Origin of the sequence: Rhodococcus sp. Leaf233 (assembly GCF_001426165.1) — a bacterium.
GTDB classification, from domain to species: domain Bacteria; phylum Actinomycetota; class Actinomycetes; order Mycobacteriales; family Mycobacteriaceae; genus Rhodococcoides; species Rhodococcoides fascians.
The window spans coordinates 57,672-113,921 of sequence record NZ_LMRO01000004.1 but is presented as its reverse complement, the minus strand read 5'-3'; the positions used below and the strand labels follow the sequence as shown (position 1 = coordinate 113,921).

Below are 56,250 nucleotides of genomic sequence, written 5' to 3'. Positions count from 1 at the left end.
GCCCACTCCGCGGCCTCGTCCTCGAACCGCTCGAGCACACTGATGTTGTCGATCGGAGGCATGCCGCCGGTGCCGATGAACGCGGGACGATCGGCATTCACCGCCTTGCTCAGCCACACGCGGTGGACCATGAAAGGCGGGGTGTTCTGCAGCGCGCCGATCTGCTTGCGCCACGCCGGCGTCCCGAGCTCGGGGGATTTCTCGAGCACCCGCTGCAATCCGGCGATGTCGGTAGCGAGGACCACCGCGTCGGCGTCGATGATTCCGCCGGCGTCGACGCGGAACTTGCGCAGGCCACCGCGGGTGATCTCGCCACACGGAGTGGACGTTCTGATGTCGACACCGAGACCGCTGAGGTACTCCCCCAACGGGTTCCACAGTGCCTGTGGGTAGGGATCGCGGGGGACGTCGAAGATCAGACCCTCGGAGGAGCCGAGGAAGTAGATGTGGAACATCATCGCCAGTTCGGCAGCCGACATCTCCTCCGGGTCGGCGAAGAAGCTGCGTGAGAACACCCCGAACGCCAGATGGCGTGCCGCTTCGGGAAAGTTGATGTTGCGCAGGAACTCCGCCGCGGGAGTGGTGTCGAGTTCGTCGAAGGTCTTCGGCACGCTCACCGTCATCAGTGGCAGGGCGGCGATTCCGTTGAGGTCGGTGAGGTCCTTCCACCGGAACGTCGGACTGCGCTTGACGAACGCGAATGCATTGAGCGGTGGCGTCTCGGGCAGACCCTTGAATCCGTCGATACGTCCGTCGCCGTCGATCAGCGGGTAGTCGTCGACCGGGCGTAGACGCGCCAGGTCGGGGTCGGTGCGGCGCAGTAGGTTTCGCAGGTTGTAGTACTGGCGGAAGAACGCGTGGAAGCCGCGGCTCATCGTCGCGGGCGAGCCGTCCTCCAGCGTCGTGTCCCATCCGCCGACGCGGCCGCCGAGGTAGCTTTCGCGTTCGACCAGATGAACCTTGACGCCGCGTTCGGCCAGCGCGGTCGCGGCGCTCAGTCCCGCGATACCGCCGCCCACCACCACCACATGCGGGACGTCGGCCAGCTGGCCTGCGTCCGAATATCCTTGCACCGCAGCATGGGTGACCTTCTTGGAATCGGTCAACGCTCTTCCTTCGCGGGTCGAGAGCCCAGGAACGTGTGCACCACACCGTTCTGCCATCCGGTCATCGTTTCTCGGGCGACACCGCTGTAGCCCGCACGCTGCATCCGTCGCACGAACGCCGATGCGCCGTCGAACGTCACAACGCTCCGCCACAGGTGCCGGTACAACGTGGCGTCTCGCGTCGCGAGCCAGCCGAGCGGGATGATGATGCCCCAGCTCACGACGTTCCAGGAGATGCGAGCACGCAGTGAATCGTGCACCGAATACTCGTGGAACGCGATCGTCGAACCCGGACGCAGCAGCGCCAGTAGCGATTTGAGTTCGGTGTCGGGGTCGTCGACGTTCCTGATCAGATAAGCGGCCAGGATGGCGTCGAACGGTCCGTCGACTCCGTTCACGGCCAGATCCTCCACCCGCGAGTGCACGAACGTGACGTTCGACGGCCAGTCCTTGCTCCGGGCGACCTCGAGCATCTCGGCGGACGCGTCGGCGGCGACGATCTCGGCGTGCGGTGCCGCTTCGAGCAGCGCTGCGGTGGACGCACCCGTACCGCAACCGATATCGAGCAGGCGCAATCCGCTTCCGAGATCGGGAATGCGGAGCCGCTGCGCGGACTTGACGAGGTGCTCGTGGTAACCGGGGTTCGCTCCGACGAGTCGGTCGTACGCCTTGGCACCGACGTCGAATGCGCCGGGAACTTCGTTTCGCGGCAGACCGCGCTTACCGACCTTCACAGTGCCTCTTCCTTGCTCACGCGGGCAGCTGGCCCACCCTGGACCGACACGACATCTCCGTGCTGCAACTGCCGTCCGCGGCGGATGTCCACGTCCCCGTTGACGCTGACCAGACCGTCGGCGATGATGCCCTTGGCTTCGGCACCGGATTCGATCAGGTTGGCGAGCTTGAGGAATTGGCCCAGCCGGATCGATTCGTCGCGGATGGGGACATCGTGTGCATCGGACATGTCTCCATCCTGTACTAGCGGGCCGCTCGCTGCTACCAACGAGTCACATCGCGGCGCGGAAGCGGCGCAACCGCAGGCTGTTGCTCACCACGAACACCGAGGACAGCGCCATCGCAGCCCCGGCGAGCATCGGGTTGAGCAGGCCCGCGGCCGCGAGCGGAATCGCTGCGACGTTGTAGGCGAACGCCCAGAACAGATTGCCCTTGATGGTGCTCAGTGTGCGACGCGAGAGCCTGATCGCATCGCCGACGGCCCGTAGGTCGCCGCGGACCAACGTCAGGTCGCTCGCCTCGATCGCGACATCGGTTCCGGTTCCCATCGCGAGCCCCAGGTCGGCGGTGGCCAGCGCTGCCGCGTCGTTGATGCCGTCGCCGACCATCGCCACGACCTTGCCTGCGGCCTGCAGTTCACGAACGGCAGCGACCTTGTCCGACGGCAGCACACCGGCAACGACCTGCTCGATGCCTACCTCCGCGGCGATCGTTCGGGCGGCGGCCTCGTTGTCGCCGGTGAGCATGACCGGCGTCAGGCCCAGCTCGCGCAGTTCTGCGACGGCCTGCTTCGACGTCGGCTTGACCGAGTCGGAGACCACCAGAACCCCGCGGGCCTTCCCGTCCCACCCGATCGCGACGGCGGTGCGTCCCTGGCGTTCGGCGTCGTCGAACGCGTCGGCCAGTTCCGGGGGCAGAGGCATCGACCAGTCGGCCAGCAGGCTGCGACGGCCGATGACCGCGGCGCGACCCTCGACGACGCCCTGGACACCGAGACCCTCGAGGCTGGCGAACCCCTCGACAGCCGCGGACTGGGTCGAACCTGCGATGGCCCGAGCGATGGGATGCTCCGAACCCGATTCCAACGCTGCCGCCACGGCACGGACCACGTCCTCGTCCTCACCGTCGGCCACGTGCACCGAGTGCAGTGTCATCTCACCGGTGGTCACGGTGCCGGTCTTGTCCAGCACGACGGTGTCGATGCGGCGGGTCGATTCGAGCATTTCGGGGCCCTTGATCAGAATCCCCAGCTGCGCCGCCCGTCCGGTGCCGACCATCAGTGCTGTGGGGGTGGCCAGCCCGAGTGCGCAGGGGCACGCGATGATCAGGACGGCGACCGCCGCCGTGAAGGCAGCGGCCACCGAATTGCCGGTGCCGAGCCAGAATCCGAGCGTTGCCACCGAGATGGCGATGACGATCGGCACGAAGATTCCCGAGATGCGATCGGCCAGACGCTGGGCCTGAGCCTTGCCGGTCTGCGCATCTTCCACCGCCTTCGCCATCTGCGCAAGCTGGGTGTCTGCACCGATTCTGCTGGCGCGCACAGTGATTCGACCACCGACGTTCACCGTGGCTCCGGTCACCGCGTCGCCGGCCCCGACCTCTACCGGCACCGACTCGCCCGTCAGCATCGACCGATCGACGGCCGAGGATCCACTCTCGACGGTTCCGTCCGTGGCGATCTTCTCACCCGGACGAACGACGAACAGATCGCCGACGGCGAGCTGATCGATCGGAATCTGCTGTTCCTCATCGCCTTTCAGCACGGCGACGGTCTTGGCACCGAGGTCCATCAGTGCGCGCAACGCCGCACCGGCCTGCCTCTTGGACCTGCTCTCGAACCACCGGCCGGCCAGGATGAAGGTGGTGACGCCCGCAGCCGCCTCGAGATAGATATTGCTCGCCCCGTCCATCCGCGCGATCGTGAACTCGAACGGATGCGTCATACCGGGCTCGCCGGCTGTACCGAAGAACAGCGCATACAGCGACCAGCCCAGTGCAGCAAGGGTTCCCATGCTCACGAGGGTGTCCATCGTCGACGTACCGTGCTTCAGGTTGGTCCACGCGGCCCGGTGGAACGGCAGCGCTCCCCAGATGACGACCGGCGCGGCGAGAGTCAACGACAGCCACTGCCAGTTGGTGAACTGAAAGGCCGGAATCATGGCCATCGCGATGACCGGCACGCTGAGCACCGCCGAAACGATCAGACGCTGCTTCAACGGATCGACCGGTGTGTCGGCGTCGACCGGCTCGGCCACCGGAAGGCTCGCGGTGTACCCGGCAGCTTCGACGGCGGCGATCAGATCCTCGGTGGCGACGCCGTCGCTGGTGACTCGCGCCTTCTCGGTGGCGTAGTTGACCGTCGCCGATACCCCGTCGAGCTTGTTGAGCTTGCGTTCGATGCGGTTGGCGCACGACGCACAGGTCATGCCGCCCAGAATCAGTTCGGTTTCCGTACTCATCCCCGATTCCCTTCTGCCTCGATGACGAATGTGGCCGTGCGGACGACACCCTGATGCTGGAAGTCCGGATAGAGCGCAGATGTTCCGTCGTGCGACTCGTGGTCGGAATGCGTCGGTTCGCTGGGCGACGCGTCGGGTCCGATCGCATGGCCGACGAACAGGGCGAGAAAGAAGACAAGGGCTATGCCGACGACGAATCCGACGAGCTTGGTCGGGGTGCCGAGTTCCTGTCGTGTGGAGTTCACATCCCTACCCTACCCCCCCAGGGTATCTAGTGGGTAGTGCCGATCGCCTTCTTGAAGCCGACGTGTGAGGCAGTGAAGCCCAGACGGGTGTAGAACCGGTGGGCATCCACTCGACGCGAGTCGGACGTCAGCTGCACCAGAGCGCACCCTCGCCGCGTGGCCTCCTCGATCGCCCACTCGATCAACGCGCCACCGAGCCCGCGGCTGCGCCAGGTAGCGGCCACCCGTACGGCTTCGATCTGAGCGCGCAACGCCCCACCTCGCGCCAGTCCCGGAATGACCGTCGACTGCAGAGTTCCCACCACCTCGCCACCGTGCACGACGACGACCAGCACGTTCCGTGGATCGGAGGAAATGTCCTCGAAAGCGGTGCGATATCCGTCCATGTTCTCGACGGATTCGCGCGCCCAACTGGTCGTCCGCCAGCAGCGCCACGATCGACTCGAGGTCCGACGCCACCGCCTCACGCACGACGCAGGTCGATCCATCGGTCAGAGCTAATTCCATCGGTGTCATTCGGGCGTGAAAAGTCATGTCCACGACGGTAAACGAAGCGTTTTGTAACGCGAACCATCCGAGCGACGAAATGCCGGGTAACCCACTGGCAATTGCAGTCGGGATCGGTTCGGGCGTGGATGATGGGGATCGAAAACATGAATGGTGGCAAGTCGAAGCGTGTGCGCATCGCGCTCAGCGCGTTTGCGATCGGCGCACTCGGTGCCGGAGTGCTGGTGGCAGCACCCTGGTCTGCGTCGGAAACGAGTGTCGAGGCCTCCGTCGAGCTGGTCTCGACATCGACCTGCTACGACATGGTGAGCATCGCCATCGGCGGACGCGGCGACACCCCACGCGAGGGCGTCAAGTGGCTGACCAAGCCCGACGGCACCCGCCTCCCCGCAGCGATGTCCGGTGACTACTCGAGCGACTGGATCGACCAGGCCGTGCGAGCTCCGAACAACGGCAACGTGGTTCCCGACTCCTACGCCGCGGTCTACGTCGAGTACCCGGCCGACCTGGCGAGCTACGAGAACGCCGTGCAGACGGGCGTCACCAACTCGCAGACCATCATGAAGGAAATCTCCGCGTCCTGCCCCAAGACTCGCTTCGCCATCGTCGGCTACAGCGAAGGCGCAGACGTTGCTCGCCGCACCGCCATGGAAATCGGCAATCAGGCCGTTCCCGAGGACGGCAAGTACGGCATCATCGACCCCTCGCAGGTCGTCGGCGTCGTCATCTTCGCCGACGCGGGACGCGTCGCAGGAGAGGGACCGTTCCCCGGTGCCGAGAACCCGTTCAGTAACCCGGACGGTTTCGACACCAAGTACCAGAACGGCAACAACGCCATCCCCGGACAGGGTGCATTGCCGGGAACGTCGGGCGGCTTCGGCGCACTCGACGGGCGCGTCGCGTCCTTCTGCTCCGACGGTGACCTGACCTGCGCACTGCCCGCCAACACGTCGCTGATTCACCTGGCCGCCAACGTCGGTCGACAGGTCAACGCCGATGCGCTGCAGAACGAGAACCTCACCCCGGCCACCGGAGCCGACCTGGCTCTGGCACTGGGACGCATCGCAGTCAACGCCTTCAACGACATTGCGTCGCAGCCCAATTGGATGCAGAGCGACGAGACCTTCCTCGACGTACTGATCAAGGTGTCCGAGCCCAACTACAAGCCCGGCACCGCAACGACCCCCGTCTCGGCCAAGGTCGACGGTGAAGAGCCGATCGAGACCGGCCAGATGGTCGACATGGTGTACCTGCCGCAGAAGATCTTCAAGGAGATCACCGGGTTCATCTCGTCCAACCAGAACACGATCCCGGTCATCATGAACGATCCCTACGGCCTGACCCTCGGGCCCGGCTCGGGACACCACTTCGACTACTGGCGCGACGCCGACGCCGCCAACGGCAAGCCACTGACCTCGGTCCAGTACGCCGCAGCCTGGCTGACCCAGCTGGCCGAGCAGGCCAACCGGGGCGAGCCGGTGAAGACCAAGGAAGTACAGGAGAAGGCAGGCCGCGCAGCAATCCAGGCCATCGCCGCCACACCCGAGACCACCACCTCGGCAACGGCAACTCCGACGGCAACGACACCGGCACCGGTCACCACCAGCCCCGCTGCCCCGGCCGCCCCCGTTGCGCCTGCCCCCGCCCCCGCAGCCGAGGTGCCGGCACCCGCACCGGCGCCGGCTCCCGCTGCCGAGCCTGCAGAACCCGCCTGCACGACTCCGGTCGAGGGTGAGACACCCGTCGAGGGTGCACCGCCGGTATGCGTCACCGCGCCCGCCACGGAAACGCCGGTCACCCCCGAGGCCGCAGCTCCGACGACGGTGGAAACTCGTAGCCCACTACGAGTTTCCACGCACGACGGGTGAGCGACGCGCCAGCAGAACAGCGGCACCCGTCACCACAGCAAGAACCACGAGCCCGGCCACCGACAGCACCAGGTGGTCGGGCTCGCTTGTGCGTGAGATGACCGATTCATCCATGGAAAACGACGGTGTGTAGCCGGCGGACACCACGGTCACGGGCAGGGCCATGACGAACACCGCCGGCAGTGAGATCACCAGAGATCCGGGCGAGGTCGCCAGTGCGGAGACCAGAACATAGGCCGCAACGAGCGGCAGAGCGAACTGCGAGACGATCGGAATGTCGACGTAGTTCTCCGTCAGGCTCGTAGCAGCGATGACGAACAGGCCGCCCAGCCCGATGTACAGCTGCGGCCACCGGTAACCGATCCCGGCTCCCACTACCAACAGTGCTGCGCTCGCGCACAACCGAACGGCATCTCCCGCGGCGAAGCCGGAGGTGCCCAGGGCCGTCGCCGACACTGCGAACAGCACCAGCAGCAGGCATCCGTCGCGCCCAGGAAGTAGGAACGAGGCCAGCAGCGCGGCAGCCGTCATACCGACGAGAGCCCCGAGCCACTCGACGCTCCGCGTATCGGCATCTGCCGCAATCCAGCTCAGGACGCTTGCCACGACGGGCAGCGACAGGCCGACGAGCAGAATCCGCGGGGTCTCGGGTGGCTGCACCACCTCGTGGCGGCGTGCCAGGAACAACGTGACTGCCGCGGCCACTGCAGCGATCACCATGACGATCGCGCGCTCGGGCGCCACATCGTCCTCGGCACCGACCACATCCCAGACGAAGACGGGACCGTCGTTCGCCTGCATCAGCGCATCGAGCCAATAACCCAGCAGCCCGGCGCCCACAACCGAGACACCCAGGGCGGCCTGTGCACCACGGTGGTGTCCCGACAAGACCGCGGCCGCACCCAGCAGCACACCGGTGCCCACTGCAGCGGCCCAGTGCCCGAGTATGCCGGGCACCATTCCGACGGTCTGGAACACCACGACGAGCAGCGCTGCCATCGCCACGATGGTCGCAGTTGGCGCACTGACCCGGGCCACGGCGACCGCCGTCCCACAGGCAGCGACGGCAACGACTGTGAGCCCGTTGACAATCGACCAGAACGACCCGAATTCCGCAGTGCTGTTCACCAGCGACTCGACGGGGCCGATGTCACTGATGGCATAGCCGAGAACGAAACCGGCCAAGAGCATCGACAGTACTTTCATACTGCCGATCATGCCGTCAGCCGAATTTCACTCCCTGCGCCAGGGGCAGTTCGTTGGAATAGTTGACCGTGTTCGTCGCCCGACGCATGTAGGCCTTCCATGCGTCCGAACCTGATTCGCGTCCGCCACCGGTTTCCTTCTCGCCGCCGAAAGCACCGCCGATCTCGGCACCGGAGGGACCGATGTTGACGTTAGCGATGCCGCAGTCCGATCCAGCAGCCGACAGAAAACGTTCCGCTTCACGCAGGTCGGTAGTGAAGATCGACGACGAAAGTCCCTGCGGCACATCGTTGTGCAGGGCGATGGCCTCGTCGAGGGTGTCGTAGGTGAGCACGTACAGGATGGGCGCGAACGTTTCGTGCTTGACGATGTCGGTCTGGGCGGGCATCGTCACGATCGCGGGCTGCACGTAGTACGAATACTCGTCGACGACATTCACGCGCTCACCGCCGACCACCACCGTTCCGCCGTCGGACTTGGCGGCCTCGAGCGCCTTCTGATAGCCGGCGAACGCGCCCGCGTCGATGAGCGGACCCACCAAAGTGTCGCTCTCCAAGGGAGATCCGATGGACAGCGTCTCGTACGCCGCGGCCAACTTGGCCACCAGTTCGTCCGCAACCGAGGAATGCGCGATGACGCGTCGGAGCGAGGTGCACCGCTGACCGGCCGTACCCGCAGCCGAGAACACCAGCCCGCGCGTCGTGAGATCGAGGTCTGCCGACGGCGTCACGATCGCCGCGTTGTTGCCGCCGAGTTCGAGCAGCACGCGCCCGAATCGCTGCGCAACCCGCGGCGCAACAGCCTTGCCCATCCTGGTCGAACCGGTTGCCGACACCAGAGCAACACGCGAATCATCCACCAGCGCTTCACCGGACGCTCGGTCCCCGATCACCAACTGAGCGATCTTGGGATCGACACCTGCAGCGGCAGCAGCACGCTCGAACAGAGCCTGCACGCCGACGGCAGTCAGCGGGGTCTTCTCCGACGGCTTCCAGATCACGGTGTCGCCCGCCACCAACGCCAACGCCGTGTTCCAACTCCACACCGCGACAGGGAAATTGAACGCCGTGATGACGCCGACGACACCGAGCGGATGCCACTGCTCCATCATGCGATGCCCGGGGCGTTCGGTGGCAATGGTGTTGCCGTACAGCTGACGTGACAGGCCGACGGCGAAGTCGCAGATGTCGATCATCTCCTGCACTTCCCCGAGCCCCTCGGAGACGATCTTTCCGGCCTCGATGGAGACCAGGGCGCCGAGGTCCTCCTTGTGCGTACGCAGCAGTTCCCCGAGTTCTCGGATCACCTGACCCCGCGCCGGTGCCGGCACCTGCGACCACGAGACGAACGCCGCAGCTGCGTCCGCGATGACACCGTCGACGTCTGCGGCAGAGGCCGATGCCAGCGACGCCAAATTTCCGCCGGTGATCGGCGATCTCGCGGTGATCGCGTCGGGACCGGCCGGCACGTCGAGCGCGATCGTCGCACCCAGCCGGTCGAGAATGGCGCGCGTACGCACACTCAGCTCGTCGTGGGTGATGGATGCAGACATGCGCGTACACCTTCCGTGGAGAGAATCGAACCGTCGGACATAAGCCTACCGACGGGGGTTACAACAGTATTATTTCCTGCCCAATGGTCTTGCTTACGGAATATTAACGCGTATGTTCGTCATCATGACGCAAGTATTACAGCGCACCGGAGTGCCCATCGACGCCTCGACCGCCCGCGGCGTGATCGGTGAACACCTACTGGCCGACGGTTTCGAGCTGGTCCTGGACCTCGACGCCTCTACCGGGTCCACCCTGGTCGACGCCCGAGACGGCACTCGCTACCTGGATCTGTTCACCTTCTTCGCGTCCAATGCCCTGGGTATGAACCACCCCGCCCTGACCGACGATCCGGATTTCCGGGCCGACCTGCTACAGGCGGCGATGAACAAACCCAGCAACTCCGACATCTACACCGTGCCGATGGCACGCTTCGTCGACACGTTCGCCCGGGTGCTGGGCGATGCTCGGCTACCGCACCTGTTCTTCGTCGAGGGCGGTGCATTGGCAGTGGAGAACGCATTGAAGGTGGCATTCGACTGGAAGTCCCGGTGGAACGAGCGCAAGGGCATCGATCCGTCCCTGGGCTCGCAGGTGATGCACTTCGAGCACGCGTTCCACGGGCGCACCGGGTACACGATGTCCCTCACCAACACCGATCCGAACAAGGTCGCGCGCTTCCCGAAATTCGACTGGCCCCGAATTCCGTCCCCGTTCATCAGATCCGACGCGAACATGGACGAGCTCGAAGACGCATCGTTGACGGCCGCGCGGCTGGCCTTCGAAGCCAATCCGCACGACATCGCCTGCGCCATCATCGAACCCATCCAGGGCGAGGGCGGGGATCACCACTTCCGCCCCCGCTTCCTGCAGAAGCTGCGCGCACTCTGCCACGAGTTCGACGCACTGTTCGTCATGGACGAGGTGCAGACCGGAGCCGGAATGACCGGCACCGCATGGGCTTTCCAGCAGCTCGACGTCGTCCCGGATGTGGTCGCCTTCGGTAAGAAGGTCCAGGTCTGCGGCGTGATGGCGGGCGGTCGCGTCGACGACATCGACGACCACGTGTTCGCGGTCAGCTCCAGAATCAACTCGACGTGGGGTGGCAGCCTCACCGACATGGTGCGGTCGCGTAAAATATTGGAGGTCGTCGAAGCCGAGAACCTCATCGAACGCGCCGGCCGACTCGGAACAGTGCTGCTGAAGCAGTTGCAGGAGTTGGCAACTCGACATGCGATGGTCACCGAGGTTCGTGGACGCGGACTCATGTGCGCCTTCTCCCTGCCCGACGCTACGACCCGCGACCGAGTGATCGAACTGTTGCGCACCGAGGAGCACGTACTCGCGTTGGGCTGCGGCGACGCGGCAGTGCGATTCCGGCCGGCACTGACGGTCACCGAAGCCGAACTGACACAGGCAATCGAGTCCATCGATCGGGTGTTGAATCGGCTCTGACCCACCGCGTCAGGTAATCCTTGACATCAGCCGCAGCCTTCTGTCAGGATAAACCTGACACAGGAGGTGGATCATGGATCCGATCGAGCTGGCCGCCGAGGCCGACATCACTGCGGCAACACGGGCGGTCGTGACGGCCGCAGCCACCGAGGCCGGTCGCATTGCCGACGAGATCATCGGCACCGGCCCACTGCCGGGCACACCGGAATGGGAGGCAGAGCAGTCGACCGACCTGCCTGCACGACGGAGCCTCGCGTGGCATCTGTTGAGTCTTCGTGTGCAACTGGCGGCGGGGCTCGACGGCATCGAAACCGTTGTGGTGCTGCGCGTTCAGGGTGCGACGTGGGCGATCATCGGCCAGGCGGTCGGCATGTCTCGTCAATCGGCGCACGAGCGGTGGGGTGCCCGCGCGGCGGCGATTCTCGATCCCGTCGGCGATGGGCAGCCCGACATCGTTCCGAACGACAGTCCGGCGTGACTCACCGCAGCACGGTCGCTGCCGCGGCTGCGACGGCGTCGGCCGCTCGCTGCAGTGCAGGCGACGACAGCGACCACTGCTGCCAGTACAGCTGAACGTCTTCGATGCCGTCGGCGTCGAAGCACGTCAGCGAGTCACAGTCCTGGAGGTCCGGGATCATTCCCCAGCCGAAGCCGAGTTCCACCGCCCGGGCGTAGTCCGAGGACGCCGGGACGAGGTGACGGGGCGGAGTATGCGAATCGACGCCTCGGTGCCGTAAGTAGTTGTCCTGCAATCGGTCGTCGGCATCGAACACCACCACCGGTGCGGTGCTCAGTGCCTCGATCGTCGTGCCGGCACCGAACCATCGCTCGATGAACTTTTCGGTTGCCGACGGCCGGTAGCGCATGGCGCCGAGGGATCGGACGGTACACCCACGGACCGGTTCGGACACCGATGTGATTGCAGCAGAGACGATTCCGTCGTGCAGGAGCTGGGCCGTGCGGTCCTGGTCCTGACGATGCAGATCGAAGGTCGTCGTACCGGCGAGTGGCGCGAGCGCAGGCAGCACCCACGTCGCCATCGAATCGGCATTGACGGCAATCGAAATGGGGGCCGAGACGCCGTCGTCGTTGAGCTCGGCCCTCGTCTGATCCGTGAGCGTATCGATCTGACGAGCCAGGCGTAGTACCGCGGCACCCGACTGGGTGGCCACCACCGGTTTCGTCCGCTGCACCAGGGTGCGCCCCAACGACGCTTCGAGCGACTTGATTCTCTGGCTTACTGCCGACGGGGTCACATGCAATGCACGTGCGGCAGCCTCGAAAGTTCCACCGTCGACTACTGCTGTCAGCGCTCTGAGCTGCTCGATCTCCACAATATGAAGTTACACTTACCGATGGTGAAAAACATTCGCTGGCTCTAATGCTGGTCGCCTCCTAGCGTGAACAGCATGACCTCGCTTGCCGCAGCACAATCGACGTTGACCGGATTGGGAGTCGGCCTGTCCCTTATCGTCGCCATCGGTGCGCAGAACGCGTTCGTCCTGCGCAAGGGCCTGCAACGCACCCATGTGTTCCCGGTGGTTGCGGTGTGCGCGCTGTCCGACGCCGTGCTGATCGTCGCCGGGGTGGCGGGCATCGGCGTCCTCGTGGACCGGTTTCCGCTGGCGTTACGCGTCGTCACCGTGCTCGGAGCGCTGTTCCTCTTCGTCTACGGAGTGATGGCGCTGAACCGCGCCCGCACCCCAGCGGCGATGACCACCGACGGCGGCGGTGGGGGCTCGCTGATCGCCGCTGTCGCAACGTGTCTCGCGTTGACGTGGCTCAACCCGCACGTCTACCTCGATACCGTCGTATTTCTCGGGTCCATCGGTAACCGGCAGCCGGGCGAGCTTCGGTGGTGGTTCGCCCTCGGTGCCGTGCTGGGCAGCGTGCTCTGGTTCACCGCTCTCGGATACGGATCGCGCGTGCTCAGCCCCCTGTTCGCGCGGCCGACGGCGTGGCGGGTCCTCGATCTCGGTATCGGAATCATGATGCTCACCCTGGCCGCGCTGCTGTTGTTTGGCTGAGTCTGCCGCGCCGACGGAGCGCGAGCAGTGAGCTGAGTGTCCACAATTCTCGATCGCGGCCCTCATCCCGATTTCGCATCCACAGAATGGACACGCAGCCCACCACCCGATACGAAGGACCCATGGCACAGCTGACGACGTTCCCGGAGCCCGAGTCCTCCTTGTCCGATCCCGCCGACCTGTTCGTCGAGTACCTCCGCTTCTACCGCGGTGAGCTCGCCCGGCGGATCGCCGCGTTGAGTGACGACGCGCTGGCCACGTCGGCTGTGCCGTCGCAGTGGACTCCCCTCGAGATGCTCATCCATCTTGTGTACATGGAACAGCGCTGGTTCGTCTGGGGGTTCCTCGGGCGCGCCGTCGACGATCCGTGGGGGGACAAGAAGGACGGATCCTGGCATGTGCCGACCGACGTGCCGGCGGCGGCATTGCTCGCGCGCCTCGACGACGGCGCTCGACTGACCGAGCAGGTGCTGCGGTCTCATCGCATGGACGACGTGGCCACCCTGGGTGGACGATTCACCGAAGAACAGCCCACCCTGATCTGGATCTGCTTTCATGTACTGCAGGAATACGCCCGCCATCTCGGCCACCTCGACGTCGCCGTCGAACTGACCGGCGGGCCCACAGGCGAGGGGCCGCAATGAGAATCAACATCACCAGTGTGTTCGTCGACGATCAAGACAAGGCACTGGCGTTCTACACCGACGTACTGGGCTTCGTGGTCAAGCACGACATTCCCATGGGCGGAACAGATCGCTGGCTCACGGTCGTATCTCCTCAGGAGCCGGAGGGCACCGAGCTACTGCTCGAGCCCAGCGGCCATCCGGCAACCGGCCCGTTCAAGACGGCACTGTTCACCGACGGCATTCCGTTCACCCAGTTCGCCGTCGAAGACGTTGCAGCCGAACACGATCGGCTTGTCGGACTGGGTGTCAGGTTCACTCAGGAGCCCACCGAGATGGGCCCGGTGATCACCGCCGTGTTCGACGACACCTGCGGCAACCTGATTCAGATCATCGCTCCGGTGAGCTGACCGGTCACACGTTCGCGTACAGATCGACGGTGGTGCCGTCGGGATCGTGCACGACGGCATAACGCTGCCCCCAGAACGCATCCCACGGCTGCAGGTGCCCTGTGTACCCCGCGTCGGTCACTGCGGCCCACGCGGCATCGACTCCGGCGGCCGTGCCGCAGTCGAATGCCAGCGCGACGCGGTGGCCTCCGCTGGGCGCGGTCCACGTCGGATCGAACGAGGTGATCGTCGAGGGTAGGTCGAACAACAACCGAACCCCACCGAGGTCGACCTCCACATGTTGCTCGGCATCGGCCTCGGCCGGAATGTCCAGTCCCAGAACGCGGTAGAACGCCAATGCAACTGCCATATCGGCGACGACGATTTCGATTCCTGCCAGACGTGGTTTCACCCGGACAAGGGTAGCCACGTCAGCCCCAGTTCGCGGCATTTGTCAGGCAGAACGGATGCCCGGCCGGATCCAACAGCACACGCCAGGTCTCACCCGGTTGCTCGTCGGGCACAGTTGCCCCCAACTGCACTGCGGCTTTCGCGGCCGCATCCAGATCGTCGACCGCGAGATCGAAGTGAAACTGTTTGCTGCCCTTCGTGTTCGGCCACTCCGGCCGCTGATAATTCTCCACGCGTCCGAATCCGAGCGCGCTGGAGGGCCCCTGCAGCATCGCGTAATCCTTCTCCGCGTGGACGACGGTCCAGCCGAGCAACGCAGACCAGAACGTCGCGCTGGCCTCGGGATCTCCGCAGTCCAGCGTGACCATCTTCAGGGTTGCCACGGGTGCATCGTTCATGGTGTTTCTCCTCGACAGCGTCGATCGTTTCTCGAAGGTGTCGGACCAGACTCCTACACTGACGCCCGTGCCGGATAGGAAAAATGCGACAGCCACCCACGCCGGTGTCCTGCGGCCGGATCAGCTGGCGCAGTATGTCGACCTGGTCCGGCTGCCGTGTGCGGCGTCGTTGGAACCGTGGGTCGAGAACTACTGGCAACTTCGGTGGGATCTGCCGTCGGGCATCTCGTATCGCAGCTCGACCCTGCCCCACCCGGCATGCACGCTCAGCGTCGAGCACGGCTGGACCCGCGCCGGCGTCACCGAGCCGGTGGTCGTGACCGGAGTGCTGACCCGACGGTTCGACGTCGAACTCGCCGATTCCGGGTGGGTGTTCGGCGTCAAGTTCCGACCCGGCGGCTACGCGAGCTTCACCGGAACCGTGGCCCGAACTCTGCGAGACGTCCCAGTAGCTCCGCCCACCCCGTTCCGGCTGGAGACCGTCGCCGCGTTGACGCGACTGGACTCACAGCACGATGCCGACCACTGCCGAACCGTCGTCGACGCGGTTCTCGAGCCCTACGCCCACGATGTCGAGCCGGAGTACGAGATCGTCTTGGATGTCATCGGCACGATGCTCGGTGATCGGACGCTGATACGCGTCGGCCAGGTGGAGGACAGATGTGGCATCGGGACTCGTCGGCTACAGCGGTTGTTCGAGCGTTATGTCGGTGCGACGCCCAAGTGGGTTCTGGGCCGATATCGGATTCACGACGCCCTCAGTGATCTCGACAACGGATACAGCGGGTCGCTGGCGGAACTGGCCGCGCGGTACGGATGGTTCGACCAGGCGCATTTCACCCGCGAGTTCACCGAACTGGTCGGTGTGTCTCCCGGTACGTATCAACTGTGAGTAACACCTTCGTCACGCAATGCGACTTTTGCCGATTCGTTTGGCACAGTATCCCGCGGTGCTCGGTAGCACCCGGTGGGCAACCGCAGCACAGAGGAAGAGTGGGCTTCAACGCATGATCAACATTCTCGTCGCCGGTGGAATCGCATTGGCGGTCTCGATTCTGTTGACGCCATTTCTCATCGCGCTGTTCACCCGGCAGGGCTTCGGCCAGGAGATTCGCGTCGAAGGCCCGGCGAGCCACCAAGCCAAGCGAGGAACGCCGACGATGGGCGGCGTCGCGATCATCGTGGGTCTGTGGGCCGGTTACCTCGGTTCCCACCTCGTGGCGATGGGAGGCGACGGGCCGTCGGCATCGGCGCTGTTGATCCTCGGTCTCGCGACCGCCCTCGGCATCGTCGGTTTCCTCGACGACTACATCAAGCTCCGGATGAAGCGAAGCCTCGGCCTCAAAGCCACCGGAAAATACGTCGGGCAGATCAGTGCCGCGGTGATCTTCGCGGTTCTGGCTCTGCAGTTTCGCAACGGCAACGGGCTGACGCCGGGCAACGTCGAACTGTCACTGGTGCGTCAGTCGACGTTCTTCACGATGGCTCCGATCGTCTTCGTGCTGTTCTGTGTGTTTCTCGTCGTTGCCTGGTCCAATGCCGTCAACCTCACCGACGGGCTCGACGGGTTGGCGGCGGGCTCGATGACCCTCGTCCTCGGCGCCTACACGGTGATGACGTTCTGGCAGTACCGGCAATCGTGCGCCACCAATTCGGTGGCCGGGTGCTACCAAGTGCGTGATCCCCTCGACCTCGCTGTCGTGTGCGCGGCGGCCGCGGGAGCGTGCATCGGATTCCTGTGGTGGAACGCGGCACCGGCCAAGATCTTCATGGGCGACACCGGCTCCCTGGCACTCGGTGGTCTGCTCGCCGGCCTGTCCGTCGTCAGCAAGACCGAGCTGATCGCGGTTGTCTTCGGAGCCCTTTTCGTCGCCGAGAGCGCGTCGGTGGTCATCCAGGTCGCGTCCTTCAAGTCCACCGGCAAGCGGCCGTTCCGGATGGCACCGATCCACCATCACTTCGAGTTGGGTGGCTGGGCGGAAACAACGGTCATCATCCGACTGTGGCTGTTCGCGGCCATCGCGTCGGCGCTGGGGCTCGGATTGTTCTACAGCGAGTTCCTCGCAGCCGTCGGCTGACCTCTACGATTCCGATATGACCGACGAACTGTCTCCGCTGGCCAAGGTCGATGCTCTCGCCGCCGAACTCGAGACCCTCGATGCTCGACGCGTCGCCATCGGAGTCGAACTCGTCAACCTTCAGTTCGGACTCGACGGAAACGCAAAGATCCGCGCCACCGAGGTCTTTCACAGCGACTACCTGGGCAGGCTGTTCACGTTGGTCGACGAACTGCGCACGGACGAGTAGGGCTCGCTAGAGCGCATCCGGGTCCGATCGCGACACCGCAGTCAACCGAAAATCCCTCAGCGACAACGTCCATGCTGCAACCGCTGCAAGGACAACACCGCCGACGGGAAACACCGTCCACGGACTGCCGATGATCGGGGTGAAGGTCGACGGTGACGCGTCGTCGACAGCAGCATCAGAACTGAAGAGATTTCCGACGTAACCCTCATCGTCCTGAATCCCGATGCCGGATATGTCCGCGGGTGCGGTGCCGAACGACGACTGCGGGACTTCGGTTGCACCACTGTGAATCACGATGTACCGAGCCCACGCCGCTGCGGGATCTGGAGCTCTCTCCAACTGCTGCGGCGGCCAGTGCGTCCACGCGAAGGCGCTGCCCGCTCCCAGCGCGGCACCGACGAGGATCAGCAACGTGAACAGGTGGGCGGAACTGTACTGACGGTCTCTGACGACGCGCATTCCGGAATCGACGAGAAACCACGCCACCACCAGAGCCAGAGCCACCCCGGCGGCAACGAGATACAGCGACACGGGGAACCAGCTCGGTCGCAGATGTGCCGTCCCAGGAGTGTCCGGCGGTTCGGTGATCGCAACGTGCCACACCACCGCGGCCGCAGCCCCTGTGGCCGCGCCGACGCCCCCGAGCACTGCGACGAGCCCTCTGCCGGATGGTCTGTCCACGCGCGAGACTCTACCGGCCAGTCGGTCTCTTGACCTGAAGCATTGTTCAGGTTCTACCGTTCGATGCATGACGACACAGCGCCCCATGCAACCACCCGAGAAGCAACCCATCGGCTTCTGGACCGTCCGCGCCGGGGAGGCCGTCCGCGCTCGAACACGCGGCGCGCTCCGCGACATCGGGATCACCCAGGCCGAATGGTGGCTCCTGCATCAGATTTCACTGCATCCCGCTGGTGCCGATCGAGCGAGGACGATCGACACGATCGGACACAACGACACCCCTGCCGCGATCGTCGAGGCAATCGGCTCCGCTACCGACAAGGGTTTGATCATCGAATCCGATTCACGCCTGAAGTTCACACCAGAAGGTCAGCAACGATTTGCCCGCGGCGTGGACATTCAACGAATGCTGCAGGACGAACGCATGCAGGGAATCAGTCAGGACGACTTCGCGACCACCATCCGCGTCCTGCAACGAACCATCGAGAACGTCGGCGGCGACGCCTGGCATTGGTAGGGAAGTCGCTCGACGCCGAGAGCGTCACGGTCGCCTTCTCGTCAACAGAACGCCGACCACGAGGCCGAGAACAGCGCCGAGGACGGGCAGGCCGAAGATGACGAACGCCGTTGTGTAGGTGATTCCCAACGAGCGGATGTAACTCGAACTGTCCACGACGAACGCGTAGTTGACCCGTCGCGGCCTGATCTCCCACAGCAAGTATCCGAGCGAACCGATCAATCCGAGACACAACCCGACCAGGGTGCTCAACCTACGCATTGCCGTGCGTCCCGCGGGCTGCGTCGGCGAACTCTGCCATGCTCGGGAACTGCACCGCAAAACCGTAGTCGCCGTTCGGCTCCGGTGTTGCGCCCCACCCTGGCCGATCGTGTCTGCGATCGATCCACACCGACGCAAGGCCGTGACGCCGCGCCGGGACGTGATCGTGGAACAGACTCTGTGCCACGTGCAGGAGACGTGATTTGGGCACACCGAAGTCGTCGAGGATCGCGTCGAGCGCATCGAAATGGTTGTCCGCCGGCTTGTATGCGTGCACATCCTCGGCTGTGACGATGGCATCGAATTCAACGCCGAGCCGACGGTTGCTACCGGCAAAACCCGCGCGGTGCACGTTGGACAGAATCACCAGCTTGTAGTGCTCGGCGAGTGATACCAGTGCGTCCGCCGAGTCCGGAAAGGCCGGCCAGTCCGGAACGGAGCCGGCGAGTCTGCCTGACCAGTCCGGGGTGACCGGTATACCCAGCGCGTCGCCTGTTCGTCCGAATGCGTCGGCCAGGATGTCGGGATAGAGCGTCGACGGTGAATCCTGCTGCGCCTGTGCTTCATTGGGGGCATAGGCGGCGAGCAATTCGTCTTCGGACATCGGCGATCCTGCATCCGCAGCCCATGCGCCGAGCACGTCGCCGATCCCCGACTCCCAATCGATCAGCGTTCCGTAGCAATCGAAGCTCAAGACGTCGTAGTCGGCCAGGTTCATCGGGCTCCTTGGGTATTCGGTGGCGGTCGGATCCGGATGCCTCTATCGTCTGCAGGTCATGAGCATCGTACTGCGGTTGGCCGACCCTCGACCGATCGATGGTCGGCGGTTGTGACGTCGACCCGGCTACGGCGGGCAACTGCCACCGATGCCGAATTCCTGTACTCGATGGCCTCGGACGCCTCCGTCATGCGGTGGGTGGGCGACGGAAAACCCTGGACAAGAACCTATTTCGATGGTCGATTCAACCGCGCATTGGCGACGACGGACCTCGATACACCCGACCTGCCGATGTGGTCGATCGGCGTCGAAGACGCGGTACCGGTCGGACTGCTGAGCCTCATCCGTCGAGCCGATCACGTCGAGGTGGGCTACTGGGTGCATCCGGACCACTGGGGACGCGGCTGTGCTGGGCAAATGCTGGGCCAGGTCCGCGAGACCGTGGGCAACCTCGCGTCGGTTGCGTCAGTCGCACGCGGCAATGCGGCGTCGCGCCGAGTGCTGGAGAAGGCAGGTTTCACGGTCGTGCACGACGGTGATCCGTTGACCTATCGTCGATCACCGTCGTCCTGATTCGACTGCTCACCAGGTCCGATCACCAGGACCGCAGTGGGCGTGGGCGCACCGACGTCCGCCCGCTCGTGACCCCGCGGACCATCGGACGCGCCAGGAATTCGTGCGGAAACCCCATGTCGATGGCGCTGACCGACTGCAGTCGAGCAAACTGCGACTCGTCGAAGACGATATCGAGGGCACCGATGTTGTGCTGCAACTGTTCTGCGGTCCGCACACCGATCAACGAACTGACGACGGCGGGATGCAGCAGCGTCCATGCCAACGCCACCTGGGCCGCAGTCGCACCCAGCTCTTCTGCCACCTCGACGACGATGTCGGCTGTGCGCAGCCCACGTTCGGTCAGTGTTCGGTTCGACCTCGCGTGATCGCGCCGACTGCCCGTCGGTGAATTCGAGCTCGCCCCTTCGAGGTCGGCAGCGGTGTACTTACCCGTCAACACACCCCCGCCGAGGGGTGACCACGGAACCACACCGAGACCCAGATCTGCTGCCATCGGTAACAATTCGCGTTCGGTAGTGCGCTCGATCAGGCTGTACTCGACCTGCAGTGCGGACAGCGGTGGCCATCCGCGTAGCTGCGCAAGGGTCTGCATTCGCGCGACCTCCCAGGCCGGCGTATCCGAAATGCCGAGGTAGAGAACTTTTCCCGATTGCACCAAGTCACCGAGGGCGGCCATGATCTCGTCGCTCGGCGTCACACCGTCCCATGCGTGCAGGTACATCAGATCGATGTAGTCGGTGCCCAGGTTCCGCAAACTGGCCTCGACCGAACCACGCAGGCTCTTTCTCCCGCCGCCACCCGCATTCGGGTCCGCCGGATCGCGCGTCGCCCCATATTTGGTCGATACGACAACCGAGTCGCGACAACCTTCGAGAAATTCCCCCAGATACCGCTCCGATTGACCGTCGGTGTAGATGTTCGCGGTATCGATCATGTTGCCTCCGAGGTCCAGATAAGCGTCGAAGATGCGTTTCGACTCCTGCTTGTCGGCTCCCCACCCCCAGGCGTCCCCGAATGTCATGGCCCCCAACGACAACGGTGCCACGCGCAGTCCCGAGCGTCCCAGGAGTCGATAGTCGTCCATCCGTGTCATCGTGTGTCTCCTTCTCGATCGATCCGTCCGGCTCACAGTGCCGGTCCGGTCGAGAAGCGGGAAGGTCATGGTCATCCTGGGACGCGCGATACCAGGCTGACTGGTCCGAATTGACCTACGCTGTGTGGAATGACCACGACGCCACCGGAGATGGCCCGCCGAGAACTGGCGGCCTTCCTGCGGTCTCGACGTGAATCGCTCGTTCCGTCCGACGTCGGTCTGCCGCCGCGGATCGGGGCCTCCCGGACCCCCGGACTCAGGCGCGAGGAGGTCGCCGCGCTCGCCGGTGTCAGCGTCGATTATCTCGTGCGGCTCGAGCAGGCCCGTGATATCCGACCGTCCGCCCAGGTGGTGGGGTCACTGTCGAGGGCCTTGAAGTTGTCCGGCGACCAGACGGGCTACCTGTTCACGTTGGCGGGGCATCGTGCACCCGAACGGCCCACCGACCGAAAGATTCCCGACGGAATCGCCCAGTTGGTACACGACGTCGAGCCGCTGCCTGCCATGGTCCTCGATTACAGACTCGACATCCTGGCCATCAACGAAACCATGGCCGCCCTGCTGCTCGACATAGACGAACGGCCCGCCGAGAGTCGTAATGTCCTCCGAATGTGCTTCTTGGACAAATCATTCGACGGCTTCTACGAGTCACGCGACGACGTCGTCCGCGGTGCCGTCGCCGATTTGCGTGCCGCGTGGGTCGACCACTCGCACGACACTCACCTCGCCCTGCTGATCGACGAACTCCAACACGGCAGTGCCGAATTCTCGCGATACTGGCAATCACGAGAAGTATCGATACGAAGCCGGGGAGACAAGCCGATGCGGCACCCGCTCGTCGGCCCGGTGACCGTGACGTTCGACGTCCTCACTCCACTCGGCGACCCGGATCTTCGATTGATCGTATATCGCCCGGCCGACGCACAATCGCATGCCGCGTTGGCCGAACTCGGTCGCCTCCGTGCGCGGCGACGCGGACGGCATCTGCGCACCATCTGAACCCGACGCAGCCGGGCTCGAAAAGTCGAGCCAGCCGTGCCTGCGCCTCCCTATCGTTGTCACCAGAACGAAGGAAAGGCCACCGGCACATGCTCGAACGATGGAATGCAGCACTGGACTACATCGAGGACAACCTCGACCACGACATCGACCCGGCACAGCTTGCTCGCATCACCCTCACGTCCGACTATCACTTTCGACGCGTGTTCTCCGCACTGGCCGGAATCCCACTGTCGGCGTACATCCGACAACGGCGAATGTCGTTGGCAGCCGCAGACATTCTCGCCGGCAACGGGGTGCTCGACGTCGCGACCAAGTACGGCTACAGCGGTGACGCATTCACTCGCGCATTCCGAGACATGCACGGGGTCACACCATCCCACGCCCGCAAGCCAGGGACCACCCTCCGCTCCAGACCACCCTTGGCATTTCACCTGACCATCGAAGGAAAGAGCACCATGGACTACCGCATCACCGAACTGCCCGCATTCCACATCATCGGCAAATCGACGCGAATCCCCCTCACATTCCACGGCGAGAACACCGCCATGACCCAGTTCCACCAGACCCTGCCCACCGGATTCGGCGAACGACTCCGCCGACACGCCGACCTGCCCGAACTCCCCCACATCCTCTTCGTCAGCGATGGCTTCGAAGCCGACCGAACCGACGGCAGTCTCTTCGACTACTACTTCGCCGTCGCCACCACAGCCCCCGTACCGGCCGACCTGGACTCCCTCAGCGTCCCCGCATCGACATGGGCGGTCTTCGAAACACGCAGCGACACCGCACTCGCCCCAGCACTACAACAACTCTGGGCCGACGCATTCAGCGAGTGGTTCCCCTCCCACCCCTTCCACATCACCCCCGGCCCGGAAATTCTGACCGTCACCGAGAACACCCCCGACTGGTCATCGGGAGCCGGAGAACTCTGGATCCCGGTTGCCCGCAACCAATGACTCCCCGCCCGCCCTGGTCACTCAATGTGACATTCGGTGGCCTTTTTGGGGGTCAATGGCACATCCAGTGGACTATGGGGGCGGGTGTCGGTGCCAACTCATGACTAATCTGGCGTGATGTCCAGTGGTCGCCGGAACGAGTTGCGGCGACGGTATCTGTCGCTCGGCCTGGGTGAGCTGTCCGCCGCAGCGGTGTTTGCTTCGATTGCGCTCACCATGGCAGAACCACGGCTCGACGGTCGAGAGGACTCACTGGCCATGTGGTCTGCTCTCACCCCGTTGCTTGCCGTCCTCGCGCAGGCGGGAATCTACTGGTTGATGGCGCGATCCTGGGTCGAACTCAACCCGATGCCACCGGTCATTCGCGCGTTCTATCGCGTATGTCGAGTCGCAAACGTCCCACTGTTGGCGGGTGGGCTCATCGGTGTCGTCGTATGGTTCCCGTCGAGCGCCGGAATTGGCGTCGCACTGCTCGTCGTGTGGCTGTTCGCCGTTGTCGAATTCGTCAACTACTTCGTGGTTCGACTGTCGTATCCCGCACACCGCTGGTGGTCGACAGTCGGTCAGATGCGCACTCCTCGGCTTGTCCTCGACATCAACACGCGTCGCTGATCGAAACAGGGAGCACTAGTACGACATCCCGGTACTCAATGTGACATTCGGTGGCCTTTTCGGGGGTCAATGGCACATCGAGTGGACTGCGTGGGTGCGGGCGCACCGCCGAGAATCAGGAGCTACGGCGGGAGAGGATGCTGGTGATTTCCGCCAAGGCCGGCAGAGCTGCGGCGATGGCCTCGCGGTTGTGTCGACTCAGTTCGTCCAGTGCGTCCGCGAGTACTCGGGAGCTCGCCGCGTCGTATTCGGCGAGGAGCTTCACAGCTTTCGGCGATGCGGTGAGTGTCGCCCCTCGAAGGTCACCGGCGGTTATCGATCTTTCCACCAGGCCGGCGTCGACCATCGCTCTGATCAGGTTGCTCACGGTGGATCGGGCCAGGTTGAGGCGGGCGGCAAGGCGTCCCGGACTCATGGACGGTTCTGCTGCGAGGGCTCGCATCACCTCGATGTGCGAGTCGGCGATGTCGGGCAGCTGCGCGACATCCCGCGTCGCCCGGAGCAGTGATCGCCGCAGGGGCCCCAGCTGTCGGCCCAATTCCGTTGCGGTGGAGTCCATGCGTCGATGATCGCACAGATAGTTTTGCCGCAAACATAGTTTTGTGACAAAATGAAGACCATGACCACAGTCGAGAACCCCATCCCCAGCCAAGATGTGAGCGGCATCGTCGGGCATCGCTTCATCTACACGTACGCCAACAGCTGGCAGTACGAGATGTATGTGAAGAACGCGACCACGATCGACTACCGAATTCACACCGGCATGGTCGGCGGACGCTGGGTCAAGGACCAGGAAGTCGATCTCGTCCAGCTCGACGACGACGTCTACAAGATCTCGTGGAACGAGCCCACCGGGACCTCGGTCGTCGTCAACGTCATCCCAGGAAAGCGTCGTCTGCACGGAACCATCTTCTTCCCGCAGTGGATCGAATTGGACGGAACCAAAACGGTCCTCTACCAGAACGATCACGTCGACGAAATGCATGCGTACCGCGACGCCGGACCGACCTACCCCATCTATGTCGTCCCCGAGTTCGCCACGATCACGCTCTTCGAGAACGTCGGAGCCGACGACGAGACCATCGTGTCCGTCGCACCTGGCGATCTTCCCGACGGCTTCGCAGACCGAACGAACTGACGTGCGCCCCGATCTGACGTTCGTCGCGCACTTGTCCGTCACGGTCGGGGAGCCCATCGATCTCGGCCAGGTCAGCGACGGGCATCGACGCCTCGTACCGATCCTCGGTGGGACCGTCGACGGGCCGGTGATACGAGGACGCGTCCTGGCTGGCGGCGCCGACCACCAGGTCCTCAGATCGGCCACTGTCACCGAACTCGACGCCCGATATGCACTCGAGACCGACGCAGGCGAACGGATCTCGGTCCATAACGTCGGGGTGCGCACCGGCAGCGAACAGGACATCGACGCATTGACTCGCGGCGAGCAGGTTCCCGCCGACCGAATCTACTTCCGCACCTTTCCCCGACTGTCGACGTCCGCCGACTCCCTCAGCTGGATGAACGGAACACTCTTCGTGGCCACCGGTGAGCGTTTACCGAATTCCGTCGAACTGGACGTCTACCAACTCACATGACGGAGGCAGATATGCACCGACCCCAGTGCACTCAATGGCACATTCAGTGGCCTTTTCGGGGGTCAATGGCACATCGAGTGGACTGCCTAGGCGATCAGGTGAGGCTTTCGCCATAGACGTGGTCGACGGCGATGGTCACCAGAACTCGGCGATCCGCGGCCATCGCGGCGCGGTATTCGTTCCAGTCGGGGTGCTCTCCGGCGGCGGCGCGGTAATAGCCGACCAGCGCATCGATTTCGGGGCTGTTCGGGTTCGCGCCCGGTCCAGTGAGGGTGACGGATCCTTCTGCTGTTGCCCAGGCCTTGCCGTCGGCGCTGGCCACTTCGAGTGCAGCGCGCGGGTCTCGGCGTAAATTCGCCGTCTTCGCTCGTCCTTCGGTGACCGAAATCTTGATTGTTCGCTGGGTGCGATCGTAGAACGGCGTCACCGGGGACAGTTGCGGCAGGCCGCTCGCTTTTATCGTGGCGAGTACGCCGAGTCGGCTGCGCTCGAGGAGGTCGTGTGGATCGAATGCTCCGCTGGTCATGGCTTCACCTCGGGGTCGTCGAGCGAACTGGCACGATCATGGTGGGCAACACGGTCGTCGGTGCCGTTGTTCCTCGGCCTGTCGGTACGGAGGTCGTCCGCATACGTTCCGATTGCGCGACGGTATGTGCCCAGCGCAGGCTTCGCTGCCTGCAGAGCCGCCCTCAGCGCGCCAGCACCATCGCCCAGATCCCACAAGATCAAGGCCATGAATGCATCTCGCGCAGAAGAGAATTCGTCGGAAAACTCGAAGTCTTTCAGCACACGCGACGCGTCCTCGAGTCGCCCGACATTACGCAGCGAACTGGCGAGCTGAATTCTGGCCTTGCTCTCGTGCACGGAATCGAGCCCACTCGACAGCGCCGCCTCGTACAACGGAATCGCAGCCGATTCTTCGCCCAGAAAATCCTCGAGCGACGCACGTTCGAACAGGGCCCTTGCTCGGGAAAGCCTTGTCGCCGAGAGCAACTGATTCATCTCCGACCGCATCAGAGCAGGCTCGCCGTCATCTGCGTGGCACCAGAACGCAGCTATGGAGTCCATCTGGGCCCCCCGGGATTCGGCCGGACAGCGACCGACGAACGATATGCGCTCACGTTCGTCCCCTCACCAGTCCATCCTTGCAGAGCATGCCTACGCTTGGAACCTTCACTCTGTGATGCTCTCTGAACCGAAGCGAAGTACACGATCGGTGTGAGTCGTCATCGACGGTATCGGCCGGGCTGCGAACTCGAAAAGATGGTGAACAGCACCACCACCGACCTGGGTGAAGCCGGGTCTCGAAACGTCCCACTCGATTGACACGTCGGTGAACGGTAAGCAAACGTATAGCCATGCAACTGAGATTTCTGGCCGGCATCTCGACGGCCTTCGCATGCAAGCTTCTGCTGATGCGAGTGCTGACCCTCAAGTTGCAGCGAGACATCGAGGCGCTCAACAACGGAAACTATCGCCCACTGCTCTCGTCGTTCCACCGAGACGCGGTGCTCAAATTCGCCGACGGTGACAGCCGATGGTCGGGCACCCACCGCGGACGACCGGCAATCGAAAAGTTCTTCCAGGACTTCGTCGCCGCCGGCATCCGCGGACAGGTCACGGAAATCTACAGCGGCGGAGCCCCCTGGCGCATGACCCTCCTCGTCCGCTTCGACGACCAAGCACACGCAGCCGACGGCACCGAGTTGTACAGCAACCGAACGGTGCTCCTTGTCCGCACCAGCTGGGGCAAAATCGTCTCGCAAGAGGACTTCTTCGAGGACACCACGCGCATCGACGCATTCGAGCGGAAATTGCGCCAACTCTAGATTCGGTCTCCCCTCCCCCCGGTTTTGCCCCTTCCCCGGGTACTCAATGTGACATCTAGTGGCCTTTTCGGGGGTCAATGTCACATCGAGTGGACTCCGGGGGCGGTCGGTCGGGGGCGGCGATAGGTAACCTGGGGGTAGTCGTCGGTATGCGACACGCTGGCGTGCACGTTGTACACCTCGCGCACCAGGTGTTCGGTGATCACTTCGTGTGGGGTTCCCGATGCCACGATGCTGCCGTTGTTCAGGACGATGATGCGGTTGCAGAACATGGCGGCGAGGTTGAGGTCGTGGAGGGCGATGTAACTGCTCAGGGGTAGTCCTGCGACGAGGGTGAGGATGTCGAGTTGGTGTTGGATGTCGAGGTGGTTGGTCGGCTCGTCGAGCAGTAGTTCGGTGGGTTGTTGAGCGAGGGCCCGTGCGATCTGGGCGCGTTGGCGCTCTCCGCCGGAGAGGGTGTGCCAGCGTCGGGTGGCTTTCGACGCCATAGCGGTGTCGGTGAGTGCCTGTTCGATCGCGGCGTCGTCGGCTGCTGTGTCTCCGCCGAGGATGCCGTGGTGGGGGATGCGGCCCAGGCGTACGACGTCGCGGACGGTGATGTCGACGTCGGTGTCGGAGTGTTGGTCGACCATCGCTACGCGGCGGGCGATGCTGCGACGACGTTGGGTGCGCAGGTTCTTTCCGTCGAGCAGCACGTCGCCGCTGTCGGGTGCCACGATGCCGGCGAGGATTCGTAGTAGCGACGATTTGCCGGAGCCGTTTGGGCCGATGAGCCCGATGGTCTCGCCCGGTTCCGGCGCGAAGCTGACGCCGTCGAGAATCGGGTTCCCGCCACGGGTCCACCGGATGTTGTTGACGTGCAACGTCATCGGGATCTCCTGAGTCGAAACAGAATGAGCGCGAATGCCGGCACGCCGATGAGTGCGGTCACCACTCCGACGGGTATCTCCTGCGGGGCGAACAGCGTTCGGGCGATGGTGTCGACCCACACCATGAAGATCGCGCCGATGACCACCGTCGTCGGCAGCAGCCGTCGATGCCGTGCGCCGACGAGAAAACGTGCGGCGTGCGGCAGAACGAGACCCACGAACCCGATGGCTCCGGCGGCGCTGACGAGCGAGGCCGTGATCAGTGCGGTGATGACCAACAACAGGATTCGCACCCACTTGACCGGAACACCGAGAGACGCGGCCGCGTCGTGCCCGAATGTGAAGGCGTCGAGGGCCGAGGTGTTGAACAGACACACCACCATTCCGAGCAGCGCAACCGATCCGCACAGGACCACGTCCGACCAGTCGGCACCGCTCAGCGATCCGAGAAGCCAGAACAGCACGCCGCGTGTCTGTTCGGCGTCGGCCGAGGAAATGACGATGAACGACGTCAGTGCCGAGAACAGCTGCGTCCCCGCGACCCCGGCCAGCACCACGCGGTCGTTTCCGCCGCCCGCCCCTGCGGCCAGCAGCATCACCAGGACGAACGAGAGCAGCGCACCGGCGAATGCCCCTGTGGACAAGGACAATGCACCACCGCCGACGCCGAGAACCGCGACGAGGACCGCTCCGGTGGATGCACCGGACGAAATGCCCAGGACGAAGGGATCGGCGAGAGGGTTGCGCAGCAGTGATTGCATGATCGCACCGCACAGCGCAAGACCCGCACCGCACACGGCGGCCAGCAAGGTCCGGGGCAGGCGCAGCTCCCAGACGATTCCGTCCTGGATGCGACTGACTCCCGAACTCCCGATACCCATGTGCGTCAATATCACTCGATATACGTCGGGCACCGAGACGTTCGCGGGTCCGATGGTGACGGCGACGCCGATCGAGAGCACCAACAACGCCGATCCTGCGAGCAGCAGTGGGACGAGCACCCCGCGATCGGTGCGGCTCATCGCGACGCCATTCCCCAATCCTGCAGCGCGGCCGCAACTTTCTCGACGCCGTCGATCGTCCGAATGGACGGGTTCAGATCGGCACCGTTGACGACGATGTACCGCTTGTTCTCGACGGCGGGCATCCGGTTCGTGACCGAGTTCGACTCGAGGAAATCGATCTTGCTGTCCAGGGCGTCCCCGGCGATACTGCGTCGGCTCAGATCTGCGAGCACCAGTGCAGTCGGGTCGCGATCGAGCACACTCTCCCAATTGACCTGTGGCCATTCGTCGGTGGTGTCGGCGTAGATGTTCTCGGCACCGACGGAGTCGGTGATGATGCCCGACGATCCACAGCAACCTGCCATGTACGGCGTGTCGGTGTCGGCGAACCAGTAGGCCAACGACACACCTGACGCGTCGACCGAGCCGGAGGCTTTCTCGAACCGATCCTGCAGTTCGGCGACCAGACGCTCACCGCGGTCTCGTACGTCGAAGACCGCCGCGAGATCGCGAATCTCCCGATAGACGGTGTCGATCACCAGCGGCTCCGTGCGGGCACCGTCGGAATTGACGCTCTCGTCCGTCTTGCCTTGACAGTCGGTGGGCGAGAGGTAGTTCGGCACGCCGAGTTGCTCGAATCTGCTCCGATCTGCGACGCCCCCGGGTCCGAGTGTGCCGCCGAAGGACGCGGACACGAAATCGGGCTCGGTATCCAACACGACCTCGAGCGATGGCTTGTTGTCTGCGAGCCTCGGCACCCTGGCGTTCTCGGATTCGAGGTTCGAGCGGACCGGGTCGGTCCAGGTGGCGGTGCCCACCATCCGGTCTGCGAGGCCGAGCGAGAGCAGTATCTCCGTCGAGCTCTGGTTCAACGACACCGCGCGTTGCGGTGGTGCGTCGACGACGACGTCGCGTCCGCAGTTCTCGAGGGTCAGGGGATAGTTCCCGGAGGTGTCGGTGGACGCGTCGGGGGTCGACGCGGTCGAACAACCGGAGACCAGAAGGATGGAGACAGCGCCTAGTGCGGCGAGAGAGGTACGCATCGAAGAGCTTCCTGCTTGGGGCTCGTGTCGCGGAGCCGCGGGTGGGGTTCGATCACGACGTCCGAGCATTCGGACTTCGAGCTCTCACCCGTCACCGTTGCGCGCCAGCTCCGGAATTGCACCGGATTCCCTCGTTCGTCGCGTGCTGACCCTATCGCGCGAGAGCGCCGAGAGGTCAGTGCGCCGGCGTCGAGACCGGTACCGACGGATACGAGCTCGGAAAGGCTCTGCGCGCGACCACTACGACTGTGAGTGCCACAGCCACCAGGATCGTCGCCGCAGCGGTCACCGCCCCGATGCCCCTGGCGTCGACGACGACGCCCCCCACCAGGGCCCCGGTGGCAATGGCCAGTTGGAAGGCGACGACGTAGATCGCCGACGCCTTGTCGGCGTCGGCAGGGGCGGCCCGCACCACGGCGGACTGGATGCAGACCGGCAGTGTGGTGAATGCCAGACCCCACAACGCGATCGCCCCGACAGCGAGGACGGCCAGGCTGCCCGGTGCTGCGCTGAGGGTGCCCCACAGGATCGCCGTCGCGGCCGCGACGGCACCCAGAGCAGCGATGGTGGAGGGCCGCGGCCAACGGTCGTACGTTCTGCCGATCACCCAGATACCGACGACCCCGAACAAACCGTAGAGCATCAGCATCAGCGTCAGAGTGGTTCCGGCCGAACCGATTGCGCGATCGACGATGAGCGAGAAGTACGTGTACGCGGCGAAATGGCCGAGGACGGCCAGGAACGTCACTCCACACAGGATCGCCAGGGTGCCGTCGAGCACCCGCGGTGATTTCTTGTTGCCCGCAGCTGCTCGGGTGACCGGTAGTGCGGGGAGGACGAAGTAGAGCGCCACCGCGATAGCGGCGGCGACGACACCGAGAATCGTTGCAGCAGTACGCCACCCGAACCACTGACCCATGGCCGCGGTGATCGGATTTCCGGCGACCAACGCCAACGAGGTGCCGGCGTACACCGTGGCGATCGCTTTTCCTTGCTTACCGGGAAGTGCGAGTGACGCCGCGACGGGTGCGACCACGGCCCAGAAGACTCCGTGGGTGGCCGCGCACAGCATCCTCGACAGCACCAGCATCGGGTACCCGACGGACACCGCGGACAGCAGTTGCGAAAAGGCCAGTGCTGCAACGGTGATGACGACGACCCGTCGCCGCGGCCAGTCGCGTACGAACCTGATCAACGGCATGGTCATGACGGCGACGCCGTATGCGTAGAAGGTCAGCAGCAGACCGACTGCGGATTCGCCGACGCCGAGATCGCCCGAGATCTCCGGAAGCAGACCCACGGGCAACGTTTCGGCCGTGACATAAATGAAGGCGGCTGCACCGAGGACCAGCAGCTTGGGGAGGGGCGACGACATGGTGTGTATCGTTACACAGATGGTCGACGCACGCTAAGGTGACCCCGTGAACAATCGGGTGACGATGGCCGACGTCGCGGCGTCTGCGGGAGTCTCCACCATGAGCGTCTCGTACACCTACAACCAGCCCGACCGCGTCTCGCCTGCCACCCGAGACCGCGTCCACGCAGCGGCGGCGGCCCTCGGATACGCAGGTCCCAACCGTGCGGCACGCTCGCTCCGCAGCGGAAAGCACAACAGCGTCGGCGTCGTACTCGGTGAAAAACTCACCTATGCCTTCGAGGATCCCCAGGCCCGACGGTTCCTCTCGGGCATCGCCGACGCGTGTCTCGACGCCGACACCGCGCTGGTGATGTTGCCGAACCTGCACCGCGACAGCGATATTGCGAGAATTCGCGACGCGCAGGTCGACGGCTATGTCGTCTGGACCACCGGCGTCGACGACCCCGTCCTCGACGTGCTCGTCGGCACCGGTCGACCCACCTGCGTCCAGGGCGGCCCTCAGCATCCGGGATTGCACTCCATCGGAATCGACGACCGCGCGGCCGCCGACGCGATCGCCACCATTGCTCTGCGCAATCGGCGTCGGCCCGCGATAGTTGCACTGCGACCCGATTCGCGACGCGAATCGACGGTGGTGCGCGGCGCCGACGCGTCGGGCATCTCGATGCCGGTGACCCGCGCACGACTCGAGGGCTACCGCGATGCGTGCGTGCGTCGAGGAATCGAGTGGTCGACGGTACCGACGCTGTTCACCACCCACAATTCGCGCGAAGAGGGCACACGGGCAGCACGACTGTTGTTGCGCGACAACGTCGTCGATGTGATATTCGCGATGAGCGACGAACTCGCCTTCGGCGCACTCGACGCGGCGACGGGTGCCGGAATCGACATTCCCGGCCACGTCGCGCTGACCGGATGGGACGACTCCTCTGCAGCGGCGGCGGCCCACTTGACCACCGTCGCGCAATCGTTGTTCGACCAGGGCCGAGCGGCGGCCCGGTGGGTGCTCGGTCTCAGCGACACGGTCGACGCGGCGGTGTGGAACGTCGAGACGCGAGGGTCGACGGGCACGCTGTGTGAGGGCCAGTAAAAAGGGCGTGCTCCCCGTTTATAGGCGTTAAGCAAACTCTTCGGATAGTATCGCCGGTGGCCGTCCGGCTACGAGGGGGCACTGTGAGTCGAGAACACGACACGCCGCTCCGCCGTGCCGACCCCAACCCGACGCTCGACGCCCTCACCGGGCTTGCGAACCGGGACGAAATCCTGGCCACCATCACCGCCGCGCTGGTCGACCTAGGCCCTGACCAGCACTTCAGCGTCCTCCTCGTCGACATCGACGGCTTCCGTGAATTCAACGACGCGCTCGGACCGGCCCAGGGCGACGAGCTGCTGTGCATGGTCGCCGACCGACTCACCGCATCGACTCGACCCGGCGACACCATCGGCCGACTCACCGGGGACGAATTCGTCATCGTCGCCTACGGCTGCCATTCCCTGGCAGCCCGAGCGATGGCCGCGGGATTCGCCAGCATCTTCGAGCCCCCCTTCGAGCTCGGCGGCCGTCAACTCACCCTCACCGCCAGCGTCGGTGTCGCGTCCACCACCGGGAGCACCGATCGCGCCACCCAGCTGGTGCACAACGCGACCGCCGCGATGCATGCCGCCAAAGCCACCGGCCGCAACCGGCATCACATCTTCACCGACGAGCTGCACCACACCAACCGCACTCGGCTCGAGCTCCTCGAACGACTGCGCGGAGTCGCCATGACCGCGCGCGAGCTCACCATGGTCTACCAACCCATCGTCGAACTCGCGACCGGAGCCGTGGTCGGAGCCGAAGCCCTCGTTCGCTGGAACCACCCCGAACTCGGACTTCTGATGCCCGACGCCTTCATCCCCCTCGCCGAAGACAACGACCTGATAGTCCCCCTGAGCATGTGGATTCTCACCGACGTCGCGGCAACCATCGCCGACTGGCAATCCCGCGCGATCATGCTCCAAGTCGGTGTCAACGTCAGCCCCGCGCACTTCGCCGCAGGAACCCTGGCCACCGACGTCATCGACATCGTCGACACCCACGGCATCGAACGCGGTCGACTCGCACTCGAACTTGCCGAATCGCAGACGCTGCACGACCTCGACGCCGTGCACTACCAACTCCGCGACGTCCAACGCCACGGCGTCCTCATCGCCATCGACGACTTCGGCTCCGGTTTCTCCTCCCTCGAACGACTCGCCACCCTCCCCGTCGACATCCTCAAAATCGACAGATCCCTCACCCAACACCTCGACAGCACCAACCTGCACCGACGCCGCGCCATGACCACCCTCTGCACCGCCCTCGTCGACGTCACCACCACCCTCGGCAAAGACACCGTCATCGAAGGCATCGAGACCACCGAACAACTCCGAATCTGCACCGACATGGGCGTAACCTTCGGCCAAGGACACCTCCTCGGACGACCCATGCCCGTCGCCGAACTGGAGCAATACATCACCCGACACAGCAGCCACAGCGAATCCGCATGAGGAACCGAACGTGAAGATAGACAACGAAATTCAACGCTTCACCGACGCACCCCGGGCCCAACTCTCCACCATCAACCCCAACGGCACCCCACACCTGGTCCCCATCGTCTTCGCTGTCGCGCCCACCGGCGATCGCATCTACACAGCCATCGACTGGAAACCCAAAACCACCCAGAAACTGCAGCGACTCGAGAACATCCACGCCGACCCCGCTGTCAGCCTCATCGTCGACCACTACTCCGACGACTGGTCCCAACTCTGGTGGATCCGCGCCGACGGCAACGCCCGCATCGTCGACGCGGGAAGCGCCGAAGGCACAGTCGGTACCGACACCCTCGTCGCGAAATACATCCAATACACGAACAACCGACCCGAGGGGCCGGTCATCGTCATCGACAAACTGTCCTGGAGATCGTGGTCAGCTTCCTGATCGTTTTCCTCCTCTCCACAGCATCGCCCACCCCCCGGTTGAGCGTCTGACACCACTACCGTCTGACACCACTACTGTCTGACCACTCAATGTGACATCCGGTGGCCCTTTCGACCGTCAATGGCACATTGAGTGGACTGCACATGGGTCGGAGGGCACCGAAAAACCAGTGGAATCGGCATTAGCAGGGAGTCAGACTGTCCCAATGGTCAGCAAACCTCCCGTTCGGATTGTCACCGACCGTCTCGTGGTTCGACGCGAGACGGCAGACGATGCTGTCGTCATTGCCGAAACGATCGAGCGAAATCGGGTCCGCCTGCTGCCGTGGCTCGGTTGGGCCACCGAGGACGCTGCAAACAGGTCGGCGCAGATCGTCCGCATCGCGGAAAGCCGGAAGCTGTGGGACGCCGACCAAATGTACGACTACGGGATTTTCGGTCGATCCACCAGCGCATTCCTGGGGAAGATTGCATTGCACCGACGAGTCGGACCGGGTGGGATCGAAATAGGGTACTGGCTCGACAGTGCAGCCGAGGGTGACGGCATCATCTCCGAAGCCACCGCGACCCTCACGCAAGAGGCATTGAAACTCGCCGACGTCGATCGCGTCGAAATTCATTGTGATGCAGCCAATTCGAGGAGTCGAGCCGTTCCGCGGCGGCTGGGTTTCGTCCTCGACAGGATCGAGCCGCGAGCTTTGGCCGCTGCGGCCGAAACCGGAGACCACATGATTTGGGTGTATCAGCCCGATCGGCGGTAGGACGGGTCGACGGTGACGTGGGGGCGCGGACGCGCGAGCGCCTGTCGGTACCGGGACCGCAGGTCGGAGAGAACACGTTCCGGATCGTCGCGAATATCGCTCGGCAGGTGAGTCACGACAATGATGCCGGCGTTCTGAGCGCGCTCCCGTCGTTCCACGGTGGCGCGGTGCGCCGCGGGTGACAGGTGATATTCGAGCGAGTCGATCTCCCAGTCGAGGGCGACGTCGTCGAGCCAATTGTCGGCCACCAGTAGCAACCTGCCCGACTCGTCGCGTACCGCGACATTGTGAGTCATCGGGGGAAGACCGCTGCGTGCGTACAACTTCTGCGCGTGTGCTTCGGCAACGGAGTGCGCGCCGGCGGCCAGTTCGCGAAGTACTCGACGAGGCATCGCGGTTCCACGCGTGGTGCCGGCGTCCAGTTCCTTCATGATCGCCTCGATCGTTGCGGCACCCCGCTGAACGACACTGGCAACGAGCGCCATGCACTGCTCGGCGTTCTTCATGCGGCGAATTGCGTCGCACAAACACCGAACAACCGGCGCGACGGGAAGACCCGACTTACTTTCCGCCGTTGGCATCCGCCACGTACGTTCCACCGCGGCGAAGCTCACGGACCTGCGGTGCTGCGCCTCGGGAATGAGCACGAACGTCTCCTCGAACGAGCCGGATGTACCGAGACCATGCAACGCCAGCCCGGCCCGACCACTGATGACGCCATCACGACCGCAGTAGATGGACGCGGCAACCGCCCGCTCCAAGGGCGTCAGCGAACGGTTCTTCAAGAACACCAGGCCAGGTAGCGCCCGTGACCAGATACCGTCCGGCAGCGTGCGCCGAACAATCGTCTTCGACGCGACGCCGAGTTCGAGAAGATGAGCAGTCCGCACCAGCCCGCGATCCGATGCGGCCGCAATTACCCTCGCATCGACCCGTGCGCCGCCCCTCTTCATACAGACGATCCTGCACGCTCGGCCGGACACCGATCGCACCCGACGTCGCACTATCAACAGCCCTGTGGATAACCGAATACCTGTGGACAAACGCATACAGGAGGGGTCGCCCACACTCTGACTCGAGCACGGCCAGGCGCGCTCTCGTGACCGGCCGCGAGTCCACTCGATGTGCCATTGACTGCCGGAAAGGCCACCAAATGTCACATTGAGTGGACGGCGGGGCGGCAACAGGCAACCCACCCACCTCAGCGGGGATACCGTCTATCTTGCAACTCGTGCGTTCTTATTTCGGGAGTGAGACATGACGGCGACAGCAGTTCCCTCGGATCGGTCGGGTACCACGGCACCACGGTCGTTTTCGCCGCCGCAGCGCGGTCGGTTGAGTGAGGTTCCGCATATAGCGGGGCTGGTGCTCGGTGTGTTCGCGGCGGCGTTGTTTCTGTGGAGTCTGTCGCCCACTTTGCGGTATCTGGTTCATGCGCCGCGGGAGTATGTCGACACGTATTACTTCGATGCTCCGGATACGAGTTTGTCGTGGGCGTTGGTTGTCGGGTTGTTGGCGGCGGCGTTGGCGAGTCGGAAGCGTATTGCGTGGTGGTTGCTGACGATTTATTTGGTGTTGTTGGCGATCACGAATGTCGCGGAGGGCATCGAGGACAAGAACGTCAGTTCGTGGATTGCGTTGGCGGTTCATGTCGTCGTGACGGGTCTGCTGATCGCGTCGCGCAAGGAGTTCTACACGCGGGTTCGGCGCGGTGCGGTGTGGAAGGCGCTCGGGGTGCTCGTGCTGGGAGCGGCCGTCGGCACGATTGTCGGGTGGGCGTTGGTGGCGTTGTTCCCGGGTTCGTTGCCGGAGGGTCAGACGTTCCTGTGGGCGTTCAACAGGGTGACGGCGTTGGCGACGGTGGACAACGAGCAGTTCGACGGTAGGCCGAACGGTTTCGTCAATACGGCGTTGGGACTGTTCGGAGCGCTGGCGTTGCTCGGTGCCGTGGTCACGTTGTTCCGGTCGCAACGGTCGAGCAATGCGTTGACCGGGCGCGACGAGTCGGCTCTGCGCGGCCTGCTCGACAAGTGGGGTGCCGACGATTCCCTCGGCTACTTCGCGACCCGCCGCGACAAGGGCGTCATCTTCGCCACCAGCGGCAAGGCGGCGGTGACGTATCGCGTCGAGGTCGGGGTGTGTCTGGCCAGTGGTGACCCGATCGGCAACCCCGAGGCGTGGCCACATGCGATATCCGAATGGCTCGACCTGGCCGAGAAGTACGGTTGGACCCCAGCTGTCATGGGGGCCAGCGAGATCGGGGCCACGGCCTACAAGCGCGCCGGCCTGAGTGTTCTCGAACTCGGCGACGAAGCGATCCTGAAAACCAAAGATTTCAACCTCAATGGACGCGAGATGCGTCCCGTGCGTCAGGCCGTCAACCGGGCTCGCAAAGCGGGTGTCGTGGTCACCGTGCGTCGTCATCGCGATATTTCTGCCGAGGAGATGGACGAGATCATTGCGTGCGCGGACGCGTGGCGCGATACCGAGACCGAGCGTGGTTTCTCGATGGCGCTGGGCCGGTTGGGCGATCCGCTCGACGGCGATTGTCTTCTGGTGCAGGCAGTTCAGGGCGAGAAGATAGTCGGTGTTCTGTCGCTGGTGCCGTGGGGTCGGACCGGCGCGTCGTTGGACCTGATGCGCCGCGATCCGGCGTCGCCGAACGGTGTCATCGAGTTGATGGTGACCGAACTTGCCACCGGCGCAGATCATTTCGGTGTCAGCAAGATTTCGCTGAACTTCGCGGTGTTCCGTGCTGCGTTCGAGGAGGGTAGTCGGATCGGGGCCGGTCCGGTCCTGCGAATCTGGCGCAGCGTATTGGTGTTCTTCTCGCGCTGGTGGCAGCTCGAGGCGCTGTATCGCTCGAATGTGAAGTACTTGCCGGAATGGGAGCCGCGCTACCTGTGCTTCGCCGACAATCGGGTGCTGCCGAAGGTCGGTGTCGCGTCGGCCATCGCCGAAGGCTTCTTGACTCTGCCGACCTTTCGGCGCGCCTCGAAGCACACCGGGTCCCACGTCGCGGTGCCGGCAGCGTTGGTCGACGCCGAGGACATTCATCCCGACGGCAGCGGACCCGAGACTCCCGCAGACGACACCGTGCCCGGCCGCAAACGTCCCGACCAGGTACGCGTGCGCATGGCCAAACTCGATCGTCTCGAAAGTGACGGCATCGGGGGCTATCCCGTCGCCTATCCCCCGACACACACCGTCGGTGAAGCGGCGGCTTCGCCCCAGGGCACGACCGTCCGAATTGCGGGTCGAATACTGCGCATTCGCGACTACGGCGGCGTGTCGTTCGCCGTCATCCGGGACTGGTCGGCCGATATTCAGGTGCTGTTCGACCGCGAACGCGTCGGCGACAGAATCGAGGAATTCGATGCCGACTTCGACCTGGGTGACCTCATCGAAGTCAGTGGCACCATCGGATACAGCAGGCGTGGTGAGCTGTCGCTGCTCGCCACCGAGTGGCGAATGAACGCCAAATGCCTGCACCCTCTACCCGACAAGTACCGCGGTCTGACCGATCCGGAAGCGCGAGTACGGCAGCGGTACGTGGACCTGGCGATCAACCGCGATGCGCGCGCGCTGATGATCGCACGCTCGAATGTGGTGAAGTCGCTTCGTGATTCACTGAGCGATCGCGGCTACATGGAGGTCGAGACACCGATCCTGCAGCAGGTACACGGCGGTGCGAACGCTGCCCCGTTCGTCACCCACATCAATGCCTACAACCTGGATCTGTACCTGCGCATCGCACCGGAGCTCTATCTCAAGCGGCTGTGCGTCGGCGGCATGGAGAAGGTCTTCGAGATCGGGCGAGTGTTCCGCAACGAGGGAGCGGACTTCAAGCACAATCCGGAGTTCACGATCCTCGAGGCGTACGAGGCACACAGTGACTACGAGCGCGCAATGGTGTTGTGCCGCGAACTGATTCAGCGTGCAGCCGTGGCAGCGCACGGCCGCGAAATCATTCTGCGTCCCGACGGCCCGGACGGCGAGATGATCGAGATCGACATCTCCGGAGAATGGCCCGTCAAGACACTGCACGGTGCCGTCGCCGAAAAATTGGGTGTCCCCGTCGAGCCGTCGACGCCCCTGGACGAGCTGCAGCGGCTGTGCGACGAGAACGACATCCCCTACGAGAAGTCGTGGGATGCGGGTGCCGTCGCCCAGGGCATGTACGAGCACCTGGTGGAGGACTACACCGAATTTCCCACCTTCTACAAGGACTTCCCGACGTCGATGTCGCCGTTGACGAGACCGCATCGGAGCATCCCCGGCGTCGCCGAAAAGTGGGACCTGGTGGCGTGGGGGGTCGAACTGGGCACGGCCTACAGCGAGCTGACCGATCCCGTCGATCAACGTCGACGCCTCACCGAGCAGTCGTTGCTGGCTGCGGGTGGCGACGAAGAAGCGATGAGCTTGGACGAGGACTTCCTGCAGGCGCTCGAGCACGGGATGCCCCCGACCGGCGGCCTCGGAATGGGCGTCGACCGCGTCGTCATGCTCATCACCGGCGGCAGCATTCGCGAGACACTCGCATTTCCGCTGGCCAAACCGCGACAATGACGGTCTTCCCGAGGCGATCCTCCACGGGAAAGTTGCAAAACGGGGCGAATGGTGGAAACTGGAGGCTTAAACAAACTTCGAGTAGGCAATGCATGGTGGGGACGAAAACATGGATCACGGGAATCGAACCGAGCGCGAGGCATTGTTTCCCGTGAAACATCCTCCCGGGCGGTACATCGAAGTGGACGGCCAACGTCTGCATCTGTTCGTCCGGGGAACCGGCCCCACGATCGTTCTCTGCGGCGGCCTGGGCAGTAACTGGTTCGACTGGAACGACACCGTCGATATCTTGAGCGCCCGACATCATGTCGTGGTTCTCGACCGCCCCGGCTTCGGACTCAGCGACCCTCTGCCCGATGGCGCCACTCCCACCGTCCGCGGCGAGGCCGACAGGATCGTCGGTGTCCTCGACGCGCTCGGTGTCACCGAGCCGGCCGTCGTCGCGGGTCACTCGATTGCCGGCTTCTACGCAGAAGCGGTGGCCCGGCTGTACCCGTCGCGCATACGTGGTGTTCTTCTCCTGGACTCGAGCGCCGAGTCCGACCCCCGCCGCATCCTTCCGGCGGCTCTGCGAGTGCGCGCAGCGCATTCCCTGTCGACGCTCCTGAGCCGCACGGGCCTTCAGCGTCTCGTCGGCCCGCGCGTCCGACCGATACTCAACCAGGCGACGCCACCCGACGGCACACCGAAGGACGTCGTCGACTGGGTCGACGACATCTACCGCAGGCCCACCTATCTCACGGCTGCACTCGTCGAAGATGTCGTCTACCCGGACCTCGCGGCCGAACTGAACCGACTTCGGAAGCGATTGCCACTGGTCGTTCCCGTTATCGTCGCGGCCGCCCACACCGGACGCCCGTCCCCGTGGGGACGCAGATGGATCAAGACCCAGCGCAAGCTGGCCACATACTTGCGAGCCGATTTCACCGTCGTCATACCCGCCCATCACCACGCCATGATCGACAAACCCGCCGAGGTTGCGGCGCTCATCACCGAACTGGTGTGAACCTCTCCCGTCGACGCACGTAACGTGTGTCGACGAGCCCGTAGCCCAAGACCCGAGCCGAAGCTCGGCGATGGCGCGGTAGCACGAGAGGAAATTGAAGATGGTTGCGATCAGCACAACGCAAGGTCGACAGTCGAAGATGCTCGGTCTGGGCGTTCACCGCCCCGAACGAATAGTCACCAACGATGAGATCTGCGAGTTCATCGACTCCAGCGACGAGTGGATTCAGACGCGATCGGGCATCAAGAACCGCCGATTCGCCGACCCCGAAGAAAACGTCGTCCAGATGTCGATCTCGGCAGGCCGAAAAGCACTCGAAGCCAGCGGCATCTCCGCCGAGCAGGTCGACACCGTCATCGTCGCGACCTCCACACACCTCGAACTGACACCCCAAGCAGCCGCCAAGGTTGCCCACGGACTCGGCACCAAAGGACCGGCCGCGTTCGACATCTGCGCCGGATGCGCAGGCTTCTGCTACGCACTCGCCGTCGCATCGGACCTGGTCAAGGCCGGAACCTCGCAGTACGTCCTCGTCATCGGAGCCGAGCAGCTCAGCGTCACCACCGACCCGTACGACCGCACCACCCGCTTCATCTTCGCCGACGGCGCCGGAGCCGTAGTCGTCGGACAGAGCGACGAAACCGAAATCGGACCCGCCGTATGGGGATCCGACGGCTCGCAGTCCGACGCCATCGTGCAGACCACGGACTGGTACGAATACATCACGACAGCCGACATGGAACGGCCCTGGATCAGGATGAACGGAATCTCCGTCTTCCGCTGGGCTGCATTCGAGATGGGCAAGGCCGCGCAGAAGGTACTCGACGTCGCCGGCATCAAAACCGACGAACTGCACGCCTTCATCCCGCACCAGGCCAACAGCCGCATCACCGATCTGCTGGCGAAGAGCCTCAACCTGGACGAGGGCACCGCCGTCGCCAACGACATCGCCGAAACCGGCAACACCTCCGCGGCGTCCATCCCCCTGGCAATGGAAGAACTACTGCGCACCGGAAAAGCCAAAGCAGGCGACACAGCGCTGCTCCTCGCCTTCGGTGCGGGACTGTCCTACGCCGGACAAGTCGTCAAACTCCCGAAGTTGTAATCACTCCACCCGTCCGCAGCCCACACCCACCCGCAGTCCACCTATCCGCAGTCCACTCGATGTGACATTCAGTGGCCTTTTCGGCAGTCAATGTCACGTTGAGTGGACTCGGGCCGGGTGGGGTGGGTGCGGGTGGACTCGGGCCGGGTGGGCGGTCCGCCGAAGGTCTGGCCGAGTCAGCTCTCGGGTCGTAGTGTTGGTTCATGCCCAAGCCTCCGTTGCCCATTGATGCTGTCGAGTTGCTGAAGAAGGCGAATCCCGCCGTCATGGCGGTGGTTCGTGCCGATGGAACTCCGATCACCGCGCCCACGTGGTATTTGTGGGAGGACGGGAAGATCGTGCTCAATTTCGATGCCTCGCGTAAGCGGCTGGAGCACATTCGGGCGAATCCCAAGGTCTCGATTTCGGTGATGGACGAGGCCAGTTGGTATACGCATGTGACGGTGCACGGTTCGATCGAATTGCAGGACGACCCGGATCTGGTGGATATCGATCGCATCGCGACGCATTACACCGGCGAGCGGTATCCGGTTCGCGATCAGCCGCGCGTGACCGGTTACGTGACCGTCGACGCGTATGTGGGCTGGGGCAAGGTCGGTTCGTAGACGTCGCGTTGCCGCTTGCGACGGCCCAATTCAGGTGCAAGACTCCCGCAATGGTCAATCCGCAGGGTGAAGGTAGCGACGCGTTCGAGAAGGACGAGCCGTACGGGGGTCAGCAGTACCCGCCGTATCAGGACCCGAACACGAGCTACCAGAACCCGCAGCACGGACAACCTCAGTACCCGAACCCTCAGTACGGACAACCCCAATACGGACAACCCCAGTACGGACAGCCGCAATACGGTCAGGCCCCGTATGTCGGAGCGGGTTTTCGGCCGGCACCCGCCACGAACACGTTGGCGATCGTGTCGCTCGTGTTGGCGGTGTTGGGTCTGACGTTCATCCCGCTGATCGCGTCGGTGTGTGCGGTGGTGTGTGGCCACGTTGCGAAGGGCCAGATCAAGCGCACCGGCGAGGGCGGGTCAGGATTTGCGACGGCAGGTCTGATCGTCGGCTACGTGTCGGTTGCCCTGTTCGTCCTCGTCGTGGCTGCTATTTTCATCTTCGCGATAGCAGCCTCGAATTCATCCACGTATTGAGTTCGGTTGCTGCGCCAGTCGGCCGTTCATCGCTGCGGCCCACAGGCCGGCGATGACTGCCAACGCAATGACGAACAGCGCCAAGGCGTTCCATCCGAGTGACTGAAAGACCACTCCGCCGAGCCAGCCCACGACGGACGATCCTCCGTAGTAGAACAGGTTGTACAGCGATGTCGCCTGCGCCCGTCCGTGGACGGCTCGCTGGCCGGTCCATCCCGACGCGATGGCGTGGGCGGCGAAGAATCCCATTGTGAAGATCACCAGCCCGGTGAGGATCACGGCCAGGTTCGACGCCATCGTCAGTGCGACTCCGACGATCATGGTAGCGGTCGATCCGGCGAGGACGATCGACCGGCCGTGCTTCGTCGCCAACTTCCCCGCCACTCGCGAGGACACCGTGCCACTGAGGTAGGCCACGAAGATCAGGCTGATCAGAGACTGTGGAAGTCCGAAAGGTGCTGCCTCGAGCCGGAATCCGAGGAAGTTGTAGACCGCGACGAATCCTCCCATCAGCAGGAACCCCTGGCCGTACAGCGCCAGCATCCCCGGCTCTCGAAGATTCACCCACAACCGACCGGGTAGGTCACCGATCTTGCTGTGCACGAGGGTGGTTCGCGGCCGCGGTGCCAACCACACGAACAGTCCTGCTGCCAGCGCCGCGATCACCGACACCGTGAGGGTTCCGATTCGCCAATTGGTCTGTTCTGCAACGGGTCCTGAGACTATTCGCCCCAGCAGCCCGCCGAGCGTCGTACCGGACACGTAGGTCGCCGCTGCCAGCGCGGTGTGATTGCGGTGCACCTCCTCGCTGAGATAGGCGATCGCGATGGCCGGAAGTCCACCCAGCGCAGCACCTTCGAAGAACCGCAGGACCAGCAGCACCTCGAGAGAAGGCGACAGAGGCACCAGCAAACCCAGTGTCGTCGCGACGAGTATCGAGGCGGTCATCGCTCGAACGCGTCCGATTCGGTCGGCCGCTACCGACCACGGAATGACCGACACCGCGACGCCGACGGTCGCCAGGCCGACGGCAAGCGAGGACTGAGACGGAGTGATGTCGAGACTGGACGCGATCAGCGGCAGAATCCCCTGTACCGAGTAGAGCTGCGCGAACGTCGCCACTCCGGCGAACAGCAGCGCCAGCACGAGACGCCGGTACTCGGTCGATCCCTTGGGATGCCCCTCCCACTCCAGGACCTCGGGCTGCGTCGTAGTCATGTCCAAGACGTTAGAAGCGCTCACGGTATACGTCCAATGCATGAGACCTCAGCGATCGATACGTCAGCGATATGCTTCGCTCATGCGCCGCGAGACCACCGAGCTGCTGCCGCTTCTGCCGACCCTGGTCGCGGTGGCGGACACCGAGCACATCACCGACGCCGCCCACGTCCTGGGAGTCCCGCAACCCACCGTCAGTCGGCAGGTCGCCCGCGCGTCGGCGATCCTCGGCGTCGACATCGTGGAACGACGGGGCCGCGGCATCGTGCTGACCAGTACCGGCCGCGTCCTCATCCCGTATCTTCAACGAGCCCTGAGCGACATCGACGCCGGTATCGACGCCATGACCGAGCACGACGCCCGAGCGCGTGGCCGCATCGCCGTTGCGTTCCAGAACACACTCGGTGAGGACGTCGTGCCCGCACTGATCCGGCACTTTCGCGTCGACCATCCCGCGGTGACGTTCGATCTCGACCAAGGCGCACGCGCACGCTGCCTGGATCGCCTCGCAGACCGCACGTCCGACCTGGCGTTCGTGTCTTTGAGCGCCGAACACACCGACACGAATTCCTTTCAGCTGTACGACGAGCGGCTGATGCTGGTGGTCCCCGAACATCACCGTCTCGCGTCGCGGACGACGGTCGATCTCGCCGATACCGCCGACGAGAACTACATCGCCATGGGCCACGGATACGGAATGCGCTCGATCTGTGACGAGCTGTGGGCCGATGCCGGATTCAGCCCGCGCATCGCGTTCGAGGGACAGGACACCCATACCGTGCGCGGACTCGTCGGCGCCGGCCTCGGCATCGCCATCCTGCCGCGGATCCGTGCACACGGCGCCGAGGGTGGAACGGTCGACGTGGGACTCACCCAACCGGCTGCGCGCAGGCGAATCGGCATGGTGTGGGAGCCGGGGACGGACATGCCCCGCCAGGTGGCGGCCTTCCGCTCGATGGTGCAACGCAGTGGACGCACACTCGTGATTAGGTGAGTCGATGCAACTGGTTCTGGTACGGCACGCCCTTCCGCGACGATCGGAGTCCTCGGCCGATCCCGATCTCGACGAACTGGGCGTCGAGCAATCCCGCAGAGTGCCCGATGCGCTGGCACGCTTCACGGTGTCCCGAGTCGTGTCGAGTTCGCAGCAACGCGCGATCCGGACCGCGCAGCCACTCGCCGAACGGCTCGGTCTCGAGATCACGACCGACGACCGTCTGACCGAGTACGACCGGGACTTCGGCGGCTACGTCCCGATCGAGGCCGCGAAGACCGAATTTCGCGACGCCTACGACCGCATCAAGGCCGGTCACCTACCCGAGCAGGTCGACGAGCAGGCCTTCCGCCGGCGAGTTCTCGACGGAGTGGACGATATCGTCTCGGCCGCCGCGCACTCCGATACCGTCGTCCTCTTCGCTCACGGCGGCGTCGTCAACATGCTGTTGCAAGACATTCTCCAGACCCCGAAAGTGCTCGGATTTCCCATCGACTACTGCTCGGTGACGCGTGTGCTCTTCTCCCGCAGCGGTGCCCGATCGGTCTCGTCGGTCAACGAGACCGCCCATGTGTGGGACCTGTTGCCGCGCAACCGACAATCCACAGAGACCTCTTAAAGTCCCTGGTAGAGGTGCAGAACGGCCGCTGTGGATCGCTCCGAGTGGTCGGTGCGGCCGGCGGTGGCAGTTAGCCTCGAAGTCATCATGGGTGAAATGCGTATCTTCCGACGTCCTGCCGTTGCTCTCGTCGCACTGGCGTTCCCTCTGGTGGCTGTGGGTGCGTTCGCACTCGGCACCGGCTACGACCTGGGCGGAGAATCGACCACGACGACCGCCGTTGTCGCAGACACTCAGCAGGCCCCGGCCGAGGCACAGCAGACGGCCGATCCCCTGTCCAAGGCCAGGAGCAGCCTCAACAGCGCCTCGCTCCCGATCACCTTTCTCTCCAGCGGCATCGGTCAGCTGACCGAAGGCGGAACGCAGCTCAACGACGGCGTCGGCCAGCTCGCCGACGGCATCACCCAGGCTCACGACGGAACCATCCAGCTCGCCGACGGTTTCGGCCAGTACCGCGACGGCATCGGCCAGCTCGGTGACGGCGCATCGCAGATCAGCGGGGGTGTCGACCAGGTCGTCGACCAGCTCGCCGGATTCGGAGCTCTGCAGGCCGACTTCACGGCAAAGCTCGCCGCCACGGCAGACACGGTCGATCGCTTCCCGCATCCGGGGTCCGACGCGATTTCCGGCGAGATCCGCGGAGTGATCGACAACCTCAACACTCAGGCGTTCGGTCCCGATACGCTCGCTCAGCTGCAGACCCTCAAGGGTGGTGCTCAGCAGCTGTCGACCGAACTGAACGACCCCAACAGTCAGTTCCTCGGTGCCACCGCGCAGCTCGGCGACGCAACCGTGCAGTTGCGTGACGGACTCGGCCAGCTCGACGACGGCGGGCAGCAACTCAAAGCCGGCACCGATCAGCTCGTGACGTCGGTGAAACCCGTCGAGGGAATCGTCAACGGCATCGCCACCAATGTGCGCGACGCCTCCGCCGCCCTCCCGGCAAAAGCGGCGGCCACGACCGATGACGCGACCTCCGACCAGAGCGTTGCAGCGACGGCGACGAGCACCGGTACCGGTGCCACCCCGTATCTGATTGCCGCCCTCGTGGCACTCGGAGCTCTCGGCTGCGTCAGCCTCGTGCGGGTCCTGGGCAGGGACACCAAGCCGCGGTGGCTCGCCGTCGGAGCGGCCGTCGCCGCAGTGGGTGTCAGCGCGGCCGTCGCATTCGCCTTCGCCACCGACGCCGCCCTCGGACCGGTGATCGGAGCCGGCGCGTTCCTCATCGTGTCGGCCGCGGCTTATCTCGCCACCGCAGGCGCAATTCAACGAGTCCTCGGTGCCGTCGTCGGGCAGATCGTCAACGTCGTCGCCCTCGTGGTGCAGGTCGTCGTCTGCGGATTCGCGTACGCATCGACGGCACCGATCTGGGGCGACCTCGCCGCCTTCATGCCGATGAGCTACACCGCCGCCGGTGCCCGCATCATCGCGTCGGGAGAGATGAGCGGGACCGGGTGGCTGGCGATCGGTGCCACGGTGGCGCTGCTTGCCGTCTCGGCACTCGTGTACGTCAGCGCGCGGGCAGGCTCAACCGACGGGCCGGAGCGGATGGATGGCGGGCGGGGCCGCGAGATGGGCACCGAATTCGCTTAGCGCCTGCTGCAGGTGCGGGGTCTGCATGTGGCCGTCGAGGTCCTCCTGCGACTTCCATACCTCGATGGTGATGAAGGTGCCCGGCTCGACCGCCGACTCGAACAACTTGTAGGAGACGTTGCCGCTCTCCTTGCGTGACTCGGCGACCAGAGCCACGAGCCCGTCGCGCACGGTGTCGATTGCGTCCGGCTTGGCGGTGATCGTCGCGACTACCTCGAGATCGTTGATCATGCGGAATCGGTTCCTTCGTTCGGCGAGACACACTCTTCCTCACCGAACGTACTCCCGACCCACCTAAGGTGAGGTGTCCACGCGGGAAGGGAAGAAGCAGTGAATCAGACGGCAACCGAGGATCGCGCCACGAAGAAGGAATGGCTCGGCCTCGCGGTACTGGTGGTGCCGATCCTCGTGGTCTCCATGGACATGTCGGTGCTGTATCTCGCACTGCCCTTCATGACGGCCGATCTCGAACCCACCAGCAACCAGACCCTGTGGATCCTCGACATCTACGGATTTCTGCTGGCTGGTCTGCTGATCACCATGGGCTCGCTCGGCGACCGCATCGGACGGCGGACCCTGCTGATGGTCGGCGCGGTGGTCTTCGGCGCGGCATCGCTCGCCGCGACGTTCTCCACCTCCCCCGAGATGCTGCTCGTCGCACGTGCTCTGCTGGGAGTCGGCGGAGCCACCATTGCTCCAAGCACACTGTCGTTGATCCGCAACATGTTTCACGACCCGGCACAGCGCAAGGAAGCGATCGGCCTGTGGACCGCCGGTTTCGCAGGCGGCGCAGCCGTGGGCCCGGTCGTCGGGGGCGTTCTACTGGAACACTTCTGGTGGGGCTCGGTCTTCCTGATCAACATCCCCATCATGGTCGTGCTCTTCGTTGCGGCCCCGCTACTGGTCCCCGAGTTCAAGGACAGCGACCCCGGAAAGTTCGACCCGATCAGCGTGATCCTCGCGATCTCGTCCATGCTCTCGATCGTGTTCGCCATCAAGCACGGGGCCCAGGACGGTATCGACGCCACGACGATCACCACCGCGATCCTCGGTCTGGCACTCGGCTTCGTGTTCGTCATCCGGCAACGCAAGGCATCGAACCCGCTCATCGACGTGACGCTCTTCGCCGAACGTGCTTTCAGCGCTGCAGTCGTCGTGCAATTTCTGGTCATCTTCTCCATGACCGGCTTCAGCCTGTTCGCTTCCCAGTACCTGCAGCTGGTTCTCGGACTCGGACCACTCCGCGCCGGACTGTGGTTGCTGATTCCCGCTGCCGCAGCGGCGGCCGGTGCCGTCACCGCACCGACGATGAGCAAGGTGATCCCCACCGGCACCATCATTTCGGCGGGCCTGCTGTCCATCGTATTCGGTTGCGTCGCACTGATATTCGTGCAATCCGACTCCGGCCTGCCGCTGCTGCTGACCGGAATGGCCCTGGTCACGTTCGGGATCGGAGCAGCATCGACTCTGAACTCCGACATCGTGCTGACCGCTGCGGCCCCCGAAAAGGCCGGGGCTGCATCGGCATTGTCGGAAACCGGGGCCGAGCTCGGCGGTGCCGTCGGCATCGCGATTCTCGGCACCATCGGCAGCACCGTCTATCGACACCGCATGGAGGACGCCATCCCGGCGGGCACGCCGGCCGAGATCGCCGATCCGGCCCGCGAAACCATCGGCGGCGCAATAGCCGTGGCCGACTATCTGCCGGAGCCGTTCGCATCGCAGTTGACCGACGTCGCGCACTCGTCCTTCATCGACGGCTTCAACCTCGCCGCCGGTACGAGCGCCGTGCTGATGTTCGTCAGTGCCGTCGTCGTGTTCCTGTTGCTCCGTCGGGTTCCTGCTAGTACGTCGTAGTCAGACCGCGTCGGCGAGGTAACGCGCCAACCACCGCGTCGCCGACACTCCGTCTCCGACGTCGTAGGTCTGATATTCCTGGTGGATGCCCGAGCGGTAGAAGGCCTCGATCTCCCGCTGACGCTGGGCGTTGGCCTGGTCCGACAGCTGCCCCTGCAGTACGGGTAATCCACCGGACGCAGCGAGGTCGGCGATCAACGATTGTGCTTCCTGGGTGTACTGATCTGCGACATCGGGCGCGGGGTTGGACGACACGGCGAGGAAGCCCGCGAGCCGCGCCACGTAGTCGTCCTTGGGTGTCGAGCAATACAGATCGCCGACGGCGCAGAACGTGCGCACCACCGGACTGACGTAGCCGAATCCACCGACCCTGGGTCCACCGACGCCGGTACCCACCACAGGGGGACCGACCAGGGCGTCGGTGTCCGATCGCTTCGGGTCGGAGACGAGCCCGACCGCCACCACCTTGTCGGCCGGAACCACCCCGAGACCGGTTCCGATGGACGCGGCGAGATCACCGGCCGCGTCCGCTCCCTGGCTGTAGCCGATGATGCCCAGTTTCGTTGCGCCGCAGCGATCCGCCATCGCCTTCAGCATCCCGCCGGCGTGGGTGACGGCAGCAGCACGCGACTGCCCGTACACCTCGCCCTCCCACGGGAACGCGGTGGCGGGATACGAAACGTACTCGGTGCGGATGTCCCCGCCGAGACGATCGGTGACGTCGGTCAGCATCCCCGGCTTCGGCGCAGCACCGGAGCTGGTCTCCCACGTTCCCGGAATCGCGACGACGTACATCGAGGGACAACCGCCGGGATCGGCGACGGCGGGCGATGCCCCGACGAATAGACCGGACGCAACAGCTGCAGCGACGCCGACACCGGCGCAGAATCTCTTGACACTCATGGGGAGGGGGCCTCACTGGGTGATCGAACGCTTCTTGTGTTCGATCACCACAATGACAGCGGCCTGTGACCATCCGATGCCCACATGGTTAACGGACGTAACCGTGCGTCACACGGTTCGCCGCCACCCGTCGGGATCGGTCCCGCCCGTCGGGATCGGTCGCGCCCGTCGGGATCGGTCGCGCCCGTCGGGATCGGTCGCGCCCGTCGGGATCAATGCGGCTTTCAGTCGCTCAGAGTGCAACAAAGGGACATTGATCCCGACGGGACGGGCGAAAAACTACCTACCGCTGCGGCGCCTGGGTGGGCACGATCGGCGACGGCAGTGCCGTTGCTCCCTGCAGGAAGGTGTCGACGGCGGCCGCGCAGGAGCGGCCCTCGGCGATGGCCCACACGATGAGCGACTGACCGCGGCCCATGTCTCCGGCGACGAAGACGCCGGGCACGTTGGTGACCCACTCGTTGGTGCGCTCGACGTTTCCGCGCTGGTTGAAGTCGACGCCCAGGTCGGTCAGCAGACCGCCCTTGTCGGGTCCGACGAAGCCCATGGCCAGCAGCACCAGATCGGCTTCGAGGGTGAACTCGCTGCCTTCGATCTTCTCGAACTTGCCGGCCTTGAACTCGACCTCGCAGGCTTCGAGTGCGGTGACCTTGCCGTTCTCACCGACGAAACGCTCGGTGTTGACGGAGAAGACGCGCTCGCCGCCTTCCTCGTGTGCGGACGCGACGCGGTACATCAGCGGGTACGTCGGCCACGGGGTGGAGGTGGCACGCTCCTCGGGCGGACGCGCCATGATCTCGAACTGGTGGACGCTTGCCGCGCCCTGACGGTGCGAGGTGCCCAGGCAGTCGGCCCCGGTGTCGCCGCCGCCGATGATGACGACCTTCTTGCCCTCGGCACTGACGGGCGGCTGCTCGAAGTCGCCCTGCTGGACGCGGTTGGCGTGCGGCAGGAACTCCATGGCCTGGTAAATGCCGTCGAGTTCGCGGCCCTCGATGGGCAGGTCGCGCCAGGCGGTGGCACCGCCGGAGAGGACGACGGCGTCGAACTGCTCACGCAGTTCGTCGGCCGAGATATCCACGCCCACATCGACACCCGTGCGGAAGACGGTGCCCTCGGCCTCCATCTGCGCGAGCCGACGATCGATGTGGCGCTTCTCCATCTTGAACTCGGGAATGCCGTAGCGCAGCAATCCGCCGATGCGATCGGCACGCTCGAACACCGTGACGGTGTGGCCGGCGCGGGTGAGCTGCTGCGCTGCAGCAAGTCCGGCGGGTCCGGAGCCGACGACGGCAACGGTCTTGCCGGTCAGGTGCGTCGGGTAGACCGGCGTGACCCAGCCTTCCTCGAAGGCCTTGTCGATGATCTCGACCTCGACCTGCTTGATGGTCACCGGATCCTGGTTGATACCCAGGACACACGCCGCCTCGCACGGGGCGGGGCACAACCGTCCGGTGAATTCCGGAAAGTTGTTGGTGGCGTGCAGGCGATCGATGCTGTCGCGCCAGCGATCCTTGAACACCAGGTCGTTCCACTCGGGAATCAGGTTCCCGAGGGGACAACCGTTGTGGCAGAACGGAATGCCACAGTCCATGCATCGGCTGGCCTGGGTGCGCAGAGTGTCCTTCGAGAAGTCCTCGTAGACCTCTTTCCAGTCCATCAGGCGCAGATCGACGGGCCGCCGCTTGGGTACTTCGCGAACCGTGTTCTTCAAAAATCCCTGTGGGTCACCCACGAGCTGCCTCCATGATCGCTTCGTCCACGTCCGCGCCGTTCTTCTCGGCTTCGGAGATGGCCAGCAGTACCTTCTTGTAGTCGCGAGGCATGACCTTCACGAAATGGTTCACCTGCTGTGACCAATCCGCGAGGATCCGCTCGGCCACCTCGGAGCCGGTCTGCTCCTGGTGACGAGTGACGATGTCCTTCAACCAGGTGAATTCGTCGCCCTCTAGCTCGTCGATGTCGACCAGCTCGGTGTTGAGGTTGGCCTCGAACGTCTTGTTCGGATCGAAGATGAACGCGACGCCGCCGGACATGCCGGCACCGAAGTTTCGTCCCGTCGTGCCGAGGATGACGACCTTGCCGCCGGTCATGTACTCGCAGCCGTGATCGCCGACGCCTTCGACGACAGCAACGGCACCGGAGTTACGAACCGCGAACCGCTCGCCGACGACGCCGCGGATCAGGGCTTCACCGCTGGTGGCGCCGAACAGGAACACGTTGCCGCCGATGATGTTGTCCTCGGCCACGAATCCCTTCGGAGCGTTCAGCGACGGCCGCAGCACGAGATGTCCACCGGATAGGCCCTTGCCGACGAAGTCGTTGGCGTCTCCGTTGAGGCGCAACGTCATACCGGAGGGCACGAACGCACCGAAACTGTTGCCGGCCGAGCCGGTGAACGTGATCTCGATGGTGTCGTCCGGGAGGCCGACCCCGCCGTACGCCTTGGTCACCTCGTGTCCGAGCATCGTGCCGACGGTGCGGTTGACGTTGGTGATCTTGGACTCGAACGCGACCTTCTCGCCCTTGTCCAACGCATTGCGGCTGGCCGAGATGAGCTGCTGATCGAGGGCCTTGTCGAGACCGTGATCCTGAACGCCTGTGTTGTACAGGTTCTGGTTCATGAACGCCGATTCGACCTCTTCGAGGATCGGCGACAGATCGAGCTTCGACGCCTTCCAGTGCTCCTTGGCCGCGGTCGTGTCGAGCAGACCGACCTGGCCGACGGCTTCGTCGAGCGTGCGGAAGCCGAGCTCGGCCATGAGCTCACGTACCTCTTCGGCGATGAACATGAAGAAGTTCTCGACGAACTCGGGCTTGCCCGCAAAACGCTTGCGCAGCAACGGGTTCTGTGTCGCAACACCGACGGGGCAGGTATCGAGGTGGCAGACGCGCATCATGATGCAGCCCGACACGACGAGCGGAGCGGTGGCGAAACCGAACTCCTCGCCGCCGAGCAGAGCAGCGACCATGACGTCGCGGCCGGTCTTGAGCTGGCCGTCCACCTGCACGACGATGCGATCGCGAAGACCGTTGAGCAGCAACGTCTGCTGGGTCTCGGCCAAGCCGAGCTCCCACGGTCCACCTGCGTGCTTGACCGACGTCAACGGCGTCGCGCCGGTGCCGCCGTCGTGGCCCGAGATGAGCACCACGTCGGCGTGTGCCTTGGACACACCCGCCGCAACGGTGCCGACTCCGACCTCGGAGACCAGCTTGACGTGAATACGAGCCGACGGGTTCGCGTTCTTCAGATCGTGGATCAGCTGCGCCAGATCCTCGATCGAGTAGATGTCGTGGTGCGGCGGCGGCGAGATCAGACCGACACCCGGCGTCGAGTGCCGAACCTCGGCGACCCACGGGTACACCTTGTGAGCCGGAAGCTGGCCGCCCTCACCGGGCTTGGCTCCCTGCGCCATCTTGATCTGGATGTCGGTGCAGTTCGTCAAGTAGTGCGAGGTGACGCCGAAACGTCCCGACGCGACCTGCTTGATGGCACTGCGTCGCCAATCGCCGTTCTCGTCCGGCTCGAAGCGCGAAACGTCCTCGCCGCCCTCACCGGAGTTCGAGCGCCCGCCGAGACGGTTCATGGCAATGGCGAGGGTCTCGTGCGCCTCGGCCGAGATGGAGCCGTAGCTCATCGCACCCGTGGAGAAACGCTTGACGATCTCGCTGGCCGGCTCGACCTCGTCGATCGAAATCGCCTGTCGCTCTTCGGTCTTGAAGCGGAACAGACCGCGCAGCGACGCGAGCCGCTCGGACTGGTCGTCGACCATCTTCGTGTATTCCTTGAAGATGTCGTACTGACCGGTGCGGGTGGAGTGCTGCAGCTTGAAGACGGTGTCAGGGTTGAAGAGGTGGTACTCCCCTTCCCGACGCCACTGGTACTCGCCGCCCGTCTCGAGCTCACGGTGTGCGCGTTCCTGACGGTTGTCGAGGTACGCGACGCCATGTCGCGCTGCGACGTCGTCGGCGACCTGATCGAGATCGATACCGCCGAGATGGCTGTTGAGCCCGGTGAAGTACTCGTCGACCAGTTCCTGCGACAGGCCGATGACCTGGAACAGCTGGGCTCCGGTGTACGACGCGAGAGTCGAGATGCCCATCTTGGACATCACCTTCAGCACGCCCTTGCCTGCGGCCTTGATGTAGTTGCCGACGGCCTTGTCGAAGTCGATGCCGGTGAGGGCACCGCGCTCGATCATGTCCTCGATCGACTCGAAGGCCATGTACGGATTGACCGCTGCCGCACCGAATCCGATGAGCAGAGCCATGTGGTGGACCTCGCGGGCGTCACCGGCTTCGATGATCAGACCGACCTTGGTGCGGGTCTTCTCACGAACGAGATGGTGGTGCACTGCCGAGGTGAGGAGCAGGGACGGAATCGGAGCGAGCTTCTCACTGGACTCTCGGTCGGAGAGCACGATGATCCGCGCCCCGCCCGAAATGGCAGCGGAAACCTGAGCGCGGATGGCCTCCAACGCCTTTCGGAGACCTTCACCACCCTCGGCAACCGGGTACAGGCCACGCACGACCACCGAGCGCAGCTCTTCCTGCGTGCCCTCGTCGTTGATGTGGACGAGCTTGGCGAGGTCGTCGTTGTGCAGGATCGGCTGGGGTAGCACGATCTGCTTGCAGCCGTCGGCACCCGGGTTGAGCAGATCACCCTCGGGACCGATGGTGCCGCCGAGGCTGGTGACGATCTCTTCACGGATCGCGTCGAGCGGCGGGTTGGTGACCTGGGCGAACAGCTGCGAGAAGTAGTCGAACAACATCCGCGGACGTGCCGACAGCACGGCGATCGGGGTATCGGTACCCATCGAACCGATGGCCTCGGCACCGGACTTCGCCATCGGCGAGACCAGCACGTTCAGTTCCTCGGTGGTGTATCCGAAGATCTGCTGGCGGATCAGCACGCGATCGTGCGGCATGTGCACGTGCGGCCGCTCGGGCAGATCGTCGATCGACGTCAGGCCCTCGTCGAGCCACTGCTGGTACGGGTGCTCGGCGGCGAGTTCGTCCTTGATCTCGTCGTCGGAGACGATGCGGCCCTGTGCGGTGTCCACCAGGAACATCCGGCCCGGCTGCAGACGCACCTTGCGGACGACCTTGGACGGGTCGATGTCCAGCACGCCGACCTCGGAAGCCATGACGACCAAGCCGTCGTCGGTGACCCACAGGCGGCTGGGGCGCAGACCGTTGCGGTCCAGAACGGCACCGATGACGGTGCCGTCGGTGAAGCACACCGAGGCCGGTCCGTCCCAGGGCTCCATCAGCGAGGAGTGGTACTTGTAGAACGCCCGACGCGCGGGGTCCATGGATTCGTGCCGCTCCCAGGCCTCGGGAATCATCATCAGCACGGCATGCGGCAGGCTGCGGCCGCCGAGGTGCAGCAGTTCGAGCACCTCGTCGAAACGTGCTGTGTCACTGGCTCCGTGGGTGACGACGGGGAAGATCTTCTCGAGCGCTTCCGAGCCACCGAACACGTCGGAGGTGATGAGGGCCTCGCGGGCGCGCATCCAGTTCTCGTTGCCGGTCGCGGTGTTGATCTCACCGTTGTGTGCGACCCGTCGGAACGGGTGGGCCAACGGCCACGACGGGAACGTGTTGGTCGAGAAACGCGAATGCACAAGTCCCAGTGCACTTTCGACGCGCTCGTCCTGCAGGTCGACGTAGAAGCCCTTGAGCTGGGGCGTGGTCAGCATGCCCTTGTAGACGAACGTCTGCGAGGACAGCGACGGGAAGTACACGGTCTCGCGACCGGGGCCGTCCTTGCCTGCGCCCTCTTCACCCAACTCGTGTTCGACGCGCTTGCGAATGACGAAGGCACGACGCTCGAGTTCGAGGTCGGTGATCGCCGCGTCGGGAGCGGAGAAGAACAACTGACGGAACGTCGGCATCGCGTCGCGAGCCAACGCGCCCAAGGAGGAGTCGTCGGTGGGGACCTCACGCCATCCGAGGACGGTCATGCCTTCGCTCTCGACGATGCGCTCGACACCCTCGCACGCGCGTGCTGCGTCGCTGCGGCCCTGCGGCAGGAATGCGACACCTGTTGCGTAGGCACCGGGTGCGGGGAGCTCGAAATCTACGACGGCGCGGAAGAACG

At 64.5% G+C, this 56,250-nt stretch carries 58 protein-coding genes and 1 riboswitch (2 of these 59 running past the window's edge); of the genes, 30 read left to right on the top strand and 28 right to left on the bottom strand.

Annotated features, from left to right (window positions below):
- The 6 genes in view from ASH04_RS07345 to ASH04_RS07320 are tightly spaced (at most 43 nt apart) and all read right to left on the bottom strand, a layout consistent with a single transcriptional unit that may run on beyond the window.
- On the bottom strand, positions 1-1,106 hold the 5' portion of the coding sequence (locus tag ASH04_RS07345; RefSeq protein WP_057473181.1) for an NAD(P)/FAD-dependent oxidoreductase. The gene continues 412 nt to the left of window position 1, outside the view; only the first 1,106 of its 1,518 coding nucleotides appear in the window; it begins with the start codon at positions 1,104-1,106; its stop codon lies beyond the left edge, outside the window.
- Positions 1,103-1,840, bottom strand: a complete 738-nt coding sequence (locus tag ASH04_RS07340; RefSeq protein ID WP_027494924.1) for a class I SAM-dependent methyltransferase — start codon at positions 1,838-1,840, stop codon at positions 1,103-1,105. The genes ASH04_RS07345 and ASH04_RS07340 overlap by 4 nt, the downstream gene beginning before the upstream one ends.
- Positions 1,837-2,070: an RNA-binding S4 domain-containing protein gene (locus ASH04_RS07335; protein WP_027494925.1), complete on the bottom strand. Its 234-nt coding sequence runs from the start codon at positions 2,068-2,070 to the stop codon at positions 1,837-1,839. Before ASH04_RS07335 ends, ASH04_RS07340 begins: the two co-directional genes overlap by 4 nt.
- Positions 2,071-2,113: 43 nt before the next feature.
- The gene (locus ASH04_RS07330) at positions 2,114-4,303 is read right to left on the bottom strand and encodes a heavy metal translocating P-type ATPase (protein WP_057473180.1); all 2,190 of its coding nucleotides are present in this window, start codon (positions 4,301-4,303) and stop codon (positions 2,114-2,116) included.
- Positions 4,300-4,548: a hypothetical protein gene (locus tag ASH04_RS07325; RefSeq protein WP_032385296.1), complete on the bottom strand. Its 249-nt coding sequence runs from the start codon at positions 4,546-4,548 to the stop codon at positions 4,300-4,302. The genes ASH04_RS07330 and ASH04_RS07325 overlap by 4 nt, the downstream gene beginning before the upstream one ends.
- A 26-nt stretch (positions 4,549-4,574) precedes the next feature.
- Entirely contained in the window at positions 4,575-4,934 is a 360-nt protein-coding gene (locus tag ASH04_RS07320; protein WP_235579959.1) for a GNAT family N-acetyltransferase, read from the bottom strand.
- Between the two features lie 252 nt (positions 4,935-5,186).
- Between ASH04_RS07320 and ASH04_RS07315 the strand changes: the two genes are divergently transcribed.
- The gene (locus ASH04_RS07315) at positions 5,187-6,923 is read left to right on the top strand and encodes a cutinase family protein (protein ID WP_057473179.1); all 1,737 of its coding nucleotides are present in this window, start codon (positions 5,187-5,189) and stop codon (positions 6,921-6,923) included.
- Here the strand turns inward: ASH04_RS07315 and ASH04_RS07310 are convergent.
- Positions 6,897-8,129, bottom strand: coding sequence for a hypothetical protein (locus tag ASH04_RS07310; RefSeq protein ID WP_152530362.1), 1,233 nt, complete (start codon positions 8,127-8,129; stop codon positions 6,897-6,899). The two genes, ASH04_RS07315 and ASH04_RS07310, sit on opposite strands and share 27 nt — an antisense overlap.
- A 16-nt stretch (positions 8,130-8,145) precedes the next feature.
- Positions 8,146-9,681 (bottom strand): L-piperidine-6-carboxylate dehydrogenase, encoded by a 1,536-nt coding sequence (gene amaB, locus ASH04_RS07305; protein ID WP_057473178.1) that lies wholly within the window; start codon positions 9,679-9,681, stop codon positions 8,146-8,148.
- Positions 9,682-9,838: 157 nt separating this feature from the next.
- Between amaB and lat the strand changes: the two genes are divergently transcribed.
- Complete coding sequence (gene lat / locus ASH04_RS07300; RefSeq protein WP_162247521.1) at positions 9,839-11,134, top strand: L-lysine 6-transaminase; 1,296 nt, start codon at positions 9,839-9,841, stop codon at positions 11,132-11,134.
- Positions 11,135-11,207: 73 nt separating this feature from the next.
- Positions 11,208-11,612, top strand: coding sequence for a hypothetical protein (locus ASH04_RS07295; RefSeq protein ID WP_027494931.1), 405 nt, complete (start codon positions 11,208-11,210; stop codon positions 11,610-11,612).
- 1 nt (position 11,613) lies between these two features.
- On the opposite strand, the gene ASH04_RS07290 is transcribed toward ASH04_RS07295, so the two are convergent.
- Positions 11,614-12,471 carry a LysR family transcriptional regulator ArgP gene (locus ASH04_RS07290; protein WP_027494932.1) on the bottom strand — a complete coding sequence of 286 codons (858 nt, stop codon included), beginning with the start codon at positions 12,469-12,471 and terminating at the stop codon, positions 11,614-11,616.
- Between the two features lie 72 nt (positions 12,472-12,543).
- On the opposite strand from ASH04_RS07290, the gene ASH04_RS07285 reads away from it, so the two are divergent.
- From ASH04_RS07285 to ASH04_RS07275, 3 genes are all read left to right on the top strand, one after another.
- Entirely contained in the window at positions 12,544-13,161 is a 618-nt protein-coding gene (locus ASH04_RS07285) for a LysE/ArgO family amino acid transporter (RefSeq protein WP_032367950.1), read from the top strand.
- Between the two features lie 122 nt (positions 13,162-13,283).
- Positions 13,284-13,805, top strand: a complete 522-nt coding sequence (locus ASH04_RS07280) for a mycothiol transferase (RefSeq protein WP_032367951.1) — start codon at positions 13,284-13,286, stop codon at positions 13,803-13,805.
- On the top strand, positions 13,802-14,194 hold the full coding sequence (locus ASH04_RS07275; RefSeq protein WP_027494935.1) for a VOC family protein: 393 nt from the start codon (positions 13,802-13,804) through the stop codon (positions 14,192-14,194). Before ASH04_RS07280 ends, ASH04_RS07275 begins: the two co-directional genes overlap by 4 nt.
- Positions 14,195-14,198: 4 nt before the next feature.
- Here ASH04_RS07275 and ASH04_RS07270 read toward each other — a convergent pair whose 3' ends face one another.
- Both ASH04_RS07270 and ASH04_RS07265 read right to left on the bottom strand, forming a co-directional pair.
- Positions 14,199-14,585: a VOC family protein gene (locus ASH04_RS07270; RefSeq protein WP_027494936.1), complete on the bottom strand. Its 387-nt coding sequence runs from the start codon at positions 14,583-14,585 to the stop codon at positions 14,199-14,201.
- A gap of 19 nt (positions 14,586-14,604) precedes the next feature.
- Positions 14,605-14,982 carry a VOC family protein gene (locus tag ASH04_RS07265; RefSeq protein ID WP_032367582.1) on the bottom strand — a complete coding sequence of 126 codons (378 nt, stop codon included), beginning with the start codon at positions 14,980-14,982 and terminating at the stop codon, positions 14,605-14,607.
- Between the two features lie 67 nt (positions 14,983-15,049).
- Between ASH04_RS07265 and ASH04_RS07260 the strand changes: the two genes are divergently transcribed.
- From ASH04_RS07260 to ASH04_RS07250, 3 genes are all read left to right on the top strand, one after another.
- Positions 15,050-15,874: a helix-turn-helix transcriptional regulator gene (locus ASH04_RS07260; protein WP_230074833.1), complete on the top strand. Its 825-nt coding sequence runs from the start codon at positions 15,050-15,052 to the stop codon at positions 15,872-15,874.
- Between the two features lie 115 nt (positions 15,875-15,989).
- Complete coding sequence (mraY, locus tag ASH04_RS07255) at positions 15,990-17,060, top strand: phospho-N-acetylmuramoyl-pentapeptide-transferase (RefSeq protein WP_027494939.1); 1,071 nt, start codon at positions 15,990-15,992, stop codon at positions 17,058-17,060.
- 16 nt (positions 17,061-17,076) lie between these two features.
- Positions 17,077-17,289: a hypothetical protein gene (locus ASH04_RS07250; RefSeq protein WP_027494940.1), complete on the top strand. Its 213-nt coding sequence runs from the start codon at positions 17,077-17,079 to the stop codon at positions 17,287-17,289.
- 6 nt (positions 17,290-17,295) lie between these two features.
- On the opposite strand, the gene ASH04_RS07245 is transcribed toward ASH04_RS07250, so the two are convergent.
- Positions 17,296-17,970, bottom strand: a complete 675-nt coding sequence (locus tag ASH04_RS07245; protein ID WP_057473177.1) for a hypothetical protein — start codon at positions 17,968-17,970, stop codon at positions 17,296-17,298.
- 67 nt (positions 17,971-18,037) lie between these two features.
- Between ASH04_RS07245 and ASH04_RS07240 the strand changes: the two genes are divergently transcribed.
- Positions 18,038-18,487 carry a MarR family winged helix-turn-helix transcriptional regulator gene (locus ASH04_RS07240; protein WP_057473176.1) on the top strand — a complete coding sequence of 150 codons (450 nt, stop codon included), beginning with the start codon at positions 18,038-18,040 and terminating at the stop codon, positions 18,485-18,487.
- A gap of 24 nt (positions 18,488-18,511) precedes the next feature.
- On the opposite strand, the gene ASH04_RS07235 is transcribed toward ASH04_RS07240, so the two are convergent.
- A complete protein-coding gene (locus tag ASH04_RS07235; protein ID WP_057473175.1) occupies positions 18,512-18,748 on the bottom strand; it encodes a hypothetical protein in 237 nt (78 codons plus the stop codon).
- Positions 18,741-19,466 (bottom strand): HAD-IA family hydrolase, encoded by a 726-nt coding sequence (locus ASH04_RS07230; RefSeq protein ID WP_057473174.1) that lies wholly within the window; start codon positions 19,464-19,466, stop codon positions 18,741-18,743. The genes ASH04_RS07235 and ASH04_RS07230 overlap by 8 nt, the downstream gene beginning before the upstream one ends.
- A gap of 111 nt (positions 19,467-19,577) precedes the next feature.
- Here ASH04_RS07230 and ASH04_RS07225 point away from each other — a divergent pair, with 111 nt between their 5' ends.
- Positions 19,578-20,039 carry a GNAT family N-acetyltransferase gene (locus ASH04_RS07225; protein WP_057473173.1) on the top strand — a complete coding sequence of 154 codons (462 nt, stop codon included), beginning with the start codon at positions 19,578-19,580 and terminating at the stop codon, positions 20,037-20,039.
- Positions 20,040-20,061: 22 nt separating this feature from the next.
- Here ASH04_RS07225 and ASH04_RS07220 read toward each other — a convergent pair whose 3' ends face one another.
- Complete coding sequence (locus ASH04_RS07220) at positions 20,062-21,135, bottom strand: aldo/keto reductase (RefSeq protein ID WP_057473172.1); 1,074 nt, start codon at positions 21,133-21,135, stop codon at positions 20,062-20,064.
- Positions 21,136-21,264: 129 nt separating this feature from the next.
- Here ASH04_RS07220 and ASH04_RS07215 point away from each other — a divergent pair, with 129 nt between their 5' ends.
- The 3 genes from ASH04_RS07215 to ASH04_RS07205 all read left to right on the top strand — a co-directional run bounded on the left by ASH04_RS07215 (position 21,265) and on the right by ASH04_RS07205 (position 23,705).
- Complete coding sequence (locus ASH04_RS07215; protein ID WP_057473171.1) at positions 21,265-22,134, top strand: helix-turn-helix transcriptional regulator; 870 nt, start codon at positions 21,265-21,267, stop codon at positions 22,132-22,134.
- 89 nt (positions 22,135-22,223) lie between these two features.
- On the top strand, positions 22,224-23,093 hold the full coding sequence (locus tag ASH04_RS07210; protein ID WP_057473170.1) for an AraC family transcriptional regulator: 870 nt from the start codon (positions 22,224-22,226) through the stop codon (positions 23,091-23,093).
- A 117-nt stretch (positions 23,094-23,210) separates the two neighbouring features.
- Positions 23,211-23,705, top strand: coding sequence for a hypothetical protein (locus ASH04_RS07205; RefSeq protein WP_200937297.1), 495 nt, complete (start codon positions 23,211-23,213; stop codon positions 23,703-23,705).
- Between the two features lie 115 nt (positions 23,706-23,820).
- Here the strand turns inward: ASH04_RS07205 and ASH04_RS07200 are convergent, their stop codons facing one another.
- Complete coding sequence (locus ASH04_RS07200) at positions 23,821-24,264, bottom strand: MarR family winged helix-turn-helix transcriptional regulator (protein ID WP_032367591.1); 444 nt, start codon at positions 24,262-24,264, stop codon at positions 23,821-23,823.
- Positions 24,265-24,324: 60 nt separating this feature from the next.
- Between ASH04_RS07200 and ASH04_RS07195 the strand changes: the two genes are divergently transcribed.
- Both ASH04_RS07195 and ASH04_RS07190 read left to right on the top strand, forming a co-directional pair.
- Positions 24,325-24,843, top strand: coding sequence for a phenolic acid decarboxylase (locus tag ASH04_RS07195; protein ID WP_200937296.1), 519 nt, complete (start codon positions 24,325-24,327; stop codon positions 24,841-24,843).
- 1 nt (position 24,844) lies between these two features.
- Entirely contained in the window at positions 24,845-25,300 is a 456-nt protein-coding gene (locus tag ASH04_RS07190; protein WP_032389470.1) for a DUF3237 domain-containing protein, read from the top strand.
- A gap of 94 nt (positions 25,301-25,394) precedes the next feature.
- On the opposite strand, the gene ASH04_RS07185 is transcribed toward ASH04_RS07190, so the two are convergent.
- Positions 25,395-25,826: a PPOX class F420-dependent oxidoreductase gene (locus ASH04_RS07185; RefSeq protein ID WP_057473167.1), complete on the bottom strand. Its 432-nt coding sequence runs from the start codon at positions 25,824-25,826 to the stop codon at positions 25,395-25,397.
- Complete coding sequence (locus tag ASH04_RS07180; protein ID WP_057473166.1) at positions 25,823-26,368, bottom strand: tetratricopeptide repeat protein; 546 nt, start codon at positions 26,366-26,368, stop codon at positions 25,823-25,825. Before ASH04_RS07180 ends, ASH04_RS07185 begins: the two co-directional genes overlap by 4 nt.
- Before the next feature lie 290 nt (positions 26,369-26,658).
- On the opposite strand from ASH04_RS07180, the gene ASH04_RS07175 reads away from it, so the two are divergent.
- Positions 26,659-27,129: a nuclear transport factor 2 family protein gene (locus ASH04_RS07175; RefSeq protein WP_027494954.1), complete on the top strand. Its 471-nt coding sequence runs from the start codon at positions 26,659-26,661 to the stop codon at positions 27,127-27,129.
- 80 nt (positions 27,130-27,209) lie between these two features.
- Here the strand turns inward: ASH04_RS07175 and ASH04_RS07170 are convergent, their stop codons facing one another.
- From ASH04_RS07170 to ASH04_RS07155, 4 genes are all read right to left on the bottom strand, one after another.
- Positions 27,210-27,998: an ABC transporter ATP-binding protein gene (locus ASH04_RS07170; RefSeq protein WP_057473165.1), complete on the bottom strand. Its 789-nt coding sequence runs from the start codon at positions 27,996-27,998 to the stop codon at positions 27,210-27,212.
- Positions 27,995-29,020, bottom strand: a complete 1,026-nt coding sequence (locus tag ASH04_RS07165) for a FecCD family ABC transporter permease (protein ID WP_032367955.1) — start codon at positions 29,018-29,020, stop codon at positions 27,995-27,997. The genes ASH04_RS07170 and ASH04_RS07165 overlap by 4 nt, the downstream gene beginning before the upstream one ends.
- Complete coding sequence (locus ASH04_RS07160; protein ID WP_057473164.1) at positions 29,017-30,045, bottom strand: ABC transporter substrate-binding protein; 1,029 nt, start codon at positions 30,043-30,045, stop codon at positions 29,017-29,019. The genes ASH04_RS07165 and ASH04_RS07160 overlap by 4 nt, the downstream gene beginning before the upstream one ends.
- Positions 30,033-30,229: riboswitch (cobalamin riboswitch) on the bottom strand. (Overlaps the previous gene by 13 nt.)
- Positions 30,221-31,420 carry an MFS transporter gene (locus ASH04_RS07155; RefSeq protein ID WP_032371426.1) on the bottom strand — a complete coding sequence of 400 codons (1,200 nt, stop codon included), beginning with the start codon at positions 31,418-31,420 and terminating at the stop codon, positions 30,221-30,223. Its footprint overlaps the riboswitch before it by 9 nt.
- A gap of 46 nt (positions 31,421-31,466) precedes the next feature.
- Here ASH04_RS07155 and ASH04_RS07150 point away from each other — a divergent pair, with 46 nt between their 5' ends.
- The 4 genes from ASH04_RS07150 to ASH04_RS07135 all read left to right on the top strand — a co-directional run bounded on the left by ASH04_RS07150 (position 31,467) and on the right by ASH04_RS07135 (position 35,142).
- Positions 31,467-32,513, top strand: a complete 1,047-nt coding sequence (locus ASH04_RS07150) for a substrate-binding domain-containing protein (RefSeq protein WP_235579957.1) — start codon at positions 31,467-31,469, stop codon at positions 32,511-32,513.
- 83 nt (positions 32,514-32,596) lie between these two features.
- Positions 32,597-33,952, top strand: a complete 1,356-nt coding sequence (locus ASH04_RS07145; RefSeq protein WP_057473163.1) for a putative bifunctional diguanylate cyclase/phosphodiesterase — start codon at positions 32,597-32,599, stop codon at positions 33,950-33,952.
- 10 nt (positions 33,953-33,962) lie between these two features.
- The gene (locus ASH04_RS07140) at positions 33,963-34,382 is read left to right on the top strand and encodes a TIGR03668 family PPOX class F420-dependent oxidoreductase (RefSeq protein WP_057473162.1); all 420 of its coding nucleotides are present in this window, start codon (positions 33,963-33,965) and stop codon (positions 34,380-34,382) included.
- Positions 34,383-34,587: 205 nt separating this feature from the next.
- Entirely contained in the window at positions 34,588-35,142 is a 555-nt protein-coding gene (locus ASH04_RS07135; RefSeq protein ID WP_057473161.1) for a GNAT family N-acetyltransferase, read from the top strand.
- Here the strand turns inward: ASH04_RS07135 and ASH04_RS07130 are convergent.
- Positions 35,124-36,095: a hypothetical protein gene (locus ASH04_RS07130; protein ID WP_032367600.1), complete on the bottom strand. Its 972-nt coding sequence runs from the start codon at positions 36,093-36,095 to the stop codon at positions 35,124-35,126. The genes ASH04_RS07135 and ASH04_RS07130 overlap by 19 nt on opposite strands.
- A gap of 304 nt (positions 36,096-36,399) precedes the next feature.
- Between ASH04_RS07130 and lysX the strand changes: the two genes are divergently transcribed.
- From lysX to ASH04_RS27425, 5 genes are all read left to right on the top strand, one after another.
- The gene (lysX, locus tag ASH04_RS07125; RefSeq protein WP_057473160.1) at positions 36,400-39,711 is read left to right on the top strand and encodes a bifunctional lysylphosphatidylglycerol synthetase/lysine--tRNA ligase LysX; all 3,312 of its coding nucleotides are present in this window, start codon (positions 36,400-36,402) and stop codon (positions 39,709-39,711) included.
- Between the two features lie 109 nt (positions 39,712-39,820).
- Positions 39,821-40,717 carry an alpha/beta fold hydrolase gene (locus ASH04_RS07120; RefSeq protein WP_179273856.1) on the top strand — a complete coding sequence of 299 codons (897 nt, stop codon included), beginning with the start codon at positions 39,821-39,823 and terminating at the stop codon, positions 40,715-40,717.
- A 100-nt stretch (positions 40,718-40,817) separates the two neighbouring features.
- Positions 40,818-41,822, top strand: coding sequence for a beta-ketoacyl-ACP synthase III (locus ASH04_RS07115; protein ID WP_032373388.1), 1,005 nt, complete (start codon positions 40,818-40,820; stop codon positions 41,820-41,822).
- Positions 41,823-42,025: 203 nt separating this feature from the next.
- A complete protein-coding gene (locus tag ASH04_RS07110) occupies positions 42,026-42,427 on the top strand; it encodes a PPOX class F420-dependent oxidoreductase (RefSeq protein WP_057473159.1) in 402 nt (133 codons plus the stop codon).
- 50 nt (positions 42,428-42,477) lie between these two features.
- Entirely contained in the window at positions 42,478-42,963 is a 486-nt protein-coding gene (locus ASH04_RS27425) for a DUF4190 domain-containing protein (protein ID WP_027494967.1), read from the top strand.
- On the opposite strand, the gene ASH04_RS07100 is transcribed toward ASH04_RS27425, so the two are convergent.
- Positions 42,949-44,181, bottom strand: coding sequence for an MFS transporter (locus tag ASH04_RS07100; protein ID WP_051365314.1), 1,233 nt, complete (start codon positions 44,179-44,181; stop codon positions 42,949-42,951). The two genes, ASH04_RS27425 and ASH04_RS07100, sit on opposite strands and share 15 nt — an antisense overlap.
- 82 nt (positions 44,182-44,263) lie before the next feature.
- Between ASH04_RS07100 and ASH04_RS07095 the strand changes: the two genes are divergently transcribed.
- The 3 genes from ASH04_RS07095 (at position 44,264) to ASH04_RS07085 (ending at position 47,387) form a co-directional block, all read left to right on the top strand.
- Entirely contained in the window at positions 44,264-45,175 is a 912-nt protein-coding gene (locus ASH04_RS07095) for a LysR family transcriptional regulator (protein ID WP_176456975.1), read from the top strand.
- Positions 45,176-45,179: 4 nt separating this feature from the next.
- Positions 45,180-45,794, top strand: coding sequence for a histidine phosphatase family protein (locus ASH04_RS07090; protein WP_027494969.1), 615 nt, complete (start codon positions 45,180-45,182; stop codon positions 45,792-45,794).
- A gap of 96 nt (positions 45,795-45,890) precedes the next feature.
- Positions 45,891-47,387 carry a phage infection protein gene (locus ASH04_RS07085; protein ID WP_235579956.1) on the top strand — a complete coding sequence of 499 codons (1,497 nt, stop codon included), beginning with the start codon at positions 45,891-45,893 and terminating at the stop codon, positions 47,385-47,387.
- Here ASH04_RS07085 and ASH04_RS07080 read toward each other — a convergent pair.
- The gene (locus tag ASH04_RS07080) at positions 47,322-47,615 is read right to left on the bottom strand and encodes a putative quinol monooxygenase (RefSeq protein ID WP_032367959.1); all 294 of its coding nucleotides are present in this window, start codon (positions 47,613-47,615) and stop codon (positions 47,322-47,324) included. The two genes, ASH04_RS07085 and ASH04_RS07080, sit on opposite strands and share 66 nt — an antisense overlap.
- 102 nt (positions 47,616-47,717) lie before the next feature.
- Here ASH04_RS07080 and ASH04_RS07075 point away from each other — a divergent pair, with 102 nt between their 5' ends.
- Complete coding sequence (locus ASH04_RS07075; RefSeq protein ID WP_057473157.1) at positions 47,718-49,244, top strand: MFS transporter; 1,527 nt, start codon at positions 47,718-47,720, stop codon at positions 49,242-49,244.
- Here the strand turns inward: ASH04_RS07075 and ASH04_RS07070 are convergent, their stop codons facing one another.
- From ASH04_RS07070 to gltB, 3 genes are all read right to left on the bottom strand, one after another.
- A complete protein-coding gene (locus tag ASH04_RS07070) occupies positions 49,245-50,147 on the bottom strand; it encodes a cutinase family protein (protein ID WP_057473156.1) in 903 nt (300 codons plus the stop codon). It lies immediately after the preceding gene.
- A 283-nt stretch (positions 50,148-50,430) separates the two neighbouring features.
- Complete coding sequence (locus tag ASH04_RS07065) at positions 50,431-51,882, bottom strand: glutamate synthase subunit beta (RefSeq protein ID WP_032367609.1); 1,452 nt, start codon at positions 51,880-51,882, stop codon at positions 50,431-50,433.
- Positions 51,875-56,250 carry the 3' portion of a glutamate synthase large subunit gene (gene gltB, locus ASH04_RS07060; protein WP_032381890.1) on the bottom strand. The gene runs 214 nt beyond the window's last position, so 4,376 of the gene's 4,590 nt are visible here — the last part of the coding sequence; its start codon lies off the right edge, out of view — the gene reads right to left on this strand; its stop codon occupies positions 51,875-51,877. The genes ASH04_RS07065 and gltB overlap by 8 nt, the downstream gene beginning before the upstream one ends.

What these genes read in the sequence shown, in the direction of transcription:
- ASH04_RS07285 (WP_032367950.1), top strand. Translation starts at nt 12,544, where the DNA reads ATGACCTCGCTTGCCGCAGCACAATCGACGTTGACCGGATTGGGAGTC.
- lysX (WP_057473160.1), top strand. Translation starts at nt 36,400, where the DNA reads ATGACGGCGACAGCAGTTCCCTCGGATCGGTCGGGTACCACGGCACCA.
- ASH04_RS07335 (WP_027494925.1), bottom strand. Translation starts at nt 2,070, where the DNA reads ATGTCCGATGCACACGATGTCCCCATCCGCGACGAATCGATCCGGCTG.
- ASH04_RS07180 (WP_057473166.1), bottom strand. Translation starts at nt 26,368, where the DNA reads ATGGACTCCATAGCTGCGTTCTGGTGCCACGCAGATGACGGCGAGCCT.
- ASH04_RS07250 (WP_027494940.1), top strand. Translation starts at nt 17,077, where the DNA reads ATGACCGACGAACTGTCTCCGCTGGCCAAGGTCGATGCTCTCGCCGCC.
- ASH04_RS07205 (WP_200937297.1), top strand. Translation starts at nt 23,211, where the DNA reads ATGTCCAGTGGTCGCCGGAACGAGTTGCGGCGACGGTATCTGTCGCTC.
- mraY (WP_027494939.1), top strand. Translation starts at nt 15,990, where the DNA reads ATGATCAACATTCTCGTCGCCGGTGGAATCGCATTGGCGGTCTCGATT.
- ASH04_RS07155 (WP_032371426.1), bottom strand. Translation starts at nt 31,420, where the DNA reads ATGTCGTCGCCCCTCCCCAAGCTGCTGGTCCTCGGTGCAGCCGCCTTC.
- ASH04_RS07200 (WP_032367591.1), bottom strand. Translation starts at nt 24,264, where the DNA reads ATGGACTCCACCGCAACGGAATTGGGCCGACAGCTGGGGCCCCTGCGG.
- ASH04_RS07070 (WP_057473156.1), bottom strand. Translation starts at nt 50,147, where the DNA reads ATGAGTGTCAAGAGATTCTGCGCCGGTGTCGGCGTCGCTGCAGCTGTT.
- ASH04_RS07120 (WP_179273856.1), top strand. Translation starts at nt 39,821, where the DNA reads ATGGATCACGGGAATCGAACCGAGCGCGAGGCATTGTTTCCCGTGAAA.
- ASH04_RS07135 (WP_057473161.1), top strand. Translation starts at nt 34,588, where the DNA reads ATGGTCAGCAAACCTCCCGTTCGGATTGTCACCGACCGTCTCGTGGTT.
- ASH04_RS07115 (WP_032373388.1), top strand. Translation starts at nt 40,818, where the DNA reads ATGGTTGCGATCAGCACAACGCAAGGTCGACAGTCGAAGATGCTCGGT.
- ASH04_RS07265 (WP_032367582.1), bottom strand. Translation starts at nt 14,982, where the DNA reads ATGAACGATGCACCCGTGGCAACCCTGAAGATGGTCACGCTGGACTGC.
- ASH04_RS07330 (WP_057473180.1), bottom strand. Translation starts at nt 4,303, where the DNA reads ATGAGTACGGAAACCGAACTGATTCTGGGCGGCATGACCTGTGCGTCG.
- ASH04_RS07215 (WP_057473171.1), top strand. Translation starts at nt 21,265, where the DNA reads ATGACCACGACGCCACCGGAGATGGCCCGCCGAGAACTGGCGGCCTTC.
- amaB (WP_057473178.1), bottom strand. Translation starts at nt 9,681, where the DNA reads ATGTCTGCATCCATCACCCACGACGAGCTGAGTGTGCGTACGCGCGCC.
- ASH04_RS07275 (WP_027494935.1), top strand. Translation starts at nt 13,802, where the DNA reads ATGAGAATCAACATCACCAGTGTGTTCGTCGACGATCAAGACAAGGCA.
- ASH04_RS07110 (WP_057473159.1), top strand. Translation starts at nt 42,026, where the DNA reads ATGCCCAAGCCTCCGTTGCCCATTGATGCTGTCGAGTTGCTGAAGAAG.
- ASH04_RS07160 (WP_057473164.1), bottom strand. Translation starts at nt 30,045, where the DNA reads ATGCGTACCTCTCTCGCCGCACTAGGCGCTGTCTCCATCCTTCTGGTC.
- ASH04_RS07165 (WP_032367955.1), bottom strand. Translation starts at nt 29,020, where the DNA reads ATGAGCCGCACCGATCGCGGGGTGCTCGTCCCACTGCTGCTCGCAGGA.
- ASH04_RS07240 (WP_057473176.1), top strand. Translation starts at nt 18,038, where the DNA reads ATGACGACACAGCGCCCCATGCAACCACCCGAGAAGCAACCCATCGGC.
- ASH04_RS07210 (WP_057473170.1), top strand. Translation starts at nt 22,224, where the DNA reads ATGCTCGAACGATGGAATGCAGCACTGGACTACATCGAGGACAACCTC.
- ASH04_RS07220 (WP_057473172.1), bottom strand. Translation starts at nt 21,135, where the DNA reads ATGACACGGATGGACGACTATCGACTCCTGGGACGCTCGGGACTGCGC.
- ASH04_RS07320 (WP_235579959.1), bottom strand. Translation starts at nt 4,934, where the DNA reads ATGGACGGATATCGCACCGCTTTCGAGGACATTTCCTCCGATCCACGG.
- ASH04_RS07280 (WP_032367951.1), top strand. Translation starts at nt 13,284, where the DNA reads ATGGCACAGCTGACGACGTTCCCGGAGCCCGAGTCCTCCTTGTCCGAT.
- ASH04_RS07100 (WP_051365314.1), bottom strand. Translation starts at nt 44,181, where the DNA reads ATGACTACGACGCAGCCCGAGGTCCTGGAGTGGGAGGGGCATCCCAAG.
- ASH04_RS07310 (WP_152530362.1), bottom strand. Translation starts at nt 8,129, where the DNA reads ATGAAAGTACTGTCGATGCTCTTGGCCGGTTTCGTTCTCGGCTATGCC.
- ASH04_RS07085 (WP_235579956.1), top strand. Translation starts at nt 45,891, where the DNA reads ATGCGTATCTTCCGACGTCCTGCCGTTGCTCTCGTCGCACTGGCGTTC.
- ASH04_RS07090 (WP_027494969.1), top strand. Translation starts at nt 45,180, where the DNA reads ATGCAACTGGTTCTGGTACGGCACGCCCTTCCGCGACGATCGGAGTCC.
- ASH04_RS27425 (WP_027494967.1), top strand. Translation starts at nt 42,478, where the DNA reads ATGGTCAATCCGCAGGGTGAAGGTAGCGACGCGTTCGAGAAGGACGAG.
- ASH04_RS07195 (WP_200937296.1), top strand. Translation starts at nt 24,325, where the DNA reads ATGACCACAGTCGAGAACCCCATCCCCAGCCAAGATGTGAGCGGCATC.
- ASH04_RS07295 (WP_027494931.1), top strand. Translation starts at nt 11,208, where the DNA reads ATGGATCCGATCGAGCTGGCCGCCGAGGCCGACATCACTGCGGCAACA.
- ASH04_RS07170 (WP_057473165.1), bottom strand. Translation starts at nt 27,998, where the DNA reads ATGACGTTGCACGTCAACAACATCCGGTGGACCCGTGGCGGGAACCCG.
- ASH04_RS07235 (WP_057473175.1), bottom strand. Translation starts at nt 18,748, where the DNA reads ATGCGTAGGTTGAGCACCCTGGTCGGGTTGTGTCTCGGATTGATCGGT.
- ASH04_RS07315 (WP_057473179.1), top strand. Translation starts at nt 5,187, where the DNA reads ATGGGGATCGAAAACATGAATGGTGGCAAGTCGAAGCGTGTGCGCATC.
- ASH04_RS07175 (WP_027494954.1), top strand. Translation starts at nt 26,659, where the DNA reads ATGCAACTGAGATTTCTGGCCGGCATCTCGACGGCCTTCGCATGCAAG.
- ASH04_RS07185 (WP_057473167.1), bottom strand. Translation starts at nt 25,826, where the DNA reads ATGACCAGCGGAGCATTCGATCCACACGACCTCCTCGAGCGCAGCCGA.
- ASH04_RS07230 (WP_057473174.1), bottom strand. Translation starts at nt 19,466, where the DNA reads ATGAACCTGGCCGACTACGACGTCTTGAGCTTCGATTGCTACGGAACG.
- ASH04_RS07095 (WP_176456975.1), top strand. Translation starts at nt 44,264, where the DNA reads ATGCGCCGCGAGACCACCGAGCTGCTGCCGCTTCTGCCGACCCTGGTC.
- ASH04_RS07130 (WP_032367600.1), bottom strand. Translation starts at nt 36,095, where the DNA reads ATGAAGAGGGGCGGCGCACGGGTCGATGCGAGGGTAATTGCGGCCGCA.